General features: G+C 66.0%; 55 protein-coding genes and 1 pseudogene (2 of these 56 only partly in view). 34 read left to right on the plus strand and 22 right to left on the minus strand.

Going from position 1 to position 55,056, the window contains the following annotated elements; translation table 11 throughout:
* Window positions 1–69: the 3' end of a Bug family tripartite tricarboxylate transporter substrate binding protein gene (locus ACO2Q9_RS02100; RefSeq protein WP_423307822.1), read on the plus strand. It extends 918 nt beyond the left edge of the window; only the last 69 of its 987 coding nucleotides appear in the window; the start codon falls outside the window, past its left edge; its stop codon occupies window positions 67–69.
* Window positions 70–87: 18 nt separating this feature from the next.
* Here ACO2Q9_RS02100 and ACO2Q9_RS02105 read toward each other — a convergent pair whose 3' ends face one another.
* Window positions 88–873 (minus strand): IclR family transcriptional regulator, encoded by a 786-nt coding sequence (locus ACO2Q9_RS02105; protein ID WP_423307824.1) that lies wholly within the window; start codon window positions 871–873, stop codon window positions 88–90.
* 98 nt (window positions 874–971) lie between these two features.
* Here ACO2Q9_RS02105 and ACO2Q9_RS02110 point away from each other — a divergent pair, with 98 nt between their 5' ends.
* Entirely contained in the window at window positions 972–1,910 is a 939-nt protein-coding gene (locus tag ACO2Q9_RS02110; protein WP_423307826.1) for a fumarylacetoacetate hydrolase family protein, read from the plus strand.
* A gap of 6 nt (window positions 1,911–1,916) precedes the next feature.
* On the opposite strand, the gene ACO2Q9_RS02115 is transcribed toward ACO2Q9_RS02110, so the two are convergent.
* Window positions 1,917–2,624 (minus strand): DAPG hydrolase family protein, encoded by a 708-nt coding sequence (locus ACO2Q9_RS02115; RefSeq protein WP_423307828.1) that lies wholly within the window; start codon window positions 2,622–2,624, stop codon window positions 1,917–1,919.
* A 79-nt stretch (window positions 2,625–2,703) separates the two neighbouring features.
* Between ACO2Q9_RS02115 and ACO2Q9_RS02120 the strand changes: the two genes are divergently transcribed.
* Window positions 2,704–3,348: a TetR/AcrR family transcriptional regulator gene (locus ACO2Q9_RS02120; protein WP_423307830.1), complete on the plus strand. Its 645-nt coding sequence runs from the start codon at window positions 2,704–2,706 to the stop codon at window positions 3,346–3,348.
* 21 nt (window positions 3,349–3,369) lie between these two features.
* Here the strand turns inward: ACO2Q9_RS02120 and atpE are convergent, their stop codons facing one another.
* A complete protein-coding gene (atpE, locus tag ACO2Q9_RS02125) occupies window positions 3,370–3,609 on the minus strand; it encodes a F0F1 ATP synthase subunit C (protein WP_423307832.1) in 240 nt (79 codons plus the stop codon).
* A gap of 142 nt (window positions 3,610–3,751) precedes the next feature.
* Here atpE and ACO2Q9_RS02130 point away from each other — a divergent pair, with 142 nt between their 5' ends.
* The 5 genes from ACO2Q9_RS02130 (at window position 3,752) to ACO2Q9_RS02150 (ending at window position 8,091) form a co-directional block, all read left to right on the plus strand.
* Entirely contained in the window at window positions 3,752–4,543 is a 792-nt protein-coding gene (locus ACO2Q9_RS02130; RefSeq protein ID WP_423307834.1) for a c-type cytochrome, read from the plus strand.
* A 2-nt stretch (window positions 4,544–4,545) separates the two neighbouring features.
* Window positions 4,546–5,865, plus strand: a complete 1,320-nt coding sequence (locus ACO2Q9_RS02135; RefSeq protein WP_423309890.1) for a c-type cytochrome — start codon at window positions 4,546–4,548, stop codon at window positions 5,863–5,865.
* Between the two features lie 8 nt (window positions 5,866–5,873).
* Window positions 5,874–6,530, plus strand: coding sequence for an RluA family pseudouridine synthase (locus ACO2Q9_RS02140; RefSeq protein ID WP_423307836.1), 657 nt, complete (start codon window positions 5,874–5,876; stop codon window positions 6,528–6,530).
* 163 nt (window positions 6,531–6,693) lie between these two features.
* Window positions 6,694–7,284: an intradiol ring-cleavage dioxygenase gene (locus ACO2Q9_RS02145; RefSeq protein WP_423309892.1), complete on the plus strand. Its 591-nt coding sequence runs from the start codon at window positions 6,694–6,696 to the stop codon at window positions 7,282–7,284.
* 45 nt (window positions 7,285–7,329) lie between these two features.
* Entirely contained in the window at window positions 7,330–8,091 is a 762-nt protein-coding gene (locus ACO2Q9_RS02150; RefSeq protein ID WP_423307838.1) for an SDR family NAD(P)-dependent oxidoreductase, read from the plus strand.
* 15 nt (window positions 8,092–8,106) lie between these two features.
* On the opposite strand, the gene ACO2Q9_RS02155 is transcribed toward ACO2Q9_RS02150, so the two are convergent.
* The 5 genes from ACO2Q9_RS02155 to egtB all read right to left on the minus strand — a co-directional run bounded on the left by ACO2Q9_RS02155 (window position 8,107) and on the right by egtB (window position 12,067).
* Entirely contained in the window at window positions 8,107–8,544 is a 438-nt protein-coding gene (locus ACO2Q9_RS02155) for a universal stress protein (RefSeq protein ID WP_423307840.1), read from the minus strand.
* Between the two features lie 40 nt (window positions 8,545–8,584).
* Window positions 8,585–9,364 carry a 2OG-Fe dioxygenase family protein gene (locus ACO2Q9_RS02160; RefSeq protein ID WP_423307842.1) on the minus strand — a complete coding sequence of 260 codons (780 nt, stop codon included), beginning with the start codon at window positions 9,362–9,364 and terminating at the stop codon, window positions 8,585–8,587.
* A gap of 11 nt (window positions 9,365–9,375) precedes the next feature.
* Window positions 9,376–9,654, minus strand: a complete 279-nt coding sequence (locus tag ACO2Q9_RS02165) for a DUF427 domain-containing protein (protein WP_423307844.1) — start codon at window positions 9,652–9,654, stop codon at window positions 9,376–9,378.
* Window positions 9,655–9,693: 39 nt separating this feature from the next.
* Window positions 9,694–10,689, minus strand: a complete 996-nt coding sequence (egtD, locus tag ACO2Q9_RS02170; protein WP_423309894.1) for an L-histidine N(alpha)-methyltransferase — start codon at window positions 10,687–10,689, stop codon at window positions 9,694–9,696.
* 82 nt (window positions 10,690–10,771) lie between these two features.
* A complete protein-coding gene (gene egtB / locus ACO2Q9_RS02175) occupies window positions 10,772–12,067 on the minus strand; it encodes an ergothioneine biosynthesis protein EgtB (protein ID WP_423307846.1) in 1,296 nt (431 codons plus the stop codon).
* A 110-nt stretch (window positions 12,068–12,177) separates the two neighbouring features.
* On the opposite strand from egtB, the gene ACO2Q9_RS02180 reads away from it, so the two are divergent.
* On the plus strand, window positions 12,178–13,203 hold the full coding sequence (locus ACO2Q9_RS02180) for an NADP-dependent oxidoreductase (RefSeq protein ID WP_423307848.1): 1,026 nt from the start codon (window positions 12,178–12,180) through the stop codon (window positions 13,201–13,203).
* Window positions 13,204–13,222: 19 nt separating this feature from the next.
* On the opposite strand, the gene ACO2Q9_RS02185 is transcribed toward ACO2Q9_RS02180, so the two are convergent.
* From ACO2Q9_RS02185 to ACO2Q9_RS02195, 3 genes are all read right to left on the minus strand, one after another.
* On the minus strand, window positions 13,223–13,891 hold the full coding sequence (locus tag ACO2Q9_RS02185) for a glycine zipper 2TM domain-containing protein (protein WP_423307849.1): 669 nt from the start codon (window positions 13,889–13,891) through the stop codon (window positions 13,223–13,225).
* 18 nt (window positions 13,892–13,909) lie between these two features.
* On the minus strand, window positions 13,910–14,131 hold the full coding sequence (locus ACO2Q9_RS02190) for a hypothetical protein (protein WP_423307850.1): 222 nt from the start codon (window positions 14,129–14,131) through the stop codon (window positions 13,910–13,912).
* A 120-nt stretch (window positions 14,132–14,251) separates the two neighbouring features.
* Window positions 14,252–15,274, minus strand: coding sequence for an LLM class flavin-dependent oxidoreductase (locus tag ACO2Q9_RS02195; RefSeq protein ID WP_423307852.1), 1,023 nt, complete (start codon window positions 15,272–15,274; stop codon window positions 14,252–14,254).
* 58 nt (window positions 15,275–15,332) lie between these two features.
* On the opposite strand from ACO2Q9_RS02195, the gene ACO2Q9_RS02200 reads away from it, so the two are divergent.
* From ACO2Q9_RS02200 to ACO2Q9_RS02215, 4 genes are all read left to right on the plus strand, one after another.
* Complete coding sequence (locus tag ACO2Q9_RS02200; protein WP_423307854.1) at window positions 15,333–16,670, plus strand: NAD(P)/FAD-dependent oxidoreductase; 1,338 nt, start codon at window positions 15,333–15,335, stop codon at window positions 16,668–16,670.
* A 111-nt stretch (window positions 16,671–16,781) separates the two neighbouring features.
* Entirely contained in the window at window positions 16,782–17,996 is a 1,215-nt protein-coding gene (locus ACO2Q9_RS02205) for an efflux RND transporter periplasmic adaptor subunit (RefSeq protein ID WP_423307856.1), read from the plus strand.
* Window positions 17,997–18,006: 10 nt separating this feature from the next.
* Window positions 18,007–20,040 carry a MacB family efflux pump subunit gene (locus ACO2Q9_RS02210; RefSeq protein ID WP_423307858.1) on the plus strand — a complete coding sequence of 678 codons (2,034 nt, stop codon included), beginning with the start codon at window positions 18,007–18,009 and terminating at the stop codon, window positions 20,038–20,040.
* 19 nt (window positions 20,041–20,059) lie between these two features.
* Complete coding sequence (locus ACO2Q9_RS02215; protein WP_423307860.1) at window positions 20,060–21,484, plus strand: efflux transporter outer membrane subunit; 1,425 nt, start codon at window positions 20,060–20,062, stop codon at window positions 21,482–21,484.
* A 31-nt stretch (window positions 21,485–21,515) separates the two neighbouring features.
* On the opposite strand, the gene ACO2Q9_RS02220 is transcribed toward ACO2Q9_RS02215, so the two are convergent.
* From ACO2Q9_RS02220 to ACO2Q9_RS02240, 5 genes are read right to left on the minus strand one after another with little or no spacing between them, the layout of a single operon-like run.
* Window positions 21,516–22,490: an ornithine cyclodeaminase family protein gene (locus ACO2Q9_RS02220; protein ID WP_423307862.1), complete on the minus strand. Its 975-nt coding sequence runs from the start codon at window positions 22,488–22,490 to the stop codon at window positions 21,516–21,518.
* 13 nt (window positions 22,491–22,503) lie between these two features.
* On the minus strand, window positions 22,504–23,295 hold the full coding sequence (locus ACO2Q9_RS02225) for a PhzF family phenazine biosynthesis protein (protein ID WP_423307864.1): 792 nt from the start codon (window positions 23,293–23,295) through the stop codon (window positions 22,504–22,506).
* A gap of 5 nt (window positions 23,296–23,300) precedes the next feature.
* Complete coding sequence (locus ACO2Q9_RS02230; protein ID WP_423307866.1) at window positions 23,301–24,344, minus strand: amino acid ABC transporter permease; 1,044 nt, start codon at window positions 24,342–24,344, stop codon at window positions 23,301–23,303.
* The gene (locus ACO2Q9_RS02235; protein ID WP_423307868.1) at window positions 24,331–25,416 is read right to left on the minus strand and encodes an ABC transporter permease subunit; all 1,086 of its coding nucleotides are present in this window, start codon (window positions 25,414–25,416) and stop codon (window positions 24,331–24,333) included. Before ACO2Q9_RS02235 ends, ACO2Q9_RS02230 begins: the two co-directional genes overlap by 14 nt.
* A 25-nt stretch (window positions 25,417–25,441) precedes the next feature.
* Window positions 25,442–26,512, minus strand: coding sequence for an amino acid ABC transporter substrate-binding protein (locus ACO2Q9_RS02240; protein WP_423307870.1), 1,071 nt, complete (start codon window positions 26,510–26,512; stop codon window positions 25,442–25,444).
* 116 nt (window positions 26,513–26,628) lie between these two features.
* Here ACO2Q9_RS02240 and ACO2Q9_RS02245 point away from each other — a divergent pair, with 116 nt between their 5' ends.
* Window positions 26,629–27,267, plus strand: a complete 639-nt coding sequence (locus tag ACO2Q9_RS02245; RefSeq protein ID WP_423307872.1) for a helix-turn-helix domain-containing protein — start codon at window positions 26,629–26,631, stop codon at window positions 27,265–27,267.
* A 5-nt stretch (window positions 27,268–27,272) separates the two neighbouring features.
* Window positions 27,273–28,019 (plus strand): amino acid ABC transporter ATP-binding protein, encoded by a 747-nt coding sequence (locus tag ACO2Q9_RS02250; protein WP_423307874.1) that lies wholly within the window; start codon window positions 27,273–27,275, stop codon window positions 28,017–28,019.
* Window positions 28,020–28,071: 52 nt separating this feature from the next.
* Here the strand turns inward: ACO2Q9_RS02250 and ACO2Q9_RS02255 are convergent, their stop codons facing one another.
* Window positions 28,072–29,184: a mandelate racemase/muconate lactonizing enzyme family protein gene (locus tag ACO2Q9_RS02255; protein ID WP_423307876.1), complete on the minus strand. Its 1,113-nt coding sequence runs from the start codon at window positions 29,182–29,184 to the stop codon at window positions 28,072–28,074.
* A 101-nt stretch (window positions 29,185–29,285) separates the two neighbouring features.
* Between ACO2Q9_RS02255 and ACO2Q9_RS02260 the strand changes: the two genes are divergently transcribed.
* Window positions 29,286–30,020, plus strand: a complete 735-nt coding sequence (locus tag ACO2Q9_RS02260; RefSeq protein ID WP_423307878.1) for a DUF502 domain-containing protein — start codon at window positions 29,286–29,288, stop codon at window positions 30,018–30,020.
* Here ACO2Q9_RS02260 and ACO2Q9_RS02265 read toward each other — a convergent pair.
* A complete protein-coding gene (locus ACO2Q9_RS02265; RefSeq protein WP_423307880.1) occupies window positions 30,004–31,701 on the minus strand; it encodes a long-chain fatty acid--CoA ligase in 1,698 nt (565 codons plus the stop codon). The genes ACO2Q9_RS02260 and ACO2Q9_RS02265 overlap by 17 nt on opposite strands.
* Window positions 31,702–31,882: 181 nt before the next feature.
* Between ACO2Q9_RS02265 and ACO2Q9_RS02270 the strand changes: the two genes are divergently transcribed.
* The 9 genes from ACO2Q9_RS02270 to chrA all read left to right on the plus strand — a co-directional run bounded on the left by ACO2Q9_RS02270 (window position 31,883) and on the right by chrA (window position 39,716).
* Window positions 31,883–32,956, plus strand: a complete 1,074-nt coding sequence (locus tag ACO2Q9_RS02270) for a flavodoxin family protein (protein ID WP_423307882.1) — start codon at window positions 31,883–31,885, stop codon at window positions 32,954–32,956.
* A 48-nt stretch (window positions 32,957–33,004) separates the two neighbouring features.
* A complete protein-coding gene (locus ACO2Q9_RS02275) occupies window positions 33,005–33,442 on the plus strand; it encodes an OsmC family protein (RefSeq protein ID WP_423307884.1) in 438 nt (145 codons plus the stop codon).
* 183 nt (window positions 33,443–33,625) lie between these two features.
* Window positions 33,626–34,375 carry a GntR family transcriptional regulator gene (locus tag ACO2Q9_RS02280; protein WP_423307886.1) on the plus strand — a complete coding sequence of 250 codons (750 nt, stop codon included), beginning with the start codon at window positions 33,626–33,628 and terminating at the stop codon, window positions 34,373–34,375.
* Window positions 34,372–35,169, plus strand: coding sequence for a transporter substrate-binding domain-containing protein (locus tag ACO2Q9_RS02285; RefSeq protein ID WP_423307888.1), 798 nt, complete (start codon window positions 34,372–34,374; stop codon window positions 35,167–35,169). Before ACO2Q9_RS02280 ends, ACO2Q9_RS02285 begins: the two co-directional genes overlap by 4 nt.
* 52 nt (window positions 35,170–35,221) lie before the next feature.
* Complete coding sequence (locus ACO2Q9_RS02290; protein WP_423307890.1) at window positions 35,222–35,884, plus strand: amino acid ABC transporter permease; 663 nt, start codon at window positions 35,222–35,224, stop codon at window positions 35,882–35,884.
* 13 nt (window positions 35,885–35,897) lie between these two features.
* On the plus strand, window positions 35,898–36,548 hold the full coding sequence (locus ACO2Q9_RS02295) for an amino acid ABC transporter permease (RefSeq protein WP_423307892.1): 651 nt from the start codon (window positions 35,898–35,900) through the stop codon (window positions 36,546–36,548).
* The gene (locus tag ACO2Q9_RS02300) at window positions 36,535–37,314 is read left to right on the plus strand and encodes an amino acid ABC transporter ATP-binding protein (RefSeq protein WP_423307894.1); all 780 of its coding nucleotides are present in this window, start codon (window positions 36,535–36,537) and stop codon (window positions 37,312–37,314) included. The genes ACO2Q9_RS02295 and ACO2Q9_RS02300 overlap by 14 nt, the downstream gene beginning before the upstream one ends.
* Window positions 37,315–37,368: 54 nt before the next feature.
* Window positions 37,369–38,364, plus strand: coding sequence for a glycerophosphodiester phosphodiesterase (locus ACO2Q9_RS02305; RefSeq protein WP_423307896.1), 996 nt, complete (start codon window positions 37,369–37,371; stop codon window positions 38,362–38,364).
* Window positions 38,361–39,716 (plus strand): chromate efflux transporter, encoded by a 1,356-nt coding sequence (chrA, locus tag ACO2Q9_RS02310; RefSeq protein WP_423309896.1) that lies wholly within the window; start codon window positions 38,361–38,363, stop codon window positions 39,714–39,716. Before ACO2Q9_RS02305 ends, chrA begins: the two co-directional genes overlap by 4 nt.
* Window positions 39,717–39,746: 30 nt before the next feature.
* Here chrA and ACO2Q9_RS02315 read toward each other — a convergent pair whose 3' ends face one another.
* Window positions 39,747–40,208 carry a Cd(II)/Pb(II)-responsive transcriptional regulator gene (locus ACO2Q9_RS02315; protein ID WP_423307898.1) on the minus strand — a complete coding sequence of 154 codons (462 nt, stop codon included), beginning with the start codon at window positions 40,206–40,208 and terminating at the stop codon, window positions 39,747–39,749.
* A gap of 56 nt (window positions 40,209–40,264) precedes the next feature.
* Here ACO2Q9_RS02315 and ACO2Q9_RS02320 point away from each other — a divergent pair, with 56 nt between their 5' ends.
* The 8 genes and pseudogenes from ACO2Q9_RS02320 to ACO2Q9_RS02355 all read left to right on the plus strand — a co-directional run bounded on the left by ACO2Q9_RS02320 (window position 40,265) and on the right by ACO2Q9_RS02355 (window position 48,680).
* Window positions 40,265–42,244 (plus strand): heavy metal translocating P-type ATPase, encoded by a 1,980-nt coding sequence (locus tag ACO2Q9_RS02320; protein WP_423307900.1) that lies wholly within the window; start codon window positions 40,265–40,267, stop codon window positions 42,242–42,244.
* Between the two features lie 20 nt (window positions 42,245–42,264).
* Window positions 42,265–42,516 (plus strand): annotated as a pseudogene (locus ACO2Q9_RS02325) (YitT family protein); the annotation flags it as partial.
* A gap of 34 nt (window positions 42,517–42,550) precedes the next feature.
* The gene (locus ACO2Q9_RS02330; RefSeq protein ID WP_423307902.1) at window positions 42,551–42,991 is read left to right on the plus strand and encodes a hypothetical protein; all 441 of its coding nucleotides are present in this window, start codon (window positions 42,551–42,553) and stop codon (window positions 42,989–42,991) included.
* Between the two features lie 63 nt (window positions 42,992–43,054).
* Window positions 43,055–44,503 (plus strand): TolC family protein, encoded by a 1,449-nt coding sequence (locus ACO2Q9_RS02335; protein WP_423307904.1) that lies wholly within the window; start codon window positions 43,055–43,057, stop codon window positions 44,501–44,503.
* A 3-nt stretch (window positions 44,504–44,506) separates the two neighbouring features.
* Window positions 44,507–45,910, plus strand: a complete 1,404-nt coding sequence (locus ACO2Q9_RS02340) for a multicopper oxidase family protein (RefSeq protein ID WP_423307906.1) — start codon at window positions 44,507–44,509, stop codon at window positions 45,908–45,910.
* 26 nt (window positions 45,911–45,936) lie between these two features.
* On the plus strand, window positions 45,937–46,245 hold the full coding sequence (locus ACO2Q9_RS02345; protein WP_423307908.1) for a copper-binding protein: 309 nt from the start codon (window positions 45,937–45,939) through the stop codon (window positions 46,243–46,245).
* A 40-nt stretch (window positions 46,246–46,285) separates the two neighbouring features.
* The gene (locus tag ACO2Q9_RS02350) at window positions 46,286–47,293 is read left to right on the plus strand and encodes a P1 family peptidase (protein WP_423307910.1); all 1,008 of its coding nucleotides are present in this window, start codon (window positions 46,286–46,288) and stop codon (window positions 47,291–47,293) included.
* Between the two features lie 16 nt (window positions 47,294–47,309).
* Complete coding sequence (locus tag ACO2Q9_RS02355) at window positions 47,310–48,680, plus strand: TAXI family TRAP transporter solute-binding subunit (RefSeq protein WP_423307912.1); 1,371 nt, start codon at window positions 47,310–47,312, stop codon at window positions 48,678–48,680.
* Between the two features lie 14 nt (window positions 48,681–48,694).
* Here ACO2Q9_RS02355 and ACO2Q9_RS02360 read toward each other — a convergent pair whose 3' ends face one another.
* Both ACO2Q9_RS02360 and ettA read right to left on the minus strand, forming a co-directional pair.
* The gene (locus tag ACO2Q9_RS02360; protein ID WP_423307914.1) at window positions 48,695–51,232 is read right to left on the minus strand and encodes a DUF1631 family protein; all 2,538 of its coding nucleotides are present in this window, start codon (window positions 51,230–51,232) and stop codon (window positions 48,695–48,697) included.
* Window positions 51,233–51,275: 43 nt separating this feature from the next.
* Entirely contained in the window at window positions 51,276–52,937 is a 1,662-nt protein-coding gene (gene ettA, locus ACO2Q9_RS02365) for an energy-dependent translational throttle protein EttA (RefSeq protein ID WP_423307916.1), read from the minus strand.
* A gap of 355 nt (window positions 52,938–53,292) precedes the next feature.
* On the opposite strand from ettA, the gene ACO2Q9_RS02370 reads away from it, so the two are divergent.
* On the plus strand, window positions 53,293–54,858 hold the full coding sequence (locus ACO2Q9_RS02370; protein ID WP_423307918.1) for a DEAD/DEAH box helicase: 1,566 nt from the start codon (window positions 53,293–53,295) through the stop codon (window positions 54,856–54,858).
* Between the two features lie 103 nt (window positions 54,859–54,961).
* On the opposite strand, the gene ACO2Q9_RS02375 is transcribed toward ACO2Q9_RS02370, so the two are convergent.
* Window positions 54,962–55,056, minus strand: the 3' end of a protein-coding gene (locus tag ACO2Q9_RS02375; protein ID WP_423307920.1) for a mandelate racemase/muconate lactonizing enzyme family protein. The gene runs 1,102 nt beyond the window's last position; the window shows 95 of its 1,197 coding nt (coding positions 1,103–1,197); the start codon falls outside the window, past its right edge; its stop codon occupies window positions 54,962–54,964.

A 55,056-nucleotide genomic window follows, 5' to 3' on the forward strand; every position in this document is an offset into this window, starting at 1 on the left:
AAGTACCAGACCGAGCAGATGGCCATCCTCAAGCGCGTGGCCGATGCGGCGGGCATGAAGCCCGAGTGACGCGGCAAGACGATGCAGTCAGCGAGGCGCGGCCGCCACGAACTTCTGCGGGAGCGCTTCCATGTGCTCGCGGTGCAACGCCACCAGGCGGTGCAGTGCCTGCACGTACCGCTCTCGATGGCTGCGCAATGCGGCGATGCGGCCACCCAGGCCGATGACCATGGGTGGCTGGTGCGAAGGCGCCGCCAGCAGCGCGGCGATGATGCCCGAGCCCGGCGTGAACAGGCCCTCGCTCACCGCGTAGCCGCGCTCGCGGCACACGTCGAGCTTCGCGACCAGGTCATTGAAGCGGATCTGCCGCGAGGCCGGCTCCTGCGCGTTGACGCGGCTCACCAGCGCCCGCAGTTCGGTCTTCGACTTGAGCGTGAGCACGACCTGCCCCATCGCCGAGCGCAGCAGCGGCCGCAGCGCGCCGGTGGCGACGTCGGTGTGGCCGGTGGCCTCGTTGCCCTTCACCACGTGGATGTACTGCATCTGCAACCCGCTCTGGATGCCGAGCACGGCGGTGCAGCCGGTCTCGTCACGCAGCGAATACATCAGCCGCACGATGGTGCCGTCGGACAGCAGCGCGTCGTTGACCCAGATGCCCAGCAGCGCGGCGCGCACCGTGGGCACGAAGGTGCGGTCGGTGCGCGAGTAGTCGAGATAGCCGAGATCGCGCAGCGTACCGAGCAGCGCAAAGGTGCTGGAGGCCGGGTAATCCAGCGCATCGCAGATCTGCGTGAGCGTGGCCGGCGCGCGGCGCTGCGCGAAGAACTCGAAGACCTCGACGACGCGTTGCGCGGATTTGACGGGGGTTGCCATGCGCGCAGCTTACGTGCGGCGTCGCGCTTTCACATGCGTGAAATCCCGGCGCAAACCAATTCATCACATCACCCAAGTTTTACCAAGGAGTTGTTTCCATGAAGTTCGGAACCATCGCACGCGGCGCAAAAGGCAATGACGCCGTGCCCGTGCTGTTCGACGCGGCTGGCGTCTTCGATCTGCGGGCGGTCTGTGCGTCGCTGGCCACACCGGTTGGCGGCTTCGGGCCGGCACAGGCCGGGACGTTGTCGATGCTCGATCTCATCGCCGCCGGCGACGGTGCGCACGCACTGGGCCGGTATGTGTCGCAGAACGCAGCGGGGCTTGCCGCCGCCCTCGTGCCGCAGGCCGACGTGAAGCTGCTCGCTCCCATTCCGCGCACGCCGCGCAACGTGTTCTGCCTGGGCCGCAACTACGCGGATCACATCCAGGAGGACAACGTCTCCCGCGACAAGGCCACGCCGCTGCCCGAGTACCCGCAGTTCTTCACCAAGCCCTCCTCGGCCATCGTGGGCGACGGCGCAGGCATCCGCTACGACGAGCGCGTGACGAAACGGCTGGACTATGAAGTGGAACTGGCCGTGGTCATCGGCCCCGGCGGGCGAGACATCACGAAGGCCGACGCAATGAAGCATGTCTTCGGCTACACCATCGTCAACGACGTGACCGCGCGCGACCTGCAGCGCCGCCACGACCAGTGGTTCAAGGGCAAGGGCCTCGACACGAGTTGCCCCATGGGACCATGGATCGTCACGGCCGATGAAATCACCGACCCGCACGCGTTGAATATCGCTCTGTCGATCAACGGCGAAGAGCGCCAGAACGCCACCACCGGCGACATGATCTTCCGGATTCCGGAGACGATCGAATCGCTGTCGGCCGGTCTCACGCTGGAGCCGGGCGACGTGATCGCCACCGGCACCCCCTCGGGCGTCGGCTACGCGATGAACCCGCGCCGCTTCCTGGCGGCGGGCGACGTCATCGAATGCCGCGTCGAAGGCATCGGCAAACTCACCAACACCGTCTTCGCGGCCTGAGCCGGCTCATTCATCGCGCCCGGTCTCCTTGCGGTAGAGGCCGGGCAGGAAGTGCTCGAACAGGCCGACTTCCTCGATGTTGTGGCGCAGCCAGGCGATGCCGCGTGCATGGTCGAAGCCGAAGCGGCGCATGAGCGGCGTCACCAGGCGCTGCACGCCTTTGCTGCCGCCGATGATCAGGCAGTTGTCGTACTGCGTGCCGCCTTTTACCTGCTTGAAGGTGTATTCCATGCGCGCCAGGCCGGGGATGCCGTGCACGCGCGGGTTGTGGATGAAGCCCTGCTCGTCGAGCTTCTCGATGTCGGACACGACATTTACTTCATACGCGCGATTGCCGCCGAGATACTCGCGCAGGCGGATCTGCGCGCCGGGGCCGACGCTGCCGTCCGGCAGGCGGCGCGCGTAGCTGGCGTGCACATGGTCGTGCGGGTGCCATGCGCGGTAGCGGTTGATCCGGCGGCCATCGATCTCGATGTCGCCTTCGAGGTGGGTGAACCACCAGTGCAGCATGCGCGGCGTCACGCCCTTGATGACTTCATGACGGATCCAGTAGCAGGCGCGGCCGTCCGGCAGTTCGGTCGCGCCGCAGCGCGCGGTGGACATGGGCTTCATGGGCCAGGGCAGGAGTGCGGGCTCGGCCGGTCTGGCCCGGCTGGCAGGGTAGGCGGGCATGTCCGCGGTCGGGTCGAGGGTGAGTGGCAATGTGGCGTCCATGGTGCATTCCTTCAATGTGTATAGCGTTTACTATACATTTCATGCTTTAAATGTCAAGCAACTGCTATACACTTTATCCATGAGCGAAGACACTTCTGCACGGGATGCCCGGCGCCGCGGCCCCGTGGCGCACAAGCACATCGACATCCTCTGGACTGCCGCGCAGTTGTTTGCACAACGCGGCATCGCGCAGACCAGCACGCGCGAGATCGCCGCCGCCGCAGGCACGACCGAGCGCACCCTGTTCAAGCATTTCGGCAGCAAGGACGGCCTGACACGCGCGGTGATCGATGAAGCCGTGCTGCCGCACCTGGTCCCCGCCTCGCTGGAAGGATTGCGACAGGCCGTGCAGGCGCATCAGGGCGATCTGGCGGCATGGCACGCGTCGCTGCTTCGCGCGAGGAGCGTGGCCCTGGCCGAAGCGCCCGAACTCACGCGCCTGCTGCTGGTGGAGCTGCTGCGCGACGAAGCCCTTCGCGCGCGTTTCGCGAGCCAGTGGCTGGTAAACCTGTGGGAGCCGCTGCTCGCGTTCTTCACACGGCTGCAGCGCGACAAGCGCATCGCCCGGGACATGCCGGTCGATGCACTGGCGCGCATGTTCCTGTCACTGAACGTCGGTTATCTGGTCGGTCGCCACGTGCTCGCGACAGGCCTGGACTGGGACGATGAAGCGGAGATCGGTGCGATCAGCCGCCTGTTCGCGCGCGGTTGCGCGCCGGGCTGAGCCGGCTGCACAGGAGCGCGCTCAGCCCAGTGGCCGCGCGAAGATCAGCATCAGCGCGATCGCCACGCCGATGAGGAAGTTCGCGTCGATCAGCCCCGCAAGCAGGAATACGCGCGACTGCATCGGCTCGATCATCTCGGGCTGGCGCGCCGCGCCCTCGAGAAAGCGGCCTCCGACGTTACCGATAGCCAGGCACGAGCCGATGGCGCCCAGACCGATGATCAGTCCGCAGGCCAGCGCGATGGCAGCGATGTCACTCATGATGTTTCTCCTTGCAGGTCGTTGAACATGGTTTCATGGTGCGCGCGACGGTGCTGGCAAACAATGACCTGGGACGTTATGTCCTATGTCAAGGTCCGGGGTCATGAGGCATCATCCGCTCAGAGACAGCAATGCATATGGCATGCGAACGACCATGATTTCCCACGACCGGCGCTGGTGGCAGTGCATCCGCTTCATGAAGCCGGGTGCTGCATTCCTCATCCTCACCCTGTGCGCTCCGCTGGCCATGGCGCAAACCCGGCGGTTCGAGGACAGCATGGCCCAGCGCATGCTCGCCTGCGCGGCCTGCCATGGCGCGCAGGGCCGCGCCGCTGCCGACGGCTACTACCCGCGCATTGCCGGCAAGCCTGCCGGCTATCTCTACAACCAGTTGCTCAACTTCCGCGACGGCCGTCGTCACTATGGCCTGATGACGCGGCTGGTCGACCCCCTGACGGATGAGTACCTGTGGGAGATCGCGCAGTACTTCGCGGCGCTCGACCTGCCCTACCCCGCGCCACTGCCGCCCACCGCCCCGGCCACGCAACTGCGGCGCGGCGCAGAACTCGCCCAGCGCGGCGACGTGAAGCTCGGCGTGCCGGCCTGCACCGCCTGCCACGGCACGAAACTCACGGGTGTGGCGCCCAACATTCCCGGCCTGCTGGGCGTGCCGCGTGACTACATCAACAGCCAGCTCGGTTCGTGGAAGGCACGTGAACGCAAGGGCCACGCGCCGGACTGCATGGCGCAGATCGTGGACCGCATGAATGCCGACGACATCTCGGCGGTGTCGGCCTGGCTCAGCGCGCAGCCGCTGCCTGCCGACACGCATCCCGCGCCGGCGATGACCGCAGCCTTGCCGATGGCCTGCGGCAGCGCCTTGGCGCCCACGCCGGGTGCATCGAGGCCCCCTGCCAGCGGAGCGCGGCGATGAGCATGTCGACGCAGACCGTCGCGCCGGCGCGTCGCCGCGTCTGGCTGTTCGTGCTGGGCACGGTGGCCCTGCTCTGCCTCGCGTTGCCCGCTGCCGTCTGGTACCTGAACGTGAAGGGCGAGGAAGCCATTCCCGCCACCGGCGCAGTCGCCGCGCCAGCCAGTGCGGAGACCGTCGCGCGCGGCGCCTACCTTGTGCGCGCGGGCAACTGCATGGCCTGCCACACCGCACGCGGCGGCATCGAAGGCGCGGGCGGCAAGGGCATCGAGACGCCGTTCGGGGTCATCTACGCGAGCAACCTCACGCCCGACGACGACACCGGCCTGGGACGCTGGAACAGCGCCGAGTTCTGGCGCGCCATGCACCACGGCCGCTCGAAGGACGGCCGCCTGCTTTACCCCGCTTTTCCCTACACCAGCTTCACGCAAGTCACCCGGGAAGACTCGGATGCGATGCATGCGTACTTGCGCACGCTGCCGCCCGCAGCACAGGCGAACCGGGCGCACGACATCGGCTTTCCCTACAACACGCAGGCAGCGCTGGCCGTGTGGCGCGCGCTTTACTTCCGTCCCGGTCGCTTCGAGCCGCAGCCGCAGCAATCGGCCGAGTGGAACCGCGGTGCGTATCTGGTGCGAGGTCCCGGTCATTGCGCGGCCTGCCACACCGCGCGCGATACGCTGGGCGGCACGCGCGGCGCGGCGCTCGACCTGGCGGGCGGAATCATCCCCATGCAGAACTGGTACGCGCCCGCGCTCACTTCCGGCGACGAAGCCGGGGTGGCGCACTGGCCCAGGGAAGACGTGGTCGCGCTCCTGCGCACCGGTACGTCGCCGCGCGGCCAGGCCACCGGTCCCATGGCCGAAGTGGTGCAGCACAGCACACAGTACATGAGCGAGTCCGACCTGTCTGCAATGGCGGCCTACCTGCAGGCCCTGCCCCAGCACGCGTCACCACCACCTCCTTCGCGCCCTGCGCCCACCGCAGCGCAGCAGGCACGGGGCGCCCGCATCTACGCGAACAATTGCGCGAATTGCCATGGCGTCGACGGCGAAGGTGTGCCCGGCGCGTATCCGCCGCTCAAGGGCAACCGCACCGTCACCATGGCGAACGCCGCCAACGTGATCCAGACGGTGCTGTACGGCGGCTTCAGTCCCGCCACGCCGGGCAACCCGCGTCCTTACGGCATGCCACCGTACGTGCTGGCGCTCAGCGAGGAAGACATCGCCGCCGTGGCCACGCACATCCGCAGCCAGTGGGGCAACCAGGCACCGCCGGTGACGGCGCTCGACATCACGCGCGTGCGCAGCGGCAACGCACGCTGATGGAACCCATGTCCGGCGCCGACCTGGAACCCTTGCGCGTGCTGCATGCGGACGACGCCTTGCTGGTGTTCGACAAGCCTGCGGGCCTGCTCTCCGTGCCCGGGCGTGGCGAAGACAAGCAGGACTGCCTGAGCGCCCGCGCGCAACGCGCCTACCCCGACGCACTCGTGGTGCACCGGCTCGACATGGCGACCAGCGGCATCCTCGTCATGGGACGGGGCGCGGAGATGCAGCGGCGCCTGTCCATCGCATTCGCCGGGCGCGAGGTGCGCAAGCAATACCAGGCCGTCGCGCACGGCATGTTGCATGGCAGCGGCGACGGCTGGCAGCTAATCGACGCCGCCATCCTGCTCGACTGGCCGCGCCGGCCGTTGCACATCATCGATGCGGCGCACGGCAAACCGAGCACGACACGCTGGCGCGTCATCGAAACCATGCCCGGCGGGAAGGCCACGCGCGTCGAACTCGAACCCGTCACCGGACGCACGCACCAGTTGCGTGTGCACCTGCAGCACATCGGTCACCCGATCCTCGGGGACAGGCTGTATGCGCCGCCGGATGTGCAAGCCCTGTCACCGCGCCTGCTGCTGCATGCGTGCGCGCTGGAGATCGCGCACCCCGCCACGGGCAAGGCCATGCGGTTCACGAGCGACGTGCCGTTCTGAAGGCTGAAAGGCAATGCAGGAACTTCGCATGCCCCGCCTGCCTCAGACCGCGAATGGCGTGCAGTCCGCGCGCCGCCCCCGAGGAGCCGCCATGCCCGCCTTCCCCATTTTTCGCGCTCGCGCCCCGCTGGATCCGGCGTCCGCGCTCACCAGCCGACGCGCGATGACGGTCGCACTGGTGGCCGCGCCCGCCCTGCTGCTCGGTGTGCGGGCGCAGACGGGCAAACGCGTCCTCACGCCTTCCCAGACCGAAGGCCCGTTCTACCCGGTCGAGCTCCCGCGCGATGCCGACAACGACCTGCTGGCCAATGGCAGGCTGCGCTACACCGGCGGCAAGCCTGCATGGCTGGGCGGCGAAGTGGTCGACACTGACGGCCGCCCCGTGCGCGGCGCGGTGGTCGAGATCTGGCAGTGCGACGAGGACGGTCACTACCATCACCCCGGCGACGGCAACCGCGCAAGCCCCTCGTTCCAGGGCTTCGGCAGGATGCAGGTGGCCGCCGACGGCAGTTACCGCTTCCGGACCATCCAGCCGGTGCCGTATTCCGGCCGCACGCCGCACATCCACATGAAAGTGAAGCTCGGCACGCGCGAACTGCTGACCACGCAGATCTACATCGCCGGGCATCCGGGCAACGAGCGCGACTTCGTCTGGCGCAACCTCGGCGAAGCCGGCCGTTCGGCGGTGACGGTACCGTTCGCACCGGGCAAGGACGGCCTCGCCGCACACGCGCCCATCGTCGTGAACGCGTGATCACGTGATCACGTGATCGGCCGATCGCCGCGCTAACATGCGCCGATGCACAACCAACACCTCTACATCCTCACCGGCGCGTCGCGGGGCATGGGCCTGGCCATCGCGCAGCAACTCGTCCAGCCGGGCCATGTGATCCTGGGCATTTCGCGTCGCAGCAACAACACGCTCGCATCGCAAGCGGCTTCCGCCAACGTGAAGCTCGAGCAGTGGGAGCAGGATCTCGCGCTCGGCGAAGCCGCCTCCGCGCGCCTGTCGGCCTGGCTGAGCACGCAGGACGCGAAGGCCTTCACCTCCGCCACGCTCATCAACAACGCCGGCGTCATTCCGCGGATCGCGCCGCTGGCCGACAGCGACGCGGCAGACCTCGCCAACGCGCTGCGCGTGGGGCTGGAAGCGCCGATGCTCATGAGCGCGGCATTCCTGCACGCGACGAAGGACTGGCCCGCCGCGCGCCGGGTGCTCAACATTTCCTCGGGCCTCGGCCGTCGCGCGATGGCGTCGCAATCCGCCTACTGCGCAGCCAAGGCGGGCATGGACCACTTCACGCGATGCCTTGCGCTGGACGAAGCAGCGACGCCCAACGGCGCGAAAGTGTGCTCGCTCGCGCCCGGCGTCATCGACACCGATATGCAGGAGCAACTGCGTGGCGCCGACGCGGATGCGTTCCCGGATCGCGCAAATTTCGTGAACCTCAAGACGCAGGGCTCGCTGACGTCGGCGGAAGATGCGGCCGCGCGCATCCTGAAGTTCCTGGCCCGGCCCGATTTCGGCCAGAACCCGGTTGCCGACGTGCGGGACGCGTAGACCGCGCTGCGGCCTTCAGCCGCGTACCACGAGCACGGGCAAGGTGGTGTGCGAGAGCACGCGCTGTGTCACGCTGCCCAGCAGCAACTTCTCGATGCCGTGGCGGCCGTGCGACCCCATGATGATGAGGTCCACGTCGTCGGCCGCCGCGGCCTCGAGCACGCCTTCGTGCACCGCATGGCCTTCGACGACGCGCTGCGCACAGGGCACGCCTGCTGCTTCGGCCACACCGCTGGCCTGCGCAAGCGACTGTTTCGCACTCGCCGTGGCCGCCGCCTGGTATTCAGTCTGGCCGTAGGCGTAGTCCGCGCCGATGCCGGCAAAAGGATATTGGTCGATCACATGAACCGCGGTGACCTTGCCATCGAACACCTTGGCAAGTTCGATGGCCTTGTCCATGGCGAGCAATGCGGTGGAAGAGCCGTCGACCGGAACGAGGATGTGCTTGAACATGGCGGTCTCCTTGTCGCAGCGTGTGCGCTGCAGCGCCACTTTACGGGCGTGCCGCGTCCGGGCGCTGTAGGACGCGATCCTTTTCAGTCCAACCCTGGAAGCCGCCCGCGCGGCAGGTCAGCACCAGCGTGTCGCGATGCGCGTCGTCGCCGGTCGGCTGGATCGGCGTGGATTCGTGGATCACCCGTTCGTCGTCCAGCAACAGCAGCGACCATGGCTCGGCGAGCGTGAAGCGCTGGCCGTTCGGGCCCGCCGCTTCGAACACACGCGTCTCGCCGCCCTTGATGTGATGCCGCGCCAGCAGGAACACGGCCACCAGGTCGACGCCGTCGCGATGCGCGCCTTCGGGCGTGGGCCGGCCGATGCCGTCCGTCGTGTCGATGCGGAACTGGTGCGCCTCCACGTACCACGGCTGCGTGCCGCGCAATGCCGATGCGCTGCGGCCGAGTGCACGAAGCAGTTGCAGCCAGTCGGGCGCGGCCGCGTCGGCGTCCTTCATCGGTTCGAACCAGCGCTGCATGCCGCCGTGCAGTGCGTTGTATTCCACCGGCTGCCAGTGCGCGCGATGCGGTGACCGCGTGACGGTGTCGCCATCCACGACGAAGCAAGAGTGGCGGCGGCGGCGATAGCGCCCGCCGTCCTTCAGGTAGTTGTCGGGCGGCAGGTCTTCCCAGCCCGGCAGCAGCGCCTGCAGGCCCCCGGCTGTGCAGCCGGACCAGGCGCGCACGCCTGCGGCATCGAGCACGGCGTAGCCGCGCGAGCGCAATTCGTCGTCAGTGGAAGCGGCCGCGACGACGGGCGGCGGGAACAGGTCGGGCATGCCCCCGATTGTTACTCGACTTTCACGCCCTTCCAGAAGGCCACACGGCCACGCACCATGTCAGCCTCGGGTTTGGGGTCGGCGTAATACCAGGCGGCGTCGGTGTTGAGTTCACCGTTGACGAGCAGCGAGTAGTAGCTCGCCTTGCCCTTCCACGCGCAGGTGGTGCTGTGGTTGCTGAAGGTCACGTAGTCGCGGTTGAGCGCGCTCTCGGGGAAGTAGTGGTTGCCTTCCACCAGCACCGTGTCGTCGCTCTCGGCGATGACGGCGCCGTTCCAGGTTGCTTTCATGATGTTTCTTTCGGAATCGTCCGGTTCAGGTCCTTGGGTTCACACGGGCGCATCGAGCCAGTGCACGCTGAAGCGCTCGTCCCGGTCGGTCCAGACGGGGCCCGGCGTGAAGCCCGCTTCACGCGCGATGGCCTGCAGGCCGCTCACGGTGAACTTGTGCGAGTTTTCGGTGTGGATCGTCTCGCCCTGCTCGAAGCTGAAGCGTTCGCCCGCCAGCTGCACCTGCTGCCGGCGGCGGCTGACCAGGTGCATCTCGATGCGCTGCAGCGGCGAATTGTAGAAGGCCCCGTGGTCGAATTGCGCGAGGTCGAAGTCGGCACCGAGTTCGCGATTGGCACGTGCCAGCAGGTTCAGGTTGAACGCGGCCGTGACGCCCTGTGCGTCGTTGTAGGCTGCGTGCAGCGTGGCCGGGTCCTTCACCAGGTCGGCCCCGAGCAACAGTGCACCCCCCTTCAGCACGCAGGCCGCCATGCGCAGGAAGGCTCTCGCTTCGTCGGGTGTGAAGTTGCCGATGGTGGAACCGGGGAAGAAGCCGACGCGTCGGCCGGCCGGCTTCGACGGTGCTGCAACCGGCAGCGACAGGCCACGCGTGTAGTCCGCCACCACGGGCACGACATCCAGGCCGGGATAGTCGTGGCGCAGCACGTCGGCCGACGCCTGCAGGTGTTCACCCGAAATGTCGATGGGCACATAGCGCGCGGGCGCGTCCATCGCGTCCAGCAGCAGCCGCACCTTGTGCAGCGAGCCTGCGCCGAACTCCACGAGCTCGGCACCCGGACCCATGCGCGCCGCCATCTCGTGGGCGTGCTGCTTCAGCAACGCGACTTCGGTGCGCGTGGGGTAGTACTCGGGCAATTCGCAGATGCGGTCGAACAGTGCCGAGCCCTGCGCGTCATAGAAATACTTGGGCGAGATGCTGCGCTGCCGCGCGCGCAGGGCCTGCCGCATGTCGTGCATGAAGGCGGCCCGGGCAAGGCTTTCGTCGTCGTTGGGCGCGCCGTCGGCGGATGCAGCCGTGTAGTCGGGCTCCAGCAAGGTTCTGGTGAGCATGTTTCGTCCTTTTTTGTGAAAGCGCCGGGGAAGCGCCGCTGGTGTGTGTTGTCGAAAAGGATGTCGCCTAGTCGTCTTTCGCGAGCCGGATGCCGCTGAACTGCCAGCGCGCCGAAGGCGGGAAGAAGTTGCGGTACGTCGTGCGGGTATGGCCTTCGGGCGTGGCAAGGCTGCCGCCGCGCAAGATCATCTGCCCCACCATGAACTTGCCGTTGTATTCGGCCACCGCGCCGGCCAGCGGCTTGAAGCCGGGATACGGGTCGTACGACGAACGCGTCCATTGCCAGGCATGGCCGGTGAGCTGGCGCATGCCCTCCATGCGGCTTGCGGTTTCCCACTCGAACTCGGTGGGCAGGCGCGCACCGGCCCATTCGGCATAGGCGGCGGCCTCGTAGAAACTCAGGTGCATCACCGGCGTGAGGGGATCCATCGGACGGACACCGTTCAGGCCAAACACATGCCATTGCGTCGAAGCGGGCACGCCGGAAAGACGTGGGTCTCCCGCAGGCACCCAGTACAGCGGCGCCTGCCAGTTCTGGGCTTGCACCATCGCCCAGCCGTCGGACAGCCAGAGCGAAGGACGCCGGTAGCCGCCATCGGCGACGAACTGCGCGTATTCGCCGCACGTGACCAGCCGGTCCGCCATGCGGAAGGGCTGGAGCAATACCGGATGGCGGGGTGTCTCGTTGTCGAACGCAAACTCCTCGCCTTCGTGGCCCACGCGCTGCACGCCGCCGGGGTGATGCAGCCATCCGATCGGCTCGCACGCCTGCGCCAGGCGCAACGAAGGCGACTCCATCGGCTCATAAGCGGGCAGCAGCGGGTTGCACGAGAACGCATGCAGCAGGTCGGTCAGGATGAGTTCCTGGTGCTGCTGTTCGTGATGCAGGCCCAGCGTGATGAGCGGCGCCACACGCTTCCACACATCGGCCTCGCATTCCTGCAGCAGCTTCTGCACGGCGGCGTCGACATGCGCGCGATAGGCCAGCACTTCATCCAGCGAAGGCCGTGTGAGCAGGCCACGTTGCGCGCGGGTGTGACGCGGGCCGAGCGATTCGTAATACGAGTTGAAAAGGTAGAAGAAGCGCGTGTCGTACGGACGATAGTCCGGCATGTGCGGGCGCAGCACCACCGCCTCGAAGAACCAGGTGGTGTGGGCCAGATGCCATTTCACCGGGCTCGCATCGGGCATGGACTGCACGTTCTGGTCTTCAGCCGACAGCGGCGCGGCGAGCGCCAGCGTGTGGCTGCGCACGCGCACGTGGCGCGCGGCGAGATCGGCAGCCAGCGAGCCGATGGCAGGAGCCCTCGCGGCAGCGCTGCCGTGTGGCAGCAGATCGGATTCGAGCAGCGATGCGGTCATGGTCGACGCCTCCTTGCGCCACTGTCGCGTTGGCAACGTGCAGGTGTGGATTGCCACGCTACCATGCGCCCCTGCCTGACACAACTGACAAAACCAGTGGAGACACTTTCATGACAACGCTCACCAATCACCAGATCCGCCTCGCTTCGCGCCCGCAGGGTTTGCCCGTGGAGGCGAACTGGCAGCGTTCGCAGGAGCCGGTGGCGCAACCTGACGAAGGCGGCGTGCTGGTGCAAACCCTCGCCCTCTCGCTCGACCCGGCCATGCGCGGCTGGATGAACGAAGGCAAGAGCTACATCCCGCCGGTGGGCATCGGCGAAGTCATGCGTGCGGGTGGCGTCGGCCGCGTGGTGGCGTCGCGCAATCCGGCGTTTGCCGTGGGCGACGCGGTGTATGCCTCGCTCGGCGTGCAGGAATACGCGCTCATCCCCGCAGCCGAGGTGCGTCGCAGCGGCCTCGCGAAAATCGACCTGCGCGCGGGGTCGCTCACGCAGTGGCTCAATGTGCTCGGCATGCCGGGCATGACGGGTTACTTCGGCCTGATGGACGTGGGCGTGCCCAAGGCCGGAGAAACGCTGGTGGTTTCCGGCGCGGCCGGCGCGGTCGGCCAGACCGTCGGTCAACTCGCGAAGATCAAGGGCCTGCGCGTCGTCGGCATCGCCGGCGGCCAGGCCAAGTGCGACTGGGTGGTGAAGGAGCTCGGCTTCGACGCCTGCATCGACTACAAGGCCGGCGACGTGAGGGCCGGCCTGAAGGAGTACTGCCCCTCGGGCGTGGACATCTACTTCGACAACGTGGGCGGCGACATCCTCGACGCCGTGCTCGCACGCATCAACCGGAAGGCGCGCATCGTCATCTGCGGTGCGATCAGCCAGTACAACAACACGACGGCCGTGCAGGGCCCCAGGAACTACATGAGCCTGCTGGTGAACCGCGCGCGCATGGAGGGCATGGTGGTGTTCGACTATGCCGACCGCTACCCGCAAGCGATCGCCGAACTGGCCGGCTACCTGAGGGACGGCCGCATGAAGAGCCGGGAAGACGTGGTGGAGGGGCTGCAATCGTTTCCCGATGCCTTGCTTCGCCTGTTCAGTGGCGCGAACTTCGGCAAGCTGGTGCTGAAGGTCGCGGACTGAGTTCACGGGGCGACCGGCCTCAGGCCAGCCGCATCGTTTCGCCATCGAACACGACGCGCGCGCCCGTGCTCACCGGGTTGCTGCGCTCCACCGTGCGGGTGCTGCCGTCGTCCATGCGCACGCGAACCTGGTAGACCGTCACCGTCTTCATGTTCTTCTCGATGGCGTTGCCGGCATAGCCGCCGCCGACCGCGCCCAGCACCGTCATCGCTGCGCGGCCATTGCCGCCGCCGACCTGGTTGCCGAGCAGGCCGCCGACCACTGCACCACCCACGGCGCCGACGCCGCTGGGCTGCTGCGCGCGCTTCACGGCAGCGACAGATTCGACGACGCCGCACGAAGCACACACGGCGGCCGGCGCAGGCGCCTGTGTGGAAGCAACAGGCCTGGAAGATGACGGGCGCACGGGCGCAGGCTGGCTCGCCTGGGCCACGGCGGGTTGCTGCGAAGTGGCCTGCGCGGCGGGCGACATCACCGGGGCGGTGCCCTGCGCTGCAGCCATTTCAGCCGGTGTGCCGGAACGCGCTTCCGTCCTGTTGACCACGAGCGTGGCTGCGAGCGCCAGCACCGTCAGGGCGAGCACTGCCAGCACGGGAATCAGTGCCTTGCTGTGACGGAGGCGATCGGACAGCGGCATGATCGCCTGCTCGCCGGGAGAAAGATGATGGGGCTGGTTCGTCGTATTCATGAGGAGGATCCTTCGTTGTCAGACCACGAGAGCAGCGGCCACAGCCGGCACCACGAACATCACGACCGCGACGCCTGCGAACGCCAGTTGCTGCGCGTGCTGCAACCAGACGGCACGACCGCGCTCGACGGCTTCGTCGCTCGGGTCCGGGGACTTGTCAGCACGCTGCGGTCCAAAGCCCGAGTGGCGATAGTAGGCCTGCTGGTACAGCCGCTCGAAATCGTGTTCGGTAGTCTGCATGTCGTCGTCCTTGCCGTCTGAAAACGGGATGGGACATTTGTAACGCCACGCTTCGGAAGCAGATGCAGGACGGCGCTCGAACTGGTTGTAGGAGCCGTCCGACCGTGGTGTATCGGGAACTCAGCCTAGCGCGAATTCTTCCGCCAGCAACTCGAACGACCGCCGCTGCGCTGCAGGGTCCCAGGTCCAGGTGATGACGACGATTTCGTCCACTTCCAGCTCTTCGGCCAGCGCCCGCAGCTTCGCGCCCACCTGCGCCGCCGTGCCCACCATGGCATCGCGTCGCAGCGCATCCACGTGCGGCTGCTCGGCGGAGTTCCATTCGCGCGTCGCCTCTTCGGGCGGCAGCAAGGGACCGAAGCGACCTGTCAACCGGTCCACACGCGTGCGCTCGCGGCTGCGGAACAGGTGCCAGGCCTCCTCTTCCGTGTCCGCCGCCAGCGCCCAGACGCAGACGGTCGCTTCCGGCTTCGAGCTGCCTGCGGCATTCGGACGGAAGTTCTGGCGGTACAGCTCCAGGGATTGCTGCGCGCCCTGCCCGTCCGTGATGAAGTAGGCGAACGCATACGGCAGCCCGTAGTGCGCCGCCAGTTGCGCGCCGTAGGCCGAGCTGCCCAGCATCCACAAGGTCGGCGCGGTCGCGCTCTGCGGCAGCGCGGCAATTCCGTATCCCGGATGTCCCTGCGGCACGCCCTCGCCGCAGGCCCAGGCCTGCAGCTCCAGCACCTGCTGGGGGAAAGCGTCGGAGGCGTTGCGGTCCCGGTTGAGCAGCATGGCGGTGCGCCCGTCGCTGCCCGGTGCGCGGCCCACGCCCATGTCGATTCGGCCCGGCGCCAGTGCATCCAGCACGCGGAACTGCTCGGCCACCTTGAACGGCGCGTAGTGCGGCAGCATGACGCCTGCACTGCCGATGCGGATGCGCTTCGTGCGCGCGGCGATCGCCGCCATGAGGATTTCCGGCGCCGTGCCGACGATGGTGGACAGCGCGTGATGCTCGCTGACCCAGAAGCGGTGATAGCCCAGCGCCTCGCAATGTTCGGCCATGCTCACCGTGTTGCGGATGGCTTCGTCCTGCGCGCGTCCCACCCCCGAGACGGACTGGTCGAGGACCGACAGCCTCAGCTTGCGTGTTGTTGTCGTCATGGCCGGGAGCTTGGCACAAGCGCAGCGGGCGCGCTGGCCGTGTGCGCATAATCCCCACATGACCAACGGCCCCGCCCCCGGCGCCCTGCGCGCTTCATCCCGTCCCCGTATCGTCATCATCGGCTGCGGCTTCGGCGGCCTCGAAGCGGCCCGCGCGCTACGCCGCGCCGACGTGGACATCACCCTCGTCGACCGCACCAACCACCACCTCTTCCAGCCGCTGCTCTACCAGGTGGCAACCGCCGGACTGTCTGCGCCGTCGATTGCCGCACCGATCCGCAACCTGTTCCGTGAGCAACGCAACGTGACCACCCTGCTCGACGAGGTGAAGCACATCGACCCGGCGAGCCGCACGCTCACCATGGCCAGCGGACACGCCATCGCGTGGGACCACCTCATCGTGGCGGCGGGTGCCACGCACAGCTACTTCGGCAACGACGACTGGGCACGGCATGCCCCGGGCCTCAAGACGCTGGACGATGCATTCGAGATCCGCCGGCGCGTGCTCATGGCTTTTGAAGCCGCCGAGCGCGAGACCGACCCCGCCAAGCGCGAGGCGCTGCTGACCTTCGTCGTCATCGGTGGCGGGCCGACCGGTGTGGAAATGGCAGGCACCATGGCAGAGATCGCGCGCCACACCTTGCCCGGCGAGTTCCGGCGCATCGACCCGGCCAGCGCCCGCGTGCTGCTGGTGGAAGGCGGGACGCGCGTGCTGCAGGCCATGCCACCCGAACTGAGCACGCGCGCGCAAGAGCAGCTCACACGCCTGGGTGTCGACGTGCGCACCGGCGCTCGCGTGACCCGCATCGACGCGCGCGGCCTCGAAGTCGGCGGCGAAGGCATCGAGCCCTATCGCATCGACAGCGGCTGCGTGGTGTGGGCGGCCGGCGTGGCGGCATCGCCGCTGGGCCGCCAGCTCGCAGGCGCGGTGGGCCTGCAGACCGACCGCGCGGGCCGCGTGCCCGTCGAGCCGGACCTCAGCCTTGCGGGCCATCCGGACATCAGCGTGATCGGTGACCTGGCCGCCGCGAAGAGCCATGCGCCCGGCAAGGAGCCGACGCCGGTGCCCGGTGTGTCGCCCGGTGCCAAGCAGATGGGCCGCACGGCGGCGGCGAACATCCTGCGCCGGCTGGCCGGCCAGCCGACCCGCGCCTTTGTCTACCAGGACTACGGCAACCTCGCGACCATCGGCCGCAACTCTGCCGTGGTGGACCTGACCACGCCCGCTGGCCCCGTGCGATTCTCGGGCTACTTCGCGTGGCTGTTCTGGCTGTTCGCGCACGTGTACTTCCTGATCGGGTTCCGCAACCGGCTGGTGGTGCTGATCGACTGGGCCTGGGCCTACTGGACCTTTCACCGGCAGGCGCGCGTCGTGGCGCGGTCCGACGCGTCCTGATTCACGCGGCTGCGCAGACCGGTTGCGAAAAGCAGCCTACTTTTACCGTCTCTTTACCGTTCCTTGCGAGCCCGTCATCGCCATGGCGATGCCCTCGGGCAGACTGGTTTCATGATGAAAAACAAAACCCTGCTCATCCGGTCCGCCGCCGGCGTGGTGCTTCTCCTGGCTGCCGTTGCCTTCATCAAGTGGCAGTTCTTCCCGTCCACGCCGCCTCGCAACTTCATCACCGCGACCGCCGCGCGCGGCAACATAGAGGACACGGTGCTGGCCAGCGGCACGCTGCAGGCCTTCAAGCAGGTCAGCGTGGGCGCGCAGGTGTCGGGACAGATCAAGTCGCTGAAGGTCGCGCTCGGCGACAACGTGAAGCAGGGGCAGTTGCTGGCCGAGATCGATTCGGTCACGCAGCAGAACAATGTGCGCACCTCCGAAGCGGCGCTAGCCACCTCGCAGGCCAACCTGCGGGCCAAGCAGGCATCGCTCGCGCAGCTGGAACTCGCCTACAAGCGCCAGCAGGAATTGCGCAAGGCCGATGCAGGCTCGCAGGCCGACCTGGAGGCCGCCGAGTCCACCTGGCGCACGGCACTCGCCGATGTGGAAGCACTCAAGGCGCAGGTGCAGCAGTCATCCATTTCTGCGGAAACCGCGAAGGTGAACCTGGGCTACACGCGCATCGTCGCGCCCATGGACGGCCAGGTGGTCGCGCTCATCGTGCAGGAAGGCCAGACGGTGAACGCCAACCAGTCCACGCCGACCATCCTCAAGCTTGCCAAGGTGGACACGATGACCATCAAGGCGCAGATTTCCGAAGCCGACGTGACGCGCGTGAAGCCGGGCCAGCGGGTGTACTTCACCATCCTCGGCGAGCCCGACCAGCGCCAGAGCGCGACGCTGCGCTCGGTGGAGCCTGCGCCGGATTCGATCGCGACCGAAACTTCTTCTTCGTCTTCCAGTTCGTCGAGCAGCAGTTCGTCCAGTGCGACGGCCATCTACTACAACGGCCTGTTCGATGCGCCGAATCCGGACGGCAAACTGCGCATCTCGATGACGGCGCAGGTGTACATCGTGCGTGCCGAAGCACGCGACGCCATCACCATCCCCGCTGCGGCGCTGGGTGCGCGCAGCAACGACGGCAGCTACACCGTGCGCGTGGTGGATGCCGAGGGCAATGCCACGCCCCGCAAGGTGAAGGTGGGTATCAACAACAACGTCAACGCGCAGATCACCAAAGGCCTGGCCGAAGGCGACAAGGTCGTGCTGGGTGACGGCAGCGCGGCACCGTCGGCCAGCGGCCAGCAGATGCGCCGCCCGCCGATGCGGCTGTGAGGGGCGCGTCATGAACCGCACCCCGAACGACGGCAGCCCGGCACTGCTGGAACTGCGCAACCTCACCCGTGAATTCCCGGCGGGCGATCAGGTGCTCGCGGTCCTCAAGGACATCGACCTCCGCATCGACGCGGGCGAGATGGTTGCCATCGTGGGCCAGTCGGGCTCCGGCAAGTCCACGCTGATGAACATCCTCGGCTGCCTGGACAAACCTACGCGCGGCAGCTACCGCGTCGCGGGCCGCGAGACAGGCCAGTTGCAGCCCGACGAACTGGCGGAACTGCGCCGCGAGCACTTCGGCTTCATCTTCCAGCGCTACCACCTGCTGTCGGACCTGACCGCGCAGGGCAATGTGGAAGTGCCAGCCGTGTACGCAGGCACGTCGCGCGACGCGCGCTCGGCGCGTTCGCTCGAACTGTTGCAAAGGCTGGGCCTGCACGATCGCACCGGGCACACACCAGGCAAGCTGTCGGGCGGCCAGCAGCAGCGTGTGTCGATTGCCCGCGCGCTGATGAACGGCGGCGAAGTCATCCTGGCCGACGAGCCGACCGGCGCACTGGACACGCATTCCGGCGCGGAGGTGATGAAGATCCTCAAGGAGCTTCACGCCGAAGGCCACACCATCATCATCGTCACGCACGACATGGGCGTGGCCGAGCACGCCGAGCGCGTGATCGAGATCCGCGACGGCGAGATCGTGGGCGACACGCGGCGCGAACCACGGCGCGAAACGCCAGCACCTGATGCAGCACCGGATACAGCTGTCGACGCGCTTCAGACCCGCGTTGCAACGCCCTCTTCCGCCCACGCCCACCGGTCCGCCCGCGCAGGCCGCGTCTCCGCCTTTGCCGACCGCTTCCGCGAAGCGTTCCGCATGGCCCTGCTCGCGATGAATGCGCATCGCCTGCGCACCTTCCTCACCATGCTGGGCATCATCATCGGCATCGCGTCAGTGGTGTCGGTGGTCGCGCTGGGTGCCGGCTCGCAGCAGAAGGTGCTGCAGAACATCAGTGCCATCGGCACCAACACCATCGAAGTGTTCTCGGGCTCGGGCTTCGGCGACGTGCGTTCGTCCGCCGTGCGCACGCTGCTCCCCGGCGACGCGGACGCGCTGGCCGCGCAGAGTTACGTGGACAGCGTGACGCCCAACCTCAACACCTCGGCACGCCTGCGCTACCGCAATGTCGAACTCACGGGCACGGTGAACGGCGTGGGCGAGCAGTACTTCCGCGTGAAGGGCGTGAAGCTCGCGCAGGGCGTCGCATTCGGCAGGAACGCCGTGCAGGAGCGCATGCAGGTCGCGGTGATCGACAACAACACGCTCACCAAACTGTTCCCCAACACACCGAACCCGGTGGGCGAGGTGATCCTGCTGGGCAGCGTTCCGGTGCGCATCGTCGGCGTGGCCGCGAAATCCGAGGGCGGCTTCGGCAACACGGAAGCGCTCAACGTGTGGGTGCCCTACACCACGGCCATGGGCCGCATCATCGGCCAGAACTACCTGCGCAGCATCACCGTGCGCGTGGCCGACGACGCGCCGATGGCCGCCGCCGAACAGGGCATCAACCAGTTGCTGAAGATGCGCCACGGCCGCGAGGACTTCTACGTGCTCAACACCGACAGCATCCGCCAGACCATCGAAAGCACCACGCAGACGATGACGCTGCTGATCGCGTCCATCGCCGTGATCTCGCTCGTGGTCGGCGGCATCGGCGTGATGAACATCATGCTGGTCAGCGTGACCGAGCGAACCCGCGAGATCGGCGTGCGCATGGCCGTGGGTGCGCGGCAGGGCGACATCCAGCAACAGTTCCTCATCGAGGCCGTGCTGGTCTGCCTGATCGGCGGCGCGCTGGGGATTGCCATCGCGCTCGCCTTCGGCGCGGTGTTCTCGCATCTCTCCAGCGACTTCCCGCTTTCCTTCTCGACCACGTCCATGGTCGCGGCCTTCGCCTGCTCGACGCTGATCGGCGTGGTGTTCGGCTTCCTGCCGGCGCGCAGTGCTGCGCAGCTCAACCCGGTCGATGCACTGGCCCGCGACTGATGCCAAGGAGAACCACGACATGACACGCCAGACGCCTTCGTCTTCCCCGCGATCTGCCATCGGCCTGCGCCTGGGCGCGCTTGCCATGGCGCTGGTGATGGCCGGCTGCACCACGCTGCAAACGCCTTACACCCAACCCGCCGTGCAGACGCCCGCCCAATGGGAACAAGCCCGCACGGCCAACGGCGACGCTGCCAGCATCGACCGCTGGTGGCAGCAGTTCAACGACCCGGCGCTCACACTGCTGGTCGACACTGCGCTCGCCCGCAACAACGACCTTGCCGCCGCCACATCGCGCGTGCGCCAGGCACAACTGCAGGCGGGACTGACAGGCACGGCGCTCAGCCCCACCGTGTCGGCCAGCGCGAGCAGCAGCGCGTCGCGCAGCCTGGACAGCAGCAATGCGCCCAGTTCACGCGGCAGCGGCCTGAGCGCATCTGTCAGTTACGAGGTCGACCTGTGGGGCAAGCTCGCCAGTTCGCGCAACGCTGCCGAATGGGAAGCCCGCGCCAGCGCGCAGGACCGAGAGAGCACCGCGCAAGCGCTGGTGGCCAGCACGGCCGGCCTCTACTGGCAACTGGCCTACCTGAACGAACGCTACGCGGGTGGCGAGCAAAGCCTGGCTTACGCACGACAGACGCTCGAACTCGTGCAGGCCCAGTACCGCGCGGGTGCCGTCTCTTCGCTCGAAGTGCGCGAAGCTCAGCAGACCGTGACCACGCAGCAGTCCACGCTGAGCCAGTTGCAGCAGCAGCGCGTGGAAACGCGCAACGCGCTCGCCATCCTGCTCGACGCGCCGCCCATCCAGCTCACATTGCAAGGCACGCTGAAGGCCGAGCCGCAGCAGTTGGACACGCAACCCTTGCCCGAAGTCGCCGCCGGTCTGCCCGCCGACCTGCTCGGCCGCCGCCCCGACCTGCGCGCCGCCGAACTGCGCCTGCGCACCACCCTCGCGAGTGGCGACGCCACGCGCGCGAGTTACTACCCCAGCCTCACGCTCACCGGCAGCCTGGGCACATCGAGTTCTTCGCTGCTGAATCTGTTGAGCAACCCTGTGGCCACGCTCGGCGCGGGCCTGGCCCTGCCCTTCCTGCGGCAGACCGAGATGAAGCTGTCGAACCAGTTGTCGCAGGCGCAGTACGAGGAAGCCGTCGTCACGTTCCGCCAGACGCTCTACCAGGCGTTTGCAGACGTGGAGAACGCGCTGTCCTCACGCAAGCAACTCGCCGAACAGGGCGCACTGCTCACGCAGCGGCTCGAAGCCGCGCGCGAGGTGGAACGCCTGTATGAAGTGCGCTACCGCGCCGGTGCCGCTCCGCTGCGCACCTGGCTCGATGCACAGGAAAGCCGTCGCGCCGCCGAACTCGCGCTCAGTGAGAACCGGCTGAGCCAGTACAACGCGCTGGCGACGCTGTACAAGGCGCTCGGCGGCGGGGCCCTGTAAGTCTCGTCACTACAAATCGATCAAAAGTCTTTCATGCAGCAGCAACGGTGGCGCACCGGGCATCACAATGCTCACTCTTGGACTTCCAGTACTCGTAAACCTGGATGGCGGCCGCCAGATCCTCCAGGGCAGTGCCGACCGATTTGAAGACCGTTCTTCTGTTCACGCCCTGGCGCGCGAGGACAGATCCGCGGCAGAGTTCAGCCAGGGTTCCCGCGACATCTTTGGGTGAAAAGACACCGTTGGCAATCGGTCGCAGAAGCTCTCCACTTTTTTCAAGTGCCTCAGCGGTGTCAACAAAAATCTCCGCTCCGACGAAAGCGTCGTCGTCCGCTTCTCTCATCTCGGGAGTGAAACTACCGATCAGATCCAGATGAGCATCGAGGGCCAGCCACTTTCCTTTAACCACAGGTCGTGTGGCAAGGGTCGCGCAGCTGACGACATCGGCCATTCCCACCAGCGATTCGAGGTCCGGGGACGAGTGCGCGCGAAGCCCGCCATCGTTCAATTCCTCAACCAGATTCTTCGCAGCCGCCTGGTTGCGATCCCACACAAGCACCTCTTGTATATCCAGCACAGCGCGATATGCAGAAGGGAGCAGAGTTCCGACACGACCCGCTCCTACAACCAACAGCTTCTTCGACTGCCTGAGAGCGACATAGGACGCTGCAAGCGCTGACGCCGCGGCGGTTCGCCGCGATGTCACCACGTTTCCATCCATTTGCGCCAGCAACTCTCCCGTACGCGCACTGAACAATGTGTAGGCAGAAAACAAACCCGGCAAACCGCGTGAACTGTTCTGTGGAAATATGTTGACGGTCTTGATGCCGAAGTAGTCCTCCGTCCAGGCAGGCATAATTAGGGCCGTGCCTTTGGGCTCCGCTTGAATTTCATGGACATGACGTGGTGGTACCACGCAGCCACGGATGAACATGGTCTTGAGGGACTCGATCAGGATCGGGAATTCCAAGGCTTCTTGCGTTGCAGTTTTGTCGATTACAAGCATCCGGATACTCAAGTTAGAAGGTGACGACCGATACACGCAAAAGACTGGCTTGCGAACCAATGATCACCGACGTGTCAGTCACTTCGCACGTCAGATCACCGCCCGCGGGAGATGCCTGATGTGCAGTCAAGGTCGTTTTGTTCAGGCGCTGTGACCAGTACGGAGCGATGGCGCAATGCGCAGACCCGGTCACCGGATCTTCATCGACACCCAGTCCGAACGAAGGACAGAAGAATCGTGAGACGCAGTCGAAACTTTCACCCGGGGACGTTGCGATGAAGCCGCGACGGCCCAGCTTGAGGAGCTTGGCCATATCGGGTTCGAGTTGCCGCACTTGCTGTTCGTCGTCGAAAACGGCGAGTAGATCGCGTCCGGCATCACGCAACTCCGCAGGTACTGCGCGAAGCGCTTCATTCAGCAAGGGCTGGGAAGCGACGATGTGCGAATCCCACCGCGGCAAAGCGAGATAGAACATGTCTCCGCGCTTCTCCACGCGTACCGCACCACCCGGCGTGTCAAAGGTGAACTCCGGCAACTGCGAATTGCGCTCGGACACCGCGAAAGATGCAGCGAGCGTTCCATGACCGCACATGGACTGCACGAAAAGGCCCGTCCGCGAGAGCCAGCGGAGTTCGAGGCGGTCTTGTACCTGGACAATGCACGCTGTGATAGGCAAGGCGATGGTTTTCGCGATTGTCGAGAGCGTCTCGTCGGAAGGCCACTCGTCGAGCCAGACGACACCAGCCGGGTTGCCCTGCCCAGGAATGCCGGTGAAAGCGGAGACGTGCAGATAGTCGAGTTTCATTTTCTTCATCCCCGGGATTGACGTAGGTTCTTCTCGACCCGATGGCCGAGCCAGCCAACCGCGCTGGCGCACGTGAAATAGCACATCGCAACGACTAGGTAGACCTCGAGATAGGCATTGGTCCAGTCGGCATTGCCGTAGGCGGCCTGTGACGCTGCCGTGAAATCGAAGAACCCGATGATGGCGACGATGGAAGTTTCCTTGAACGTCGCGACCAGCAGGTTCACCGTGGCGGGCAATCCGTTCGTCAACCCCTGTGGCAACAGGACGAGCCTCAGGCGAAGGTAAGGGGAAAGGGCCAGAGCTTTTGCGGCATCTTCCTGCGTTCTCGGTATGGACTGCAGCCCAGCCCTGACGATTTCAGACTGATAGCAGCCATAGACAAACGCGAAGGCCAGCGTGACCCGCCAGAGCTTGTCACCGGTGAGCCACTCGGGCGCCACCATCGGGACCAGCACGCCGACGGTGAAGAGCACCATCACCATGGGCAAGGTCCTCATCGTATCGACGACGAAAGCAGTGACACCGGACACCGCCCGGCTGCGATGTCGGCGCAGCAGCGCGAGAGCGACGCCGATCGGAAAGCCCAGCACGACACCAAACACATAGAGGAAGATCGTCAAGGCGAACCCACCCCATTTGTCGGTGGGCACGTAGGGCATGACACTCGGTACGCCGCCTCGCAGCAGAGCGTAGATCAGGCCAGCGGTACACAGGAACAACAAGCCGACGGTTCGCATGTGCCACAGACGCGGCCATGCAGTGAGGCCGATGGCCCCCAGCGCTGCAACGCATGCCAGCGCAGCTCGCCATTGCTCTTCGATCGGATAGAGCCCGAAGAACAGCAGGTGATATCTGGCGCGGATCACAGCCCAGCATGCGCCGTCCGGATTGCATTGGGAAGCCGAAGTGACGGACCACGATGCGTTCACGACACCCCACTGGATGAGATTCCACGCCACCCACGCCAGCAGCATCACCGCAGCAACGGTGCCAATCCGCAAGTGTTTTCCGAGCGCAGTCATTGCGCGCGATTCAATGGGTGCCATGACCGGGAATCTCGACAAGTTTGTTCAGCGTGTTGGCCGCAGAAACCAATGCCTGGTTCAGGAGCACGAAACATGCAGTCATGAAGCAAAGCAGGCTGACCGTGTAGCCTGACTGGTTGATCGACATCAGCGTCACGGCAAAGATGTCTGTAAAGCCGACGGCCAGCCCGATCGATGTCGCCTTCAGCAACACGGTGTACTGACTGCCCAGCGGAAGGATGATGGCGCGCATCGCGAGTGGTGCCCGCACCTTGAGCTCGACGACCCAACCCGGCAGCGACAGCGACCTTGCAGCTTCGATGACACCCTTGGGTACTGTGGCGAACCCGCCGCGAATGATTTCACCGATGTAGGCAGACCCGAACATCGTGAGCGCGATCAGCACGGCGATGAGTTCAGTCGGCATGTGAATGCCTCCTTTGAAGTTGAAGCCCGCGAGCTCAGGGACTGTGAAGAAGTCACGACCGTCCATCCACAGATACGCGCCTGTCGAGCACAGGAGTGAAGCCGCGGCCAACGACAGGCGCCATCGCTGCGGAGTCTTCAGGGAAAGTCGCTTGCCGGCGCGTCCGATTACCAGCGTGAGCCCCATCAGGCAGACCGTGAAAATGATGCCGGCAGGCGTGAGGAATGGGACGCTGACGCCACGGTTGCTGGCGACGATGCCCGCGAAAGACAGCGCCTGGCGCGGGCCCGGAAGATGCGTGACAACCGAGAACCAGAACATGGCCTGCAGGATCAGCGGCATGTTCCGGAACAACTGGATATATGCACGCGCAAACCCGGCCCAGACCGGCGAACCCGAGATGACCAGCAAGGCCATGGCCGCGCCGAGAATCGTCGCTGTGGCAATCGAAACAAGACCGAGTACCAACGTGTTCAGCAAGGCGACCCAGAGCGTCCAGCCATAGCTGTCACTGGGTTCCTGCGGCAGGACCGAGAAGCCCAACTGCCAGGAGGTCGGGCTCCCGAGAAATCCGAGGAGCCCACTCCACCAGGCAGCCACAACGGCAGCAATGACGAGAAGGACGAGGGCGCTGCCTGTTGTGAGGCGCGGCTTCCACAAGCGCATACGGGATATCCAGCGTCGGAATGAATCAGTCGAAAACCGGACCGTAGATCAGACCGCCGCTTTTCCAGAGCCGGTTGGCGCCACGCTCGATCTTATAGGGGGAACCGACGCCCAGTTCCTGCTCATAGATCTGGCCGTAGCTGCCGACCTTCTTGATCACGTCATAAGCCCAGGTGTCCGGCAGGCCCAGCTCGGCGCCGATGCCCTTGTGGATGCCAAGAAGTTTTGCAACCGCCGGATTGGTCGATGGGTTCGCTGCCGCCTGCGCACGGATCGAGTCGACGTTCGCGCTGGTGATGCCGAGTTCCTCGGCGCGGATCATCGCGGCGATCACCCAATTCACCACGGTGCGGAATTTTTTGTCGTCCTCCCGCAACGCTGCGGCGATCGGCTCCATCGTGAGCGTGATGGGAAGGATTGTCTGCGTGGCAGGGTCCTTGACCTTCTGGGTGCGGGTCACAGCCAGACTCGGACCCCAGCCGGCCAGCGCGTCGCAGCGACCCGCGAAATAGGCGGCCTGCAACTCCTCCGACTTCTCGTATGTGACGACCTGGAACTTTACTTTCTCGGAGGCCATATAGTCCGCGAGCACGGGCTCGATGCTGGTGCCCGATGCGGTACACACTGTCGCGCCGCCGAGTTCCTTGCCGGAACGGATTTTCGACACCGTCGGCACCATGAACTGGAAGCCGCCTACGAAGTACGGAATGCTGAAGTCGATCTTTTGCTTGGTGTCGCGTGAAAGCGTCCAGCCGGTGGCCTTGAAGACGATGTCCACATCACCTGAGATCAGCGACGGAAAGCGCTGGGCCCAGCTAAGGGGAACGTAGGTGACCTTGTCAGCAGAGCCGAGCACCGCCGCTGCCACAGCCTTGCAGAACTGGATATCGAAGCCCTTCCATTGCCCCTTGTCGTCCACTTCGAAAAAGCCGGGAAAACTTCCGTTGTGAGCGCTGCAGCGTAGCGTGCCCCGGTCCTTGATGATGTCCAAGGCACTTTTGCCTTGCGCCTGAGCGCCTGATACAACGGCCAATGCGCCAGCTACAAACGCCACATTGCGAAGGGTGCGGCGCGCGAGGATGGAAATGTGTGACATGAAGCTCTCCGTTTCCGCCGCCAGCACACTTTGCGCGGGCTTCCATGCAGGAAAACGAGTGTATGATACGACACATAATTTCCAATTGGAAATAAATTTCTAAAAGGATTCAACAAATGGTCGAGCCCAAATCGCTCAAGGCAACTGCGAAACGCGCGCCTGCCTCCAGCCTGGACGTGATCGTCAAAGCATTGCGTACCCGCGCGGGCATGACATCGGCTGAACTCGCGGAGCGCGCTGAACTCGCGCCATCCACCATATCCAAAATTGAGGCGGGCCAACTGTCGCCTGGCTATGAAACCATCCAGCGCCTGGCCATCGGGCTCGGCGTGGAAGTGGCAGAGTTGTTCGGCCCGCGGCTCGACTCAGTAACGACGGGCCGGCGAGGCGTAACTCGGCGCGGTGAGGGGCAGGTGTACCAGTCCGAGCGCTATGAATATGAAGCGCTCGCAGCAGACCTGTCGAAGAAGCAGTTTCTTCCGCTTCTGGCGACCGTCAAGGCACGTGAGCCTCATGAGTTTTCAGCGCTGCCCTCGCATGAAGGCGAGGAGTTTGTCTTCGTGATTTCCGGCACGGTGCAGTTGCACAGTGATCACTACGAGCCGCTGACCCTGCAGCCCGGTGACAGCGTTTACTTCGACAGTCGCGCAGGTCATGCACTCGTGTCGACCAGTGCCGAGGACGCCCGGATCGTCTGGGTCTGCTCCGATCGTGATGCCCTGAAATCCCAGACAAAATCGAAAGAAGAAAAGTGAGTTCCATGCAAGCCGTTTCCGAAACAAGCATCAGCGCACGAAAGCTGGACAAGTGGTATGGCGCCACGCAGGTGCTGCACGACGTGTCTCTCGACATTCGTGCCGGCGAACGTGTCGTCGTTTGCGGGCCATCAGGCTCCGGCAAGTCGACGCTGGTGCGATGCTTCAATGGACTGGAGCCCTTCCAGTCAGGGAGCCTGACTGTGCGTGGACATGACCTCCGTATTCCCCGTGAAGTGGATGAGGTACGGCAGGAAGTGGGCATGGTGTTCCAGCAGTTCAATCTGTTTCCGCACCTCACTGTGCTTGAGAACTGCACGCTTGCACCAGTGTGGTCGCAAAAGCGTCCCGTCGCCGAAGCCAGGCAGGAGGCCATGGAACTGCTGGACCGGGTGCAGGTCGCCCATCATGCGCACAAGTACCCGGGGCAGTTGTCGGGTGGGCAGCAGCAGCGGGTTGCCATTGCACGCGCGCTGTGCATGAAGCCGAAGATCATGCTGTTCGATGAGCCAACATCAGCGCTCGATCCGGAGATGGTAGCGGAGGTGCTGGATGTGATGGTCGAGCTAGCCAGGAGCGGGATGACGATGGTGTGCGTGACGCACGAAATGGGATTCGCGCGTGCCGTGGCGGACCGCGTTGTGTTCATGACAGATGGACGCATCGAAGAGTCTGCAACGCCTCAAGCATTCTTCGACAGCCCGCGGAGTCCTCGCGCGCAACAGTTCCTAGGGCAAATACTCGCCCACTAGGGAACCACGGTCAGCCAATCAAGAAGAGCGTCGAACAACGCGGTTGCGACGCTCACCCCACCGGCTTCTGGAACTGCTTCCACGCCGCCTCGGTCGGCGTGGTGCCGGCGCCGGGCAGTTGCGGCAGACTGAAGTAGCCATCCACCACGTCGGCCGGGTCGGTGAAGCAGTCCTTGATCCACGGGATGTATTCCAGCACCTGGCAGGCCGGGTGTGCATAGCTCAGGTGCACATGCACCTGGCTCATGTCGCCGGCATGCGGCGCGACGGGCAGGCGGAACGAATGCGCCGTCTCGCACACGCGCCACACCTCGGTCAGGCCGCCCATGCGCGTCACGTCCGGCTGCACCCAGTGGATGGCCTTCTGTGAGAAGAATTCCGAGAACGCGTCCTGCGTGTAGAGCTGCTCGCCCAGCGCCGTGGGAATGCGCGTGGCGCGCGCCAACTCGGCATGACCCTTCACGTCGTCGTACCAGAGCGGCTCCTCGAACCAGTACACGTCGAACGGCTCCGCGCCGCGGCAAAAGCGCAGGCAGGTCGCCAGGTCCCATTTGCCGTTGCCGTCGATGGCCAGCGTCACGTCCGGCCCGATGGCGCGGCGCACGGCCTCCAGGCGGCGCAGGTCGCGCTCCACCGTGGAGCCGACCTTGATCTTGATGCCGGTGAAGCCCTGGTCCACCGCGCGGCGCGCGCCCTGCACCAGCAGGTCGTCCGCAATGCTGAGCCAGCCGATGTCGGTGTTGTAGGCACGGACCTTGTCGCGCACCTGCCCGCCCAGCAGCTTCCACAACGGCACGCCTTCGGCCTTGGCCTTCAGGTCCCACAACGCGATGTCGATGGCGGCCTGCGACAGCGTGGTGATGCCGGCGCGGCCGATCCACTGCAGCGCCGGGTTGCGCGCGAGCTTGAGCCACAGGCGCTGGACGTCGCTCGCATCCTCGCCCACCAGCAGCGGCGCGTGGCAGGTTTCGATGCAGCGGGTGATGAGCTGGTCGCTGGGCAGGTGCGAGTGCGTGCCGGTAAACCCGTAGCCCGACAGGCCGTCTTCCGTGTCGATGCGCGCGCCGACGACGCCCCAGTGCGTGATGGTGTGGGTGCTGTCGGCGATCTGCGAGCCCGTCACCGGCACGTGCAGGACGAACGGTTTGACTGCTTTGATTTTCAAGTGTGTCTCCTTGTAGTGCTTATGTGGCAGCCATTATTCATTGAGGCATGATGCGCCGTCACCCCTGACGACCCTGAGGTCCAACCATGAAGCTCCCGGCCATGAAACAACCACTCAAACAGATCCTGAGAACCTTCCTCACGGGTGCCCTGACCGTCCTGCCCCTGGCGGCCACGCTGGCGCTCTTCGGATGGCTCATCCAGATCCTCGCGGCATGGCTGGGCCCTGAAAGCCTGTTCGGCTCGCTGCTGGTGGCCATCGGCCTGTCGGTCACCACGTCACGCACCGTGGGCTACCTGCTCGGACTTCTGGTACTGCTGGCCGCGATCTACGTCATCGGCGTGGTGGTGGAAGCCGAGCTGCAGCGCGGCGTGCGCCGCATCGTCGACGCGCTGGTGCGGCGTATCCCCCTCGTGCGCACGGTGTACGACCTGGCCACGCGCATGGTCGAGCTGATGTCCAAGCGCAGCCCGGACGGCATGAAGTCGATGCAGCCGGTGTGGCTGTACTTCGGCGGCAAACCGGCAGCGCCTGCGGGTGAGGCCGACGCCAGCGCAACGCCGGCGTCCATCCTCACGCCCGCGACGACGGAGGGTGAGAAGCCCACGCCGAAGGCGGCCGTGCTCGCCCTGCTGTGCACCGCCGTGCCGGTGATGCTGGAAGGCCACCCGTACCACGGCGTGCTGATTCCCTCCGCACCCGTGCCCGTCGGCGGCGGCCTGCTCTATGTGCCCGCCGACTGGGTGGTGCCTGCCGATGTCGGCATGGAAGGCCTCACCAGCATCTACGTGTCGATGGGCCTGACCACGGCGCAATACGTCAAGACGCAGGAGTGACCTCCGCTTCCTGCAGCAGCCGCCACATCACCTTGCCACTGCCGCTCTTGGGCAATGCATCGACGAACTGCACGATGCGCGGCACCTTGTAGACCGCCATGTTCTCGCGGCACCAGGCGATGATGTCTTCGGCAGTCGTGCCCTTGTGCGTCGCACGCAGCACGACGACGGCCTTCACCGTCTCGCCCCGGTAGTCGTCGCGTGTGGAGATGATGCAGGCTTCCTGGATGGCGGGGTGCCGGAACATCAGAAGCTCCACCTCGGCCGGCCAGACCTTGAAGCCGCTCGCATTGATCATGCGCTTCAGCCGGTCGGTGATGAAGAAGTAGCCCTCTTCGTCCATGCGGCCCAGGTCGCCTGAGCGGAAGAAACTCTTGCCCTCGAAGTCGATGAACGCCGCCTTCGTCGCGTCGGGCCGCTTCCAGTAACCGCTGAACACCTGCGGGCCGCGGATGATGATCTCGCCCTGCTCGCCCGGCGGCATTTCCTTCAGCGTGTCCGGGTCGACCACGCGCGCGTCGGTGCCGATGAAGGGCACGCCCAGGCATTGCTGCTTCGGCCGGTCGGGCGGGTTGGTGTGCGACGGCGCGGCGGTCTCTGTCAGGCCGTAACCTTCGGCATAGCGCAGGTCGAACTGCTCCAGCAAGCGCTGCGCCACAGCCTGCGGCATGGCCGCGCCGCCGCCGCCGATGTACACGAGGCTCGACAGGTCGTACTTCTCGAAATGCGGGCTCGCCAGAAGGTCGATGACCATCGTCGGGATGTTCGTCCAGTGCGTGACCTTGTTCTGCGAGATGAGCCGCCCGGCCACGTCGCGGTCCCAGCGCGGCATGACGACCATGGTCGCGCCCGCGTGGATGTTGGCGTGCATCAGGCTCACCATGCCGGTGATGTGGAACATCGGCACCACGCACAGCGTCACGTTTTCCGCCGAGCCGTTGCCCCACAGGATGCTGCTGATCGCGTTGTGCATGATGCTCGCGTGCGTGTGCATGCAGCCCTTGGGCAGGCCGGTGGTGCCGCTGGTGTAGGGCAGCACGGCTAGGTCGGCAGGGCCGACGTCCGGTGCAGGCACCGGCGGGCCTTCCTGGCCCAGCAGGTCGCGCCACGCGTGCACCGCGCCGCCCTGCAATGCGGGCCGCGCATGTGGCGTGAGCATCCATGTGCGCCACGCCTCCGGCGCGGCATCGCCCTGCAACGCCGCCGCGTCGAATGCATCCGTGAAATCGGTGACGACGAGATGCGCGAGGCGTTCGCTTTCAGCCAGCGCATTGCTCGCCTGCGTCAGTTCACCCGCAAGATCGCCCGTGGTAATGGCCACACGCGCGTCCGAATCGGTGATGTAGTGCTTGAGCTCTTCCGCCTTGTTCATCGGGTTTACCGGCACCACCACCGCATTGGCCCGCAGGATGGCGAAGTGCGACACGACGAGCTGCGTGCAGTTCTGCATGTCCAGGATGACGCGGTCACCCTTCTTCACGCCCAGCGAGGTCAGACGCCCCGCTAGTCGCTCGACCATCGCGACGAGTTGCGAATACGTCGTTTCGCGCCCCATGAACACCAGTGCCGCCTTGTGCGGATAACGGCGCGCACTGATCTCCAGGTTGTCGCACAGCGACGTGGACGGCGCGGTAATGTCGTACGGAAGCCGCCGTGGCCAGAACGGATGATGCGGGCGCATGTTTGTGTTGTCTCCTGCGCAGGGAGACTAGCCGCCGCGCGCCCGCATCACATCAGGGAAGGCCCCAAGGGCGGTCACCTGCGCGACGTGCGTGCCCCAACGTATCTTGTAGGACATATCGACCCCGACAACGGGGCCCGGTCTGACGCCGCATGTCTTTGCCCATGCGGATAGTCCCCCCATGCCCACATCCATCCGAAAAGGCCAGGCACCCGAGCCGGCCACGCGCGAGGTGTTCTTCGAGCGCTACCACGCGCGCTTCATGGACCCCGCTTTCGACAGCGAGCGCGATGCGATCGACCGGCTCGCGGCGATTGCCTTCGAAGCCTACACGGAAGGCCGCAAGGCGCCGGTCACGCGCAAAGCGGGGCCGGGCTTTGCGGATCCGGACTACGACCTGTCGCAGGAGTGGTACGACGCGCACGAGGCATTGCGCCTCGCGCAGGAGCGATGGGAGTCCAGTGCGTCGCCTTCCCGCGTGTTGATCGTCAACGGCAGCCCGCGCAACGACGGCACCTGTCCTGGTGAGATTTCCAAGACGTGGCGCATGTCGAACATGGTCCGTGAAGAGGTGGAGAAGGCCGGCATGCAGGCGGATCTGCTCGACCTGAGTCTCGTCACGTCGGACTACGACCGGCACATCCATCCCTGCAAGGGTTGCGTGTCGACCGCCATGCCGCTGTGCCACTGGCCCTGCAGCTGCTACCCGAACCATGCGGACGGGCAGGTCAACGACTGGATGTTCGAAATCTACGAGCGCTGGGTGTCGGCGCATGGCGTCATCATCCTGGCGCCGACGCACTGGTACCAGTCGCCCAGTGTGCTCAAGCAGATGATCGACCGGCTGGTGTGCGCGGACGGCGGCAACCCCGACCCGACGACCACGCAGGGCAAGAAGGCAAAGCTCGCCAAGGAGATCGAGCAGAAAGGCTGGGACTTCCCCAAGCACATCGCCGGTCGCGCCTATGGTGTGGTGGTGCATGGCGATGTGGCGGGCGTCGAGGTTCATCGCCGCAATCTCACCGACTGGCTCGACTGGATGGGCCTGATCGACGCCGGCGCGCTGTCGCGTCTGGACCGCTACCTCGGCTACTACGAGCCTTACTGGAACAGCCACGACGCACTCGACAAGGACGAAGACCTGCAGCAGGAAACGCGCAACGTGGCACTCGCCGTCGTGCGTGCGGTCACTCTCCTGAGGGAGGGCAAGCTGTCCACCCCGGACGAAGCGGTGAAGCCGCCCCGTCCCAAATGATCCCAAGTTGATCCGATTCATCCACCTCACTTCATTCAAGGAGCACACATGAGCGAGAAGAAAGCCAGCGCACACTGGAGCGGCCCGGGCAAGACCGGCCAGGGCAACATCAGTACCGAAACCGGTGCGCTCGACAAATACCCGTACGGCTTCGCCAGCCGCTTCGGTGACGACCGTCGCGGCACCAACCCGGAAGAGATCGTGGGCGCGGCGCATGCGTCCTGCTTCACCATGGCGTTCGCGTTCGCCTGCGAGAAGGCGGGCTTTGCCACGAAGACGGTGGACACCACCGCTTCCGTGCGACTGGCCAAGGACGGCGACGGCTTCAAGATCGACCGCATCGCCCTGACGATGGAAGCCGTGGTGCCGAACCTGGACGAAGCGAAGTTCAAGGAACTGGCCGAAGGTGCCAAGGCCAATTGCCCGTTGTCCAAGGCGCTGGCTTCCGTACCCGAGATCACGCTCTCGGCGACGCTGAAAAACTGACCATCCGGTCCGTTTCATGAGGCGGTGAACCGGTTCATCTGACCGGTGCACCGCCTTGGCGCGGCCGCTCGTCGCGCCGCACCACGGTCGCCCGCAGCGACCCTCTTGCGCACCAAAGCCGGCGCACATCGCTTGTATACCAGCCAGACAAGTCAGGCATGGTTCATGCTGAGGTGGATCGCCATGGCGATTTCTTCCACCGATCTCAGCAACCGCATCATCGAAGCCGTGATGGCGCGCAAGCTCGCCCCCGGCACACGGCTCGGCGAGCAGCAACTCGCCATGCTGTTCGATTGCAGCCGCACCATCGTGCGCGAGGCGCTGACGCGGCTGGCGGCGCGCGGCATCGTGACGGTGAGCGCGCGGCGCGGCTGGTATGTGATCGAGCCGTCCGAAGCCGAAGCACGCGAAGCCTTCGAGGCGCGCCGCGTCATCGAGACCGGGCTGATACGCGGCACCCCGAAAGCGCTGGACAAGGCAGCGCTGAAGAAACTCAAGGCCCACCTCGCCCGCGAGAAGGAAGCCGTGCAGGGCACCGACGTCGGCGCGCGCAGCTTCCTGCTGGGTGACTTCCATGTGTGCCTGGCCGAATGCCTGGGCAACAGCCTGCTGGCCGACACGCTGCGTGACTTCACTGCGCGCACCACGCTCATCGCGATGCTCTATCAGGCCAGCGAAGACGCGGCCCGCTCGTGCAGCGACCACGTGAAGATCGTCGCCGCACTTGAGAAAGGCGACCTCGCGAAAGCCGAGGCTCTGATGGCCGAACACATCGGTGCGGTGCAGACGCACCTGCGCCTGCCCACCACCGCCGACCCGCTGGCGCAACTGCGCGATGCGCTCGCACCGGTGGCAGCCGCAGCCCCTTCCTCACGTTCCCCTTCCCCATCCCATCCCGACGAATCGTCGACTTACCTAGGAGCCTTGCTATGACCCCGACCAAACGCCAATTCACCCGCCTGGCCACCGCGATGGCCGCCAGCCTGTTGCTCGTGGGCGTTGCCCAGGCGCAGACCGCGCTGGACGACATCATGAAGGCCAAGGAAATCAAGATCGCCGTGCCCACGGACTACCCGCCCTACGGCTTCGTCGGCACCGACCTCAAGCCCCAGGGCCTCGACGTCGAGATGGCCAACTACATCGCAGGCAAACTTGGCGTGAAGCTCGAGATGGTCACGGTGACCAGCGCGAACCGCATTCCCTACCTGCAGACCAAGAAGGCTGACCTGGTCATATCCACGCTGGGCAAGAACCCGGACCGCATGAAGGTGATCGACTTCACCTATGCCTACTCGCCCTTCTTCCAGGCCGTGTTCGCCGCCAAGAGCCTGCCGGTGAAGAGCTTCGCCGACCTGTCGGGCAAGACCATCGCCGTGACGCGCGGCGCGATGGAAGACGAGGAACTCGCCAAAGTCGGTCCGGCCAACATGGACGTGAAGCGCTTCGAGGACAACGCAGCGACCATCGCCGCGTTCGTTGCGGGCCAGACGCAGGTGATTGCCACCAGCGCATCGGCTGCCGGCACCATCATGTACAAGAACCCGCAGCTCAACACCGAGTACAAGCTGCTGCTCAAGGACAGCCCCAACTTCATCGGCGTGAACAAGGGTGAAGACAAGCTGCGTCTGAAGGTCAACGAGATCATTGCCGAAGCCAAGAAGAACGGCGACATCGACAAGATGTCGCAGAAGTGGCTGGGCCGCCCGGCCGGCAACCTGCCCGAATAAGCACCGGCCTGAAGCCGCATAACAGCCAACAGCAAACGAGGGAGGGAACCCCATGCTGATCGAACTGAACTTCGGCGCCGTGCTCTCGCAGTGGCCGCTGCTGCTGCGAGGCGTCCTCTGGACGCTGGCGCTCACGGCCATTGCCACGGTGATCGGCATGGTCGTCGGCACCGCATGTGCCTGGGCCCGCTCCGGCGGACCCGCCTGGCTCGAGTGGGTGGTGGGCACGTATGTGGAACTGATCCGCAACACGCCCTTCATCGTGCAGCTGTTCTTCATCTTCTTCGGGCTGCCGGCGCTGGGCATCAAGCTCACGCCGGAGGCGGCGTCGGTGCTCACCATGGTGATCAACCTGGGCGCCTACTCCACCGAGATCATCCGCGCGGGCATCGAGGCCACGCCACGCGGGCAGATCGAGGCAGCGCAGAGTCTGGCGCTGGGCCGCATGCAGACCTTCATGCACGTGGTGCTGCCCCCCGCATTGCGCAAGGTGTGGCCGGCGATGACGAGCCAGATCATCATCGTGATGCTCGGCTCGGCCGTGTGCGGGCAGATCTCCACGCCGGAACTGAGCTATGCGGCCAACCTGATCCAGAGCCGCAACTTCCGGGCGTTCGAGGCGTTCATCATCGCCACGGCGTTGTATCTCACGATGGCCGTGGCGCTGCGCCGCCTGCTGAACTGGGCCGGTCCGAAGTTCTTCTTCGGCCGCTAGACAAGGAGCCTCCATGGTCGAGTTCACCCTCTGGGACGTTCTCCGCAACCTCGGGCTGGCCGCGCGCTGGACCATCGTGCTGTCGCTCATCGCCTTCATCGGCGGCGGGCTGGTGGCCATGATCCTGCTCGTGCTGCGCCTGGGCAAATCACGCTGGGCCGACAGGCTGGTCGGCCTGTACGTGCAGCTTTTCCAGGGCACGCCGCTGCTGATGCAGCTGTTCCTGGCTTACTTCGGCATCGCGCTGTTCGGCATCAAGACATCGGCGTGGGTGGCGGCGGTGCTCGCGCTCACGCTGTACACGAGTGCCTTCCTCACCGAGATCTGGCGCGGCTGCGTTGCCGCCATTCCCAAGGGCCAGTGGGAAGCGTCTCAAAGCCTGGCGCTGGGCTTCTACGAGCAACTGCGCTACGTGGTGCTGCCGCAGGCCGTGCGCATTGCCATTCCGCCCACGGTGGGCTTTCTCGTTCAGGTGGTCAAGGGCACGGCGCTGGCTTCGGTGATCGGCTTCATCGAACTCACCAAGGCCGGCAGCATGATCTCCAACGCCACGTTCCGCCCGTTCATGGTCTTCAGCTGCGTCGCACTCATGTACTTCGTGCTGTGCTTCCCGATCAGCTACTACGCCAAAACCCTCGAAAGGAAAGTCAATGCAGGCCGCTGAAGTTTCCACGGCAACCGCTGCCACGTCCGGTGCACCCATCGTCCAGATCACCGCGCTGCGCAAGTCCTACGGCACGAACGAGGTGCTCAAGGGCATCGACCTGAACGTCAAGCGCGGCGAAGTCATCGCCATCATCGGCAAGAGCGGTTCGGGCAAGAGCACGCTGCTGCGCTGCATCAACGGGCTGGAAGTGTTCCAGGACGGCGCGCTCACCGTAGACAGCAAGCCGCTGCTGCACGAAAGCCCCATGGCCATGCGTGAGCTGCGCCAGCGCGTGGGCATGATCTTCCAGGGCTTCAACCTTTTCCCGCACCTGAGCGTGGGCCGCAACATCATGCTGGCCCCCACGCTGGTGAAAAAGAAGGACAAGGTCGACGCCGCCGAGCACGCCCGCAAGCTGCTGCTGCGCGTGGGCCTGGCCGAGAAGTTCGACGCCATGCCCGACCAGCTCTCCGGTGGCCAGCAGCAACGCGTGGCCATCGCTCGCGCGCTCGCCATGGAACCCGCCGTCCTGCTGTGCGACGAAATCACCTCGGCGCTCGACCCCGAACTCGTGGGTGAAGTGCTGCGCGTGGTGGAAAGCCTGGCCGACGAAGGCATGACGCTGCTGATGGTCACGCACGAGATGAGCTTCGCCCGCAAAGTGAGCGACCGCGTGATCTTCATGCACCAGGGCCGCGTGCACGAGATGGGCCCGCCCACCGAAGTGTTCGGCAACCCGCAGACGCCGGAGTTGAAGCAGTTCCTGTCGTCGCTGCACGACTGAGGCCGGACACAAAGCTGTCACACCGGGCCGGTCGGCATGCCGCAGAATGCGGGCATGCCGACCCCGACCCAATCCTTCCGCTCCTTCCGATGCATCGCTGCCGCTGCCTTGCTGGCGGCAGTTGCAATCGCGTTGCCGTTCACGGCCAGCGCCTTCGACCTGCAAGGCCATCGCGGCGCGCGCGGGCTCGCGCCGGAGAACACGCTCGCGGCGTTCGAGCAGGCGCTGAAGACCGGTGTGACAACGCTGGAGCTGGACATCGCGCTCACGTCGGATGGCGTGCCGGTGATCGCGCACGATCCGCACCTCAACCCGTCCTTCACGCGCGACGCATCGGGCAAGTGGCTGTCCGGCAAGGGGCCGCTGATCCGCTCGCTGACACTCGCGCAATTGCAGGCTTATGACGTGGGCCGCATCGACCCGTCGTCGTCGTACGCGGGCCAGTTCCCCACGCAGATGCCGCGTGATGGCGAGCGCATCCCCACGCTGGCCGCGCTGTTCGAGCTGGCGAAGAAGCTGGGCGCGAACGACATCCGCTACAACATCGAGATCAAGACCAACCCCACGTTGCCAGCCGACACGGCGACGCCGCAGGAATTCGCCGATGCGATCCTGCGCGTGATCCGCGAAGCCGGCGTCGGGCCGCGCGCCGCCATCCAGAGCTTCGACTGGCGCGGCCAGCAGGCGATCCAGAAAGCCGACCCGGCGATCGCAACGGCGTACCTCACGTTCCAGAACGCGCGCAACGATTCGCCGAGCGACCCGGCCTGGATGGCCGGCATGCTGCGCCGCAACTACGCGAGCGTGCCGCACATGGTGAAGGCAGCCGGTGGCACGTACTGGTCGCCCAACGGCCCCGCGCTCACCGCCGAACTCGTGAAGCAGGCGCAGGGACTGGGCCTCAAGGTCATCCCGTGGACGATCAACAGCAAGGAAGACATGGCGCGCTTCATCGACTGGGGTGTGGACGGCATCATCACCGACTACCCGGACCGCCTGCGCGAGGTGATGCAGCAGAAAAACCTGCCGCTTCCGCGCACCATCCCCTGACTGTGAGCACGCCGCCCGTCGTTCCACCCGGCGAAGCGCTGCGCTTCTGGCTCAAGCTCGGTTTCATCAGCTTCGGCGGCCCCGCGGGTCAGATCGCGCTGATGCACGAAGAACTGGTCGAGCGGCGGCGCTGGATCAGCGAGAAGCGCTTTCTTCACGCGCTCAACTACTGCATGCTGCTGCCCGGCCCCGAGGCGCAACAGCTTGCCACCTACCTCGGCTGGCTGCTGCATCGCACCTGGGGCGGCGTGATCGCAGGCGCGCTGTTCGTGCTGCCTTCGCTGTTGATCCTCATCGTGTTGTCGTGGGTCTATGCGGCCTTCGGGCAGGTGCCGGTGGTCGCAGGCTTGTTCTACGGCATCAAGCCTGCAGTGACGGCTGTCGTGCTGCAGGCAGCGTGGCGCATCGGTTCACGCACGCTGAAGAATGGCGTGCTCTGGGCGATTGCGGCTGCGTCGTTCGTGGCGATCTTTGCGCTGCATCTGCCGTTTCCGCTGATCGTGCTCGGTGCGGCCACGCTGGGGTGGATCGGCGGGCGCTTCATGCCGGAGCGGTTTCATCCGGGTAGGCATGGCGGCAACCGCAGCGCTGCGGACCGGGCCGACCACCTGCCCGCACTCATCGACGACGACACGCCGACGCCCGCGCACGCACGATTCAGCGCGACGCGGCTTGCGTACATCATCGCCGTGGGCGCGTTGCTCTGGACAGCGCCGATGGCGTTGCTGCTGGCCGTGCAAGGCTGGAACGGCACGCTCACGCAGATGGGCTGGTTCTTCACCAAGGCCGCGCTGCTGACGTTCGGTGGTGCCTATGCGGTGCTGCCTTATGTCTACCAGGGCGCGGTGGTGCACTACGGCTGGCTGAGCGGCACGCAGATGATCGACGGGCTGGCCTTGGGCGAATCGACCCCGGGGCCGCTGATCATGGTGGTGGCGTTCGTCGCCTTCATGGGCGGATGGCAGAGCGCGGATGTCACGGCACTGTCAGGTGGCAACCTGTTCCTGGCGGGCGCGGTGGCGGCGACGCTGGTGACGTGGTTCACCTTCCTGCCGTCGTTCCTGTTCATCCTTGCGGGCGGGCCGCTGGTCGAGGCCACGCATGACGACCTGAAGTTCACCGCGCCGCTCACCGCCATCACGGCAGCCGTGGTCGGCGTGATCGTCAACCTCGCGCTGTTCTTCGGCTGGCACGTGTTCTGGCCGCAGGGCCGGGACGGCGGACTCGATGCGGTGGCGGCGGTCATTGCAGCGTTGGCCGCAGTCGCCCTGCTGCGATTCAAGGCGAACGTGATGCTGGTCATCGGCGCGTGCGCGCTGGCCGGGCTGGCGGTGACGCTGGCTCGCGGCTGAAGCCCGCCCTGCGATGCACGCCGCAGCAGGTCACACGTGCCGTTTGCCTGCAGCCTTCCCGGCGCGCGGCAGGGCCTGCGCGTCTGCGCGCTGGTGCAACATCTCGATCAGGTGGCAGGTCGCATCCTGCCCGTCGCAACAGTCGCGGATGGCGATCAGGTCCTTCTCCAGCTTGCGCAGCTCGGCCAGCCGCTCTCGCACATGGCTCAGGTGTCCATCCAGCGTTTCGCAGGCGGCCGCGCAGTCGGCCTTGCTGCGCAGGTCGAGGTTGAGCAGTGCGCGCACCTCGTCGAGCGACATGTCCATGGCCCGGCACATGCGGATGAAGCGCAGCTGGTGCAGGTCCGGGTCGCTGTAGGTGCGGTAGCTGTTGTCCGAGCGCACGGGCGCGGACAACAGTCCTTCTTTCTCGTAGTAACGGATGTTGGCGGCGCTGACACCGCTCAGTGCGGCCGCTTCCCCGATCCGGTAGTGTGGATTTTGTGCGGGCATGGCTTGACCTTGAAGTGACTGCAAGGTTTCCAATGATGCCATCGAAAGGAAAGCGGATGTCTCATCATTGTTGCAGTCCTGATCATTCACATGACCATGCGGACTCGAACGCGCACACAGAGGTCGGCGGTGGCCACCTGCACGACCACAGCAACCTGCCCGGCTGGCCACGCCTGATCACGGCGCTGGCGGTGGCGACAGCGGCCGAGGTCTGGCACCTCGTCACGCCCGAAGGCCGCGTGTGGGAAGCCGCAGGCATGGCGCTCGCGGCGGTCGCCATCGTGCTGGCGGGCTTGGGCATCTACCGCAGCGGACTGAAGTCGCTTTTCAGGGGGCGGCTGGACATCAATGCGTTGATGACCGTCGCGGTGACCGGGGCCTTCCTGATTGGGCAGTGGCCCGAGGCGGCCATGGTGATGGCGCTCTACGCGATTGCCGAACTCATCGAAGACAAGGCCGCCGACCGCGCTCGGGGCGCGATTGCCGGCCTGATGGCGCTCGCGCCCGACACGGCAGACGTGCGCGGCGAGGACGGGCGCTGGACGCCCGTCGCCGCGAAGGATGTGCAACCCGACTCCATCGTGCGCATCATGCCCGGCGGCCGCATTCCGCTCGACGGTGTGGTGACGCGCGGCACGAGCGCAGTAAACCAGGCACCCGTCACCGGCGAAAGCATTCCGGTGGACAAGGCCGAAGGCGATGCGGTGTTCGCCGCCACGATCAATGAAACCGGCGAGCTGCAGGTCCGAGTGACGGCTGCGGCCAGCCAGAGCACGCTCGCGCGCATCATCGAGGCCGTCGAGAACGCGCAGGCCACGCGCGCGCCGACGCAACGTTTTGTCGACCGCTTCGCGCGCATCTACACACCGACCGTTTTCGCGCTCGCGGTTGCGGTGGCCGTGCTCACGCCTTTCCTGCTTGGCTGGACATGGCTGGACGCGATCTACAAGGCACTCGTGCTGCTGGTGATTGCATGCCCGTGCGCACTCGTCATCTCGACGCCTGTCACCGTCGTCAGCGGACTCACTGCCGCCGCGCGGCGGGGCATCCTGATCAAGGGCGGCACTTTCCTCGAAAGCGCGCGCAGCCTGAAGGCCGTGGCACTCGACAAGACCGGAACGATCACCGAAGGCAAGCCGGCACTCGTGCAGTGGCAGGTCTGGCAAGGCGCGGACAAGGCGCGCGCACGCACCGCTGCGGCCAGTCTCGCGAGCCATTCGGATCACCCCGTCTCGCTTGCGATTGCGCACGGTCTTGCAAAAGAAATGACGGGCACACCTGCCGAAGCCACCGGCTTCAAGGCACTCGCAGGGCGTGGCAGTGAAGGCGCGGTCGACGGCGAGGTCTGGCTGCTCGGCAACCACCGGCTGGTCGAGGAGCGCGGTCTGTGCAACGCGGAACTCGAAGCTGCGCTCGCCGCACACGAGCAGCAGGGGCGCACGGTCACGCTGCTGGCAGACGCGAACGGCGTGCAGGCCATCTTTGCGGTGTCGGACACCATCCGTGCCCATTCGCGTGAAGCCGTGGCGCAACTGAAGGCGCTGGGCGTTACGCCGGTCATGCTGTCCGGCGACAACAGTGCCACCGCGAAAGCCGTGGCCGCGCAAGCCGGCATCGACGATGCGCGCGGCAACCTGCTGCCCGAAGACAAGCTCGGCGCCATCGGTGAACTGCGCCAGCGCTACGGCGCGACGGGCATGACGGGCGACGGGATCAACGATGCGCCGGCGCTCGCGCAGGCCGACATCGGCTTCGCCATGGGCGGTGCGGGCACCGACATCGCGATGGAAGCTGCCGACGTGGTGATCATGAACGACGACCTGCGCCGCATCGGCGAGACGGTGCGCCTGTCGCGCAGCACGCACGCCGTGCTGTGGCAGAACATCTCGCTCGCGCTGGGCATCAAGGCGGTGTTCTTCGTGCTCGCGGTATCCGGCAGTGCCAGCATGTGGATGGCCGTGTTCGCAGACATGGGCGCGAGCCTGCTGGTGGTCGGCAACGGGCTGCGGCTCCTGCGGTCTGCAAGGCAGGATTGAGGATGCCCGACACCACGCCGTTCTTCCGGGGTGCGGGGCTGCTCACCGGTGGCACCGCGGGTCTCGCGTTCCTCGCGCACTACGGCACCGGCTTCGGCTTCGGCTTCGGCTTCGGCTTCGGCAAGGTGCAGATGGCGATGGACTGCTGCATCGTGCTGCTGGCGTTGACTCTGGTCGAACCGTCGCGCGTGGCGTGGTCGGTGGTGGCGGCTGTCGCGGTGAACCTCGTGCTTGCGGTCAACCACAAACCCGGTCGCTACATGGGTACCTGAGCGCACGCCGCATCCCACGGATATCATTGCCCCCATGCGCCGCCCGGCACGCCCCTTTCCTTTTGCCCTTCGCATCGCCTTCGTGCTGGTGCTCATGAGCCTGCTGCTCGTGCGCGGCTGGGTGGGCGATGCGATGGCGATCGGCAAGGTACCGGCCGTGCACGGCGCGACGCCAGCCATAGCGCTCGCAGCCGACGCGCCGATGCCCTGCCACGACGCACCAGCCCCCGCCTCCGCGCATGACATGCACGCCATGGTTGCCACGGATGCAGCCATGAATCACGACATGCCGCAGCACGGCTCCGGCGACGACTGCGGTACCTGCACCAGTTGCCAGGTCTGCCACTCATCTGCGGTGGCCCTGTTGTCCGGCACACCGCCTGCAGCAACCATGCCGCAGGCGCTTGCCCAGCGCATGACGGCGCATTTCGCCAGCGCCGAACCCCAACAGGGCTTCAAACCGCCCATTTCCTGATCTTCCTGCCCGTGGTGCGTCCGCCATCCGCTGCGGACGCGGTTTCACCGTCTGGAGATCTTCATGTTCCACTCTTTCACGGCCATCCCGCGATGGCTTCTTGCTGCGAGCTTCAGCCTGCTCGCAGGCTGCGCCTCCGTCTCGCCCGACGGACTGCGCGGTGATGTCGCGCAACTGGCCGCAGGGCGACTCGGTGGCGATGCCCCGGCCGCAGCGCCCGTGTTGCCGGTGGTCGACGCCGGCGCATCCCCGGTCAGCGCCACGATCGACACCCTGCTTGCACAACCGCTGACGTCCGACGCTGCCGTGCGCATCGCGTTGCTCCGCAACCCTTCGCTCGAGTCGTCGCTCGCCGCGCTGGGGGTGAGCGATGCCGACCGCGTGCAGGCGGGTCGTCTGCCCAACCCGCACCTGTCGCTGGGTCGCTTCACCGAAGGCAGCACGCGCGAGATCGAACGCATGATTTCGTTCGACGTGCTGGGCCTCGTCACCCTGCCCTGGCGTGCGCAATGGCAGGGCCAGCAGACAGAGCTGGCGAAGCTTTCGGCCGCGCAGGACGTGGTCCGCCTGGCTGCCGACACGCGGCGCGCCTGGGTGCGCGCCGTTGCCGCGCAGGAATCGGCCGCGCAGATGCGGCTTGCCTTCGAAGCCGCGGAGGCGGGCACCCTGCTCGCACGCCGCATGCAAGGCGCCGGCAACTTCAGTCGCCTGCAGCTCGCGCGCGAAGAAGCCTTGTTGGCCGACGCCAGCGCGCAGATGTCGAAGTCCCGCCTCGCCGCAGCCAGGGCGCGGGAGCAGCTGTCGCGCCTGATGGGCCTGGAAGCTTCGCAGACCGGCTACACGCTGCCCGCCAATCTGCCGGCCTTGCCGCCGCTGCAGGAACCGCAGGATGCAGAAGCGCGGGCACTGCGCGAGCGGCTCGATGTGCGCGCAGCACGGGAAGAAAGCCGCTATGTCGCCGATTCGCTGGGCTACACGCGCGCCACCGGCTTCATCGACGCGCTTGAACTTGGCTACGGTCGCAACACGACCTGGGACAGCGCCACGGGCGCGAAGGAAACCAAGCGCGGCTGGGAAATCGGCGTGCCGCTGCCCATCTTCGACTGGGGCACGGCACGCAGTGCACGGGCGCAGGCGATCTACATGCAGAGCGTCGCCAAAGTGCGCGACGTGGCGCTGCGCGCGCGCAGCGAGGCGCGTGAGTCCGTGCTCATCTGGCGCACCGCGCACGAGCTGGCGCGCCGCTCGCAGGAAGAAGGCGTGGCTGTGCAGCAAGTCATCCAGGAAGAGACGCTGCTGCGCTACAACGGCATGCTGTCCAGCGTCTGGCAGCTGCTGGCCGAGGCGAGGGCCACGTCGCTGGCCGTCAGCCGTGCCATCGAGGCAAGACGCGATTTCTGGCTGGCAGACACCGACCTGCGTCAAGTGATGAACGGCACTTCGCCCGCATCGCTCTCGGGGCTGGGCGCAACGTCCGGCAGCGCAGCGACCACGGCATCGGGAGGGCACTGAGACATGCAAAGAAGAAACCTGTTGAACGCCGCCCTGACAGGTGCGGCCACCGCCGTCGCAGCAGCCACGGTCAGTCGTCCGGCCTTCGCCGCGCTGCCCGACCATGCGCAGCACACCAGTGCCACGACTTCCGCGCCCCTTGCTCCAGAAGATGGCAGCTACAACCCCGTTGTCACGCTCAACGGCTGGACGCTTCCCTGGCGCATGAACAACGGCGTCAAGGAATTCCACCTCGTCGCCGAACCCGTCGTGCGCGAAATGGCACCCGGCTTCAAGGTCAACATGTGGGGCTACAACGGACAGAGCCCCGGCCCGACCATCGAAGTCGTCGAGGGCGACCGCGTGCGCCTCTTCGTCACCAACCGGCTGCCCGAGCACACCACGGTGCACTGGCACGGTCAACGCCTGCCCAACGGCATGGACGGGGTCGGCGGGCTCACGCAGCCGCAGATTCCGGCGGGCAAGACCTTCGTCTACGAGTTCACCGCGCGCCGGCCCGGCACCTTCATGTACCACCCGCACGCCGACGAGATGGTGCAGATGGCCATGGGCATGATGGGCATGTGGATCACGCATCCCCGCAGGCGGCATCCGCTCATCGACCCGGTGCAGCGCGACTTCTGCTTCCTGCTGGCGGCCTACGACGTCGAACCGGGTAGCCGAACACCGAAGGTCAACACCATGCTGGACCACAACATCTGGTCATGGAACTCTCGCGTGTTCCCGGGCATCGATTCGCTCAACGTGCGACTGGGCGACCGCGTGCGCATCCGCGTAGGCAATCTGACGATGACGAACCACCCCATCCATCTGCACGGCCACGAGTTCACCGTCACCGGCACCGACGGTGGACCCGTGCCGAAAACGGCGCGCTGGCCCGAGGTCACCACGGATGTGGCGGTCGGCCAGATGCGGCAGCTCGACTTCATCGCCGACGAGGAAGGCGACTGGGCGATCCACTGCCACAAGAGCCACCACGTCATGGGCGCGATGGGCCACGACGTGCCCACCATGATCGGCGTGGACCACAGCGGCGTGGCGGAAAAGATCCGCAAGATCGTGCCGGACTACATGGTGATGGGCGACAAGGGCATGGCGGACATGGGCGCGATGGAGATGCCGCTGCCCGACAACACCTTCCCCATGATGACCGGCACCGGCCCCTTCGGTCCGCTGGAAATGGGCGGGATGTTCTCGGTGCTCAAGGTGCGCGCCGACCAGAAGGCCGGCGACTACAGCGACCCGGGCTGGTTCACGCAGCCCGCGGGAACGCAGGCCCGCGAATGGACAGGCCCATTGCCCGAACCGAAGCGCGCGACGCGAGCCCCTGCGACAACCGGCGAGCCGGCAGGAACGGTCCGCAAGCCCGGTACCTCGGGCGCGCCCGACGCTCACAGACATCATTGAATCGATCCATCAGACAGGACATCGACATGAAGAACACCCAACGACTTCCCATTGCTGTCGCCATCGCCGCGCTGGGCTTCGCCGCCATTTCATCCGCGCAGGGTGCACTGCCCTGGGTCAACGCAGAAGTGCGCAAGGTCGACCCGGCCGCGTCGAAGATAACCTTGCGGCACGAAGACATTCCCAATCTCGACATGCATGGCATGACCATGGTCTTCCAGGTGAAAGAACCTTCCCTGCTCGCCAACATCAGGTCCGGTGACAAGGTACGCTTTACGGTGGACAAGGTAAACGGCGCGTTCGTGGTGCAGAGCATGGAGCCTGCCGTGAAGTAGCCGCGACCCCGTGACGCGGGCCACATGGATAATGCCCCGCATGACTGTGAACAGAAGCCGCCCGCCCCGCCGGCATAACGCCATCACCGACGTGGCAGGCATCGAGGTCGGCCATTTCACCGACACACGCCGCCCCACGGGCTGCACCGTCATCATGGCGCGCGAAGGCGCAGTGGGCGGTGTGGACGTGCGGGGTGCCGCACCCGGTACGCGCGAGACCGACCTGCTCGCGCCCGGCAATTCCGTTGACAAGGTCCATGCCATCATGCTCGCGGGTGGCAGTGCATGGGGGCTCGAGGCCGCCACCGGCGCCGTGCGCTGGCTGGAGGAGCAAGGCGTCGGCCTGGACATCGGCGTGGCGCGCATTCCGCTCGTGCCCTCTGCCGTGCTGTTCGACGTGCTGGTGGGCGATGCGTCCATCCGGCCCGACGCAGCGGCCGGCTACGCCGCGTGCGCGGCAGCATCCACGAAGCGGCCGGCCGAAGGCAACGTCGGCGCAGGCACGGGTGCCGCCGTCGGCAAGATCTTCGGCATCGCGCGCGCCATGAAGGGCGGCATCGGGAGTGCGTCGGTCACGGTGGACGGCGTGACGGTTGGCGCCATCGTCGCGTGCAATGCGCTCGGTGACGTGGTCGACCCCGAAACCGGCGCGGTGATCGCCGGTGCGCGCACTGCCAACGGCCGCAAGCTGATGGATACGCGTCGCGCGCTGCTGCGCGGCGTGCCGCCGCAACCGATCCTTCGTGGCACCAACACGACCATCGGCGTCGTCGCCACGGATGCGTTGCTGACCAAGGTGCAGGCGCATCGCCTCGCACAGGTCAGCCACGATGGCCTCGCGCGTGCGATCAACCCTGTGCACACACCGTCGGACGGTGACACGATGTTCGCGCTCGCAACAGGCCGTGTGAAGAAGTCACCCGGCATGTTCGTGTTGAGTACGATGGCCGCCGAGGTGACCGCCATCGCGATCGTGCGTGCCATCCGTGCGGCAAGGGGCATGCGTGCCGGCACGCTGCACCTGCCCAGCGCGGCCGATCTGGCCTGACACCGAACCGACGAACATGCCCCGCGCCATCCGCTACACCCTGCTGTCGATCCGCGAGATGCTGGTCTCCGGCGGCCCGTTCATCCTGCTGGCCGTGCTGCTGCTGACGCTGGCCTACCTCTGGCTGGACCCGACCCCGCCGCGCCGCGTCACGCTGGCCACCGGGCCCGCGCAAAGCGCGTACGAGGAATTCGGCAAGCGTTATGCGAAGGCGCTCTCGGTCAACGGGATCCAGGTGCAGTTGGTTCCGAGCGAGGGATCTTCAGACAACCTGCGCATGCTGCGCGAAGGCAAGGCGGACCTCGCGTTCGTGCAGGGCGGCAGCAGCGGCACTGTCGATGCGGCAGCGGCGACGGGTGCGGATGCCCCGCCGCCCGAAAGCGGCATCGAATCGCTGGGCAGCCTGTTCGTCGAGCCGGTGTGGCTGTTCTACCGCGAGGCCGCAGCGCGCGGCGTGAACCGCAGCACCGCGACGCTCGACGGCCTCGCGCAACTCAAGGGCCTGCGCGTGAACGTCGGCACCGAAGGCAGCGGCGTGCCGAGCCTGATGGACAAGCTGCTCGAAGCCAACGGCGTCGATCGCGCGAGCGTGAAACTTTCGCACCTGGCGCAGACACCGGCAACCGTGGCCTTCCTGGGCAACGAACTCGACGTGCTGGTCTTCGCCTCTGCCCCCGAGTCGCTGATGGTGCAGATGCTCCTGCGCACGCCCGGCGTGAAGCTGATGGACTTCGCGCAGAGTGAAGCCTATTCACGCCGCCTGCCCTTCCTCACACCTGTCGTGCTGCCGCGCGGCGTGGTGGATCTCGCGGGCGACGTGCCGCCGCGCGACGTGCGGCTTGTCGCATCCACCACCGAACTGCTCGCGCGCGACGAAACGCACCCGGCACTGCTGCAGCTTTTCTCGCAGGCTTCGATGACGCTGCACGGCGGCGCGGGCTGGTTCAACCGCGCACGTGAATTTCCCAACGGCACGCACACCTCCTTCCCGCTGTCGGCCGAAGCCGAACGCGCGATGCGCGACGGCCCGCCGCTGCTGCAGCGCTACCTGCCGTTCTGGTTTGCCAACCTGGTCGAGCGCATGTGGCTGGTGCTGGGCATCATCGTCGCCGTGCTGCTGCCAGCCAGCCGCATCGTGCCGCCGCTCTATGCGTTCCGCATCCGCTCACGCGTGTTCCGCTGGTATGCGCAGCTGCGCGACCTCGAAGAGCAATTCGAAGAGAAGCCCGATCAGGCCGCCGGGTTGGTGAAGGCGCTGGACGAACTGGAATTGCGCGTGGAGAAAATCAATGTGCCGCTGTCGTACGCGGACGAGTTGTATGCGCTGCGCCACCACATCAGCCTCGTACGGACACGCATGGCGAACCCGCTGGACTCCACGGGCTGATCGGGCCGTCGGGCCTAGAGGTTCAGATCGAGATCGAGGCTGTTGCGCAACGCCTTCTGGGCAACCGCATCCAGCGCTTCTTCCACCACGCCCTGCGAAATCACCGTGACCGAGCCGCGTGCGAGCAGCTTGTCCAGCGCACGGCGCGTGAGCGAGTGCGTGGTACCTGCTGCATCGGTGAACATGAACAGCGTGCCGTAAGGGCTGGACCACGTGAGCTGCGCGCGCAGCGTCTGGTCGTGCAGGCTGAGTTCCACCCATGCGCCGGCGGGGATGGGCGGCTTGCTGCGCTCGGATGCTTTCGCATCTTCCTCGCCATCGGGCGCTTGCGGCGTGGTCGATTCGAATGACGACTCGGTGTCCTTGAACTGGCTGCCATGCGTGGCCTGCGCCTCGCCCACATCCAGGAAGCCGGTGTCCTGCATCTCCGTCGGGCCGAGCCACGGGTCGTTGGTGTCAGAGCCGTCGAGACGCGTCGCGGCATGGTCGGTGCCTCGCGTCACGCCTTTCCTGCGCTCGCCCGGCTTCGGCGGCTTGAGCACGTTGTCGTAGATGCCCATGAGCACCATGCCGAAGGCATCCACCTGCGGTTGCGGGAAGTCGATCAGCCGCAGGCCCTGCGCCAGTCGCTCGAGCATCGCGGGAATCAGGTTCTGGATGCGCGTGATGTCCGCTTGCTTCTGTTCGGGCTGCGTGGTCCAGATCAGGTCGTTGGCAACACCCATGTAGCCGCCCGGATCGGTGGCGCCCTTGCGGTCGGCCAGGCGCGCTTCGGCCAGCACCTGCGCCCACGGACCGCACAGGAACGCCAGCACTTCCGCAGGGGCCATGCTGGCGCCGGGTTTGCCACGCATCTCGCCGGCCAGGCGCTCGGCCAGCAGATTGCGCTGCTCCGCGTGCAACAGTGCATGCACCGCCTTGTCGCGCTGCTTGTTCTCGCGCTGCTCCTGCTGCTGCCAGTCGGCTTCGAGCGTCTTGAGCGCGTACTCGAAGGGGTCGGTGCTCTTGATCTGCGAGATGGCCAGCACCTCGGCTGCATCGCGCATGGATTTCACGAACTGGTCGAAACCCGGCGTGACGATGGTCGCGTAAGCCAGGCTGCGCTCGGTCATGCGCTCGAGCAGGCGGCGCGCGACGTGCTGTTTGTCGCTGAAGAAGCGCGGATCGATCAGCGCCAGGCGCAGATAGGCGGGTTCGACGCGGCGCAGCACGGCCTGCACCGGCGGCAACAGGTTCTGGTCCTGGGCGATGTTCTCGAACATCAGGTTCACGACTTCGAGGCCGAGCGCCTGGCCCATGCCCTTGGCGTCGCGCCGCAGGTTTTCGAGCGTGGTGTCGAGGCCGGGGGAGCCTGTTGTCAGGCCACCGGCGCCAGTAGGCTTGCGGTCGGCCAGGCGCTTGAGCACGTGATCGACCTGGCGCATTTCCTCCAGCGCGTCAAATGCAGCCGGCACCGTGTGGCCGAAATCGGGGGGGGCTTCGTCGCCGTAATCAGTGGCGCCCGAGCCGCCAGCACCACCCGTGCCGCCGCCACCCATCCCGCCGTAACCGTACCCATAGCCGGTACCGCCTGCGCCACCTCTGGAACCGCCGGTCTGGCCCATTACATTGTTCGAAGCGGCAACGAGCCCTTGTCGCGCGGAATCGAGCTCGCCAGCCAGCAGCCTGCGAAGCTGGTCCACCGTGAGGAGCGCCTGCTCGCCGTACTGGCGACCGCCGGTGCCACCGCCAGCGGGTGAACCAGCACCCGTGCCGCCCCCGCTACCCCCCATCCCGCCCGTTCCCCCCGTCCTCGGGGCATCGAAGCCGCGGATGACACCGCCGGGCGCGCCTGCGCCGCCGCGCGTCTTGCCTTTTGCAGTCGCCGGATTGCCCGCATGCGCGGTCTGTGTCACCACATAACCCACAGGACGCACACCGTTGGACTGCAGCATCGTGCTGAGGTCCGCATAGGTTTCACGCAGGCGATCGCCCAGCGCCACACCCATGAACTGCATCCAGCGCACACGCACGGCGTTGTCGGCATTGGTGAGCTTGAGCACCGTGCGCAGCGCCTTGACGTAGATCTCGGGCCGGAAAGGGTTGCGATCCGGCTGGACGGTCTTGAGGCCGAGTACCGAACAGATGAGCGCGTTGAGTTCGGCCAACTGCAGCTCGGCCACGGCCATGGCAGTCTGCTGCGCACGGGCCAGCTCGATGCTTTCCTGCACCTGCGACTCGTCCATGAGCTCGAGTTCATCGAAGCGGATCGACGCGCCCGGGGTCGGCGACGAAGGCTTGTTGCGCTGCTGCCGCGCGTCGGTGGAAATGGCCTCCGAGAAGGCGGCCATGAGCGTCATCGGGAAGCGGTCGCGCAGCAGGCCTTCATGGGCGCTCAACTGGCGGCCCGACTCGACGAGAACCTGGCGCTCCTGCGGGTCGAGCTCGATGCTGGCGCGCTGCTGGATGGCGCCCCGGCCCTTGTCGACCAGATGCTCCATCAGTTGCTTGCCTTCGTTGGCAGCCTTCGTCACGCACTGCTGGTAGAGCGCGGCTTGTGCTGACTGCAGCATTTCAGGCATGACCAGTTGACCCCGACGAACGACCCACGGTTGATTACTTCAGCGCTTTATAGCGCACGCGCTTGGGTTTGGCACCTTCTTCACCCAGGCGCTTCTTCTTGTCGGCTTCGTACTCCTGGTAGTTGCCGTCGAAGAACACCCATTGCGATTCGCCCTCGCAGGCGAGGATGTGCGTGGCGATGCGATCCAGGAACCAGCGGTCGTGACTGATGACCATGACCGAGCCGGCGAATTCGAGCAGCGCGTCTTCGAGCGCACGCAGGGTTTCGACGTCCAGGTCGTTCGACGGCTCGTCCAGCAGCAGCACATTGCCACCGGCAATGAGCGTCTTGGCCAGGTGCAGGCGGCCGCGCTCACCGCCGGACAGCATGCCGACCTTCTTCTGCTGGTCGCCACCGTTGAAGTTGAAGCGGCCGGCGTAGGCGCGGCTGGCCATCTGGAACTTGCCGACGGTGAGGATGTCCAGGCCGCCCGAGATGTCTTCCCACACGGTCTTGTCGTTGGCCAGGTCGTCACGCGTCTGGTCGACGAAGGCCATCTTCACGGTGGAGCCGATCTTCACTTCGCCGGAGTCCGGCTGCTCCCGGCCGGCGATCATCTTGAACAGCGTCGACTTGCCGGCGCCATTGGGGCCGATGATGCCGACGATGGCGCCAGCCGGCACCTTGAACGACAGGTCGTCGATCAGGACGCGGTCGCCGAAGGACTTGGAGACGTTCTTGAACTCGATCACTTCATTGCCCAGGCGGTCCGCCACGGGGATGAAGATTTCCTGCGTCTCGTTGCGCTTCTGGTATTCGTAGTCGGACAGTTCCTCGAAGCGGGCCAGGCGGGCCTTGCTCTTGGCCTGGCGGCCCTTGGGGTTCTGGCGTGCCCATTCGAGTTCCTTCTTCAGCGCCTTGGCACGGGCTTCCTCGCCCTTTTGTTCCTGCACCAGGCGGGCTCCCTTCTGCTCCAGCCAGGTGCTGTAGTTGCCTTTCCACGGAATGCCGTGACCGCGGTCGAGTTCGAGGATCCACTCGGCCGCGTTGTCCAGGAAGTACCGATCGTGGGTGATGGCCACCACGGTGCCCGAGAAGCGGCTGAGGAACTGCTCCAGCCAGTCCACCGATTCGGCGTCCAGGTGGTTGGTGGGCTCGTCGAGCAGCAGCATGTCGGGCTTGGACAGCAGCATGCGGCACAGGGCCACGCGGCGCTTTTCGCCACCGGACAGGTTCTTGATGATCGCGTCCCAAGGCGGCAGGCGCAGCGCGTCGGCTGCAATCTCGAGCTGGTGCTCGCCACCGTCGCCAGCCGTTGCAATGATGGCCTCGAGTTGCGCCTGCTCGGCAGCCAGCGCATCGAAATCGGCGTCCGGCTCCGCATAGGCGGCGTACACCTCTTCAAGGCGTGCCTGAGCTGCCTTGGACTCGCCCATGGCGCCTTCGACGGACTGGCGGACGGTTTCTTCAGGGTCCAGCTTGGGCTCCTGCTCCAGATAGCCGATCTTGATGCCCGGCATCGGCGTGGCTTCGCCTTCGATCTCGGTGTCCACACCGGCCATGATCTTGAGCAGTGTCGATTTGCCCGAGCCGTTGACCCCCAGCACGCCGATCTTGGCGCCGGGGAAGAAGGACAGCGAGATGTCCTTGAGGATCTGCCGCTTCGGCGGCACGATCTTGCCGACGCGGTTCATGGTGAAAACGTATTGAGCCATGTGTGTGAAATCCGTTGCCCGTCGGGCAAAGCAAAAGTCGAACCGCCCTGACCGGGCGACCGTGTTGTATTTGGGAACCCGCCATTATCGCGGCTTGGCGACCCGAATCTTGACGGAATGCCAAGTTATGCACGATCGGGGCAGGGGCCTGGCAATCTCCGCACCCGAAACGTGCGACAATGCGGGCTGCACGCGCTTCAATCATGCGTGCACCGGCACACTGCCGGGGAGTCTCAGGCCATCGCGCCACTCCGTCTTTCCCGATCCCATCTGCCTCTGATTGGCCCTGCCGTTTCCTCCCGGAAACAGCCGGTTCAGGCCGATACCCCAGCGCCCCGGTTTGGGCGCTCTCCAAATGACTTTTGATGAACTGAAGCTGGCTCCGGCCATCCTGAAGGCCGTGCGTGAGCAAGGCTACGAAACCCCCACGCCCATCCAGGCACAGGCCATCCCGGCCGTGCTCGAGGGCCATGACCTGCTGGCCGGCGCGCAGACGGGCACCGGCAAGACGGCCGCGTTCACGCTGCCGCTGCTGAACAAGCTGGCCGAAGGCAAACCCGCCCGCAACAAGTTCGGCGGCAAGGGCGTTCGCGCCCTCGTGCTCACGCCCACGCGCGAACTCGCGGCGCAGGTCGAGGAATCCGTGCGCGAGTACGGCAAGTACCTGGACATCTCCTCCACCGTGATCTTCGGCGGCGTGGGCATGAACCCGCAGATCGACCGCATCAAGCGCGGTGTCGACGTGCTGGTTGCAACGCCCGGCCGCCTGCTGGACCTGCAGCAGCAGGGTTTCCTGGACCTGTCCACCGTGCAGGTGCTGGTGCTCGACGAAGCCGACCGCATGCTGGACATGGGCTTCATCCACGACGTGAAGAAGGTGCTGGCGCTGGTGCCCAAGGACAAGCAGAGCCTGCTGTTCTCCGCGACGTTCAGCGACGAGATCCGCGAACTCGCCGGCAACCTGCTGCGCAACCCGCAGAGCATCCAGGTCACGCCGCGCAACACCACGGTGCAGCGCATCACGCAGACCATCCATCCGGTGGGCCGCGGCAAGAAGAAGGCGCTGCTGGCGCACATCATCCAGCAGCACGACTGGAGCCAGGTGCTGGTGTTCACGCGCACCAAGTTCGGCGCGAACAACGTGGCCGAATTCCTGACCAAGAACGGCATCACCGCGATGGCGCTGCACGGCAACAAGAGCCAGAGCGCACGCACGCAGGCGCTGGCCGGCTTCAAGAGCGGCGACATCCGCGCGCTGGTGGCCACCGACATCGCAGCGCGCGGCATCGACATCGACGAGCTGCCGCACGTCGTCAACTATGAAATTCCCAACGTGTCGGAAGACTACGTCCACCGCATCGGCCGCACCGGCCGCGCGGGTGCGAGCGGCGAAGCCGTGAGCCTGGTGTGCATGGACGAAGAAGGCTTCATGCAGGCCATCGAGCGCTTCACGCGCCAGAACATCGACGTGAAGGTCATCCCCGGCTTCGAACCCGAACCGGGTGAGAAGGCCGAGCCGATCGCCATGGGCCGCCAGACCATCTGGGGTGGCGCGGGCAAGCCGCCCAGCCGCGAAGTCATGGCCGCCGCAGCCAAGGCCGCACGTGGCGAGATGATGCAACGCATCCGCGACAACAAGGCCGGCCAGGGCCAAAGCGCTCCGCAAGGCCGTCGCGGCCAGGGTGGGGGCGCGAACGGCAACGCTGGCGGCCCGCCGCGCCACAATGCAGGACAACCCCGTCCGCAGAAGGCATCCCATGGCGCAACCGAACGACAACCCGACCCGCTCCGCACCAGCGTCGACAGCATGGCCGAACGCGGCCGCCGCAACGGCGGACCGCGCGGCGGGCAGAACCGTTCTGGTGGCGGGGGCTTCGGGTCTCGTGGGCCGGGAAATCCTTCTCGCTCTTTTAACCGATGAGTCCTGCGCGGCGGTCCATTGCGTGGGTCGCCGCCCGGCACACGGGTGATGCTGGCGAGCGAGTTGCAGCAGTTCGCCACTGAGGGCGCGCGCTTCGACCGGCTTACCCCTGCGAGATGCGCACGATCGCATCCTTGCGCTTGTGCAGGTCGGGCAGCAGTTCGATGCCCAGCCCCGGCTTGTCGTTCAGCGAAATCA

The sequence above is a fragment of the Variovorax sp. VNK109 genome, assembly GCF_049445855.1.
Lineage (GTDB): Bacteria > Pseudomonadota > Gammaproteobacteria > Burkholderiales > Burkholderiaceae_C > JAGOCV01.

Excerpts from the sequence above, each read along its gene's own strand:
- ACO2Q9_RS02205 (WP_423307856.1), top strand. The coding sequence starts at position 16,782 with ATGATGAAAAACAAAACCCTGCTCATCCGGTCCGCCGCCGGCGTGGTG.
- ACO2Q9_RS02335 (WP_423307904.1), top strand. The coding sequence starts at position 43,055 with ATGTTCCACTCTTTCACGGCCATCCCGCGATGGCTTCTTGCTGCGAGC.
- ACO2Q9_RS02120 (WP_423307830.1), top strand. The coding sequence starts at position 2,704 with ATGAGCGAAGACACTTCTGCACGGGATGCCCGGCGCCGCGGCCCCGTG.
- ACO2Q9_RS02275 (WP_423307884.1), top strand. The coding sequence starts at position 33,005 with ATGAGCGAGAAGAAAGCCAGCGCACACTGGAGCGGCCCGGGCAAGACC.
- ACO2Q9_RS02150 (WP_423307838.1), top strand. The coding sequence starts at position 7,330 with ATGCACAACCAACACCTCTACATCCTCACCGGCGCGTCGCGGGGCATG.
- ACO2Q9_RS02300 (WP_423307894.1), top strand. The coding sequence starts at position 36,535 with ATGCAGGCCGCTGAAGTTTCCACGGCAACCGCTGCCACGTCCGGTGCA.
- ACO2Q9_RS02225 (WP_423307864.1), bottom strand. The coding sequence starts at position 23,295 with ATGAAACTCGACTATCTGCACGTCTCCGCTTTCACCGGCATTCCTGGG.
- ACO2Q9_RS02265 (WP_423307880.1), bottom strand. The coding sequence starts at position 31,701 with ATGCGCCCGCATCATCCGTTCTGGCCACGGCGGCTTCCGTACGACATT.
- ACO2Q9_RS02245 (WP_423307872.1), top strand. The coding sequence starts at position 26,629 with ATGGTCGAGCCCAAATCGCTCAAGGCAACTGCGAAACGCGCGCCTGCC.
- ACO2Q9_RS02165 (WP_423307844.1), bottom strand. The coding sequence starts at position 9,654 with ATGAAAGCAACCTGGAACGGCGCCGTCATCGCCGAGAGCGACGACACG.
- ACO2Q9_RS02200 (WP_423307854.1), top strand. The coding sequence starts at position 15,333 with ATGACCAACGGCCCCGCCCCCGGCGCCCTGCGCGCTTCATCCCGTCCC.
- ACO2Q9_RS02320 (WP_423307900.1), top strand. The coding sequence starts at position 40,265 with ATGTCTCATCATTGTTGCAGTCCTGATCATTCACATGACCATGCGGAC.
- ACO2Q9_RS02330 (WP_423307902.1), top strand. The coding sequence starts at position 42,551 with ATGCGCCGCCCGGCACGCCCCTTTCCTTTTGCCCTTCGCATCGCCTTC.
- ACO2Q9_RS02350 (WP_423307910.1), top strand. The coding sequence starts at position 46,286 with ATGACTGTGAACAGAAGCCGCCCGCCCCGCCGGCATAACGCCATCACC.
- ACO2Q9_RS02105 (WP_423307824.1), bottom strand. The coding sequence starts at position 873 with ATGGCAACCCCCGTCAAATCCGCGCAACGCGTCGTCGAGGTCTTCGAG.
- ACO2Q9_RS02230 (WP_423307866.1), bottom strand. The coding sequence starts at position 24,344 with ATGGCACCCATTGAATCGCGCGCAATGACTGCGCTCGGAAAACACTTG.
- ACO2Q9_RS02240 (WP_423307870.1), bottom strand. The coding sequence starts at position 26,512 with ATGTCACACATTTCCATCCTCGCGCGCCGCACCCTTCGCAATGTGGCG.
- ACO2Q9_RS02305 (WP_423307896.1), top strand. The coding sequence starts at position 37,369 with ATGCCGACCCCGACCCAATCCTTCCGCTCCTTCCGATGCATCGCTGCC.
- egtB (WP_423307846.1), bottom strand. The coding sequence starts at position 12,067 with ATGACCGCATCGCTGCTCGAATCCGATCTGCTGCCACACGGCAGCGCT.
- ettA (WP_423307916.1), bottom strand. The coding sequence starts at position 52,937 with ATGGCTCAATACGTTTTCACCATGAACCGCGTCGGCAAGATCGTGCCG.
- ACO2Q9_RS02140 (WP_423307836.1), top strand. The coding sequence starts at position 5,874 with ATGTCCGGCGCCGACCTGGAACCCTTGCGCGTGCTGCATGCGGACGAC.
- ACO2Q9_RS02315 (WP_423307898.1), bottom strand. The coding sequence starts at position 40,208 with ATGCCCGCACAAAATCCACACTACCGGATCGGGGAAGCGGCCGCACTG.
- ACO2Q9_RS02280 (WP_423307886.1), top strand. The coding sequence starts at position 33,626 with ATGGCGATTTCTTCCACCGATCTCAGCAACCGCATCATCGAAGCCGTG.
- ACO2Q9_RS02290 (WP_423307890.1), top strand. The coding sequence starts at position 35,222 with ATGCTGATCGAACTGAACTTCGGCGCCGTGCTCTCGCAGTGGCCGCTG.
- ACO2Q9_RS02285 (WP_423307888.1), top strand. The coding sequence starts at position 34,372 with ATGACCCCGACCAAACGCCAATTCACCCGCCTGGCCACCGCGATGGCC.
- ACO2Q9_RS02185 (WP_423307849.1), bottom strand. The coding sequence starts at position 13,891 with ATGAATACGACGAACCAGCCCCATCATCTTTCTCCCGGCGAGCAGGCG.
- ACO2Q9_RS02110 (WP_423307826.1), top strand. The coding sequence starts at position 972 with ATGAAGTTCGGAACCATCGCACGCGGCGCAAAAGGCAATGACGCCGTG.
- ACO2Q9_RS02130 (WP_423307834.1), top strand. The coding sequence starts at position 3,752 with ATGCGAACGACCATGATTTCCCACGACCGGCGCTGGTGGCAGTGCATC.
- ACO2Q9_RS02295 (WP_423307892.1), top strand. The coding sequence starts at position 35,898 with ATGGTCGAGTTCACCCTCTGGGACGTTCTCCGCAACCTCGGGCTGGCC.
- ACO2Q9_RS02260 (WP_423307878.1), top strand. The coding sequence starts at position 29,286 with ATGAAACAACCACTCAAACAGATCCTGAGAACCTTCCTCACGGGTGCC.
- ACO2Q9_RS02360 (WP_423307914.1), bottom strand. The coding sequence starts at position 51,232 with ATGCTGCAGTCAGCACAAGCCGCGCTCTACCAGCAGTGCGTGACGAAG.
- ACO2Q9_RS02145 (WP_423309892.1), top strand. The coding sequence starts at position 6,694 with ATGACGGTCGCACTGGTGGCCGCGCCCGCCCTGCTGCTCGGTGTGCGG.
- ACO2Q9_RS02220 (WP_423307862.1), bottom strand. The coding sequence starts at position 22,490 with ATGCTTGTAATCGACAAAACTGCAACGCAAGAAGCCTTGGAATTCCCG.
- ACO2Q9_RS02190 (WP_423307850.1), bottom strand. The coding sequence starts at position 14,131 with ATGCAGACTACCGAACACGATTTCGAGCGGCTGTACCAGCAGGCCTAC.
- ACO2Q9_RS02115 (WP_423307828.1), bottom strand. The coding sequence starts at position 2,624 with ATGGACGCCACATTGCCACTCACCCTCGACCCGACCGCGGACATGCCC.
- ACO2Q9_RS02370 (WP_423307918.1), top strand. The coding sequence starts at position 53,293 with ATGACTTTTGATGAACTGAAGCTGGCTCCGGCCATCCTGAAGGCCGTG.
- ACO2Q9_RS02180 (WP_423307848.1), top strand. The coding sequence starts at position 12,178 with ATGACAACGCTCACCAATCACCAGATCCGCCTCGCTTCGCGCCCGCAG.
- ACO2Q9_RS02195 (WP_423307852.1), bottom strand. The coding sequence starts at position 15,274 with ATGACGACAACAACACGCAAGCTGAGGCTGTCGGTCCTCGACCAGTCC.
- ACO2Q9_RS02355 (WP_423307912.1), top strand. The coding sequence starts at position 47,310 with ATGCCCCGCGCCATCCGCTACACCCTGCTGTCGATCCGCGAGATGCTG.
- atpE (WP_423307832.1), bottom strand. The coding sequence starts at position 3,609 with ATGAGTGACATCGCTGCCATCGCGCTGGCCTGCGGACTGATCATCGGT.
- ACO2Q9_RS02345 (WP_423307908.1), top strand. The coding sequence starts at position 45,937 with ATGAAGAACACCCAACGACTTCCCATTGCTGTCGCCATCGCCGCGCTG.
- ACO2Q9_RS02270 (WP_423307882.1), top strand. The coding sequence starts at position 31,883 with ATGCCCACATCCATCCGAAAAGGCCAGGCACCCGAGCCGGCCACGCGC.
- ACO2Q9_RS02235 (WP_423307868.1), bottom strand. The coding sequence starts at position 25,416 with ATGCGCTTGTGGAAGCCGCGCCTCACAACAGGCAGCGCCCTCGTCCTT.
- ACO2Q9_RS02160 (WP_423307842.1), bottom strand. The coding sequence starts at position 9,364 with ATGCCCGACCTGTTCCCGCCGCCCGTCGTCGCGGCCGCTTCCACTGAC.
- ACO2Q9_RS02215 (WP_423307860.1), top strand. The coding sequence starts at position 20,060 with ATGACACGCCAGACGCCTTCGTCTTCCCCGCGATCTGCCATCGGCCTG.
- ACO2Q9_RS02135 (WP_423309890.1), top strand. The coding sequence starts at position 4,546 with ATGTCGACGCAGACCGTCGCGCCGGCGCGTCGCCGCGTCTGGCTGTTC.
- ACO2Q9_RS02155 (WP_423307840.1), bottom strand. The coding sequence starts at position 8,544 with ATGTTCAAGCACATCCTCGTTCCGGTCGACGGCTCTTCCACCGCATTG.
- ACO2Q9_RS02210 (WP_423307858.1), top strand. The coding sequence starts at position 18,007 with ATGAACCGCACCCCGAACGACGGCAGCCCGGCACTGCTGGAACTGCGC.
- ACO2Q9_RS02250 (WP_423307874.1), top strand. The coding sequence starts at position 27,273 with ATGCAAGCCGTTTCCGAAACAAGCATCAGCGCACGAAAGCTGGACAAG.
- ACO2Q9_RS02340 (WP_423307906.1), top strand. The coding sequence starts at position 44,507 with ATGCAAAGAAGAAACCTGTTGAACGCCGCCCTGACAGGTGCGGCCACC.